Genomic DNA, 55088 nt, shown 5'->3' with positions numbered 1-55088 from the left:
CGCAACAGCCACCAGCCCGGCCCGGCCACGGCCAGCAACAGCGTGGGGAACCCGACCACCGGCGCCCAGTCCAGCATGGCCGCGCCCAGGGCCGGCGCCAGCGTGCCGCCCAGGGTGTACGACAACACCAGCACGGCCGTGCTGTTGACCAGGGTGATGCCCTGTTCGCGCGAGCCGATGTCGATCATGGCCAGGGTGTAGAGGCTGCCGCCCGCACCGCCCCAGACGAAGGCCACGGCCGCAGCCAGCCAGGGCGCGCCGGCCACGAAGGGGATCAGCACCGTGGCGGCCAGCGTGACCAGCGCACAGGCGTGCAGGATCACCACCCGCGCGCCATGCGCACCACCGAAGCGGGGCTGCTGGGCCAGCCGGTCGGCCGCCAGGCCGGCGGGCAGCATCATCAGCGCGCTGCCCAGACCGCTGGCCGAGACCAGCAGGGCGGCGGCCGTCGCCCCCATGCCCAGGGCCAGGCCGTACAGCGGCAGGATGGAGGTGAGGCCGCTTTCAAAAAAGCCGCCGACGAAGCCCACGGTCATGATCAGCGGGTGCGCGCGCAGCGCGTGCCACACGCCGTGCAGGCCGACGCGGGCCTCGTGCGCATCGGCCGCCGCCGGCAGGCGCGGAATGCCCAGGCTGCCCAGCAAACCCAGCACAAGGAAGCCCATCACCAGCCAGAGCGCGGCCGGGCTCGTCGGCCCCACCAGCGCCAGCAGGGCCGGGCCGACCACGAAGGTGGTGCCGACCATGGTCTCGAACAGACCCACCAGGCGCCCGCGCTGCTGCGGCGGCGCGAATTCGGCCACCACCGCCTCGGCCAGCACCCAGCGCAGCCCCGAGGCCGCCCCCGCGATGAACTCGCAGGCGAACCACACCGGCAGCGCGTCGGTCAGCAGAAAGCCGGTGGTCGAGACCACCGGCACCGCGGCCGACAGCCACAGCGTGGGACGCCGGCCCAGCCGTTGCGTCACGGCCGAGGCGAACGGCGTGATGAGGAACACCCCCACCCAGCCCACGGCCGCGAACAGTCCGGCCAGCGAGGTGGACACACCGTCGCCCTTGAGCCGCAACAGCAGCAGGGGCATGAGCATGAAGTAACCCACCAGCTCGAAGAAGGTGGCGCCGAAGATGGCCCAGAGGCCGCGCCGCGCCAGGGCTGGCGCTGGGGTGGTGTGGCCGGTGTGCGGCGGGGGCTGCAACGGGCCGCTCATGCCGGTGTCTCCGCCCGCTGCGCCGCCAGCACGGCCCGGACCACTTCGGCAAACCCCGCGCCGCGTGCGCCTTGTGTCACATAACGCGGCCGCTGCACCAGCTGGTCCCAGAAGCGCATCACGTTGGCCACGCCCACGCTGTGGGGGAAGTGCCCGAACATCGTGGCGTCGTTGGTCGAGTCGCCCACATAGACCCAGCGCTCGCGCTCGGCGTCCAGGTCGCGCTGCAGGTGTTCGCGCACGATCCAGCGCGCGCCCTCTTGCTTGTCGTGCGAACCGATCCAGCCGTTGATGTGGATGGAGCTGACGGTGGCGTTCAGCCCGCCGTCGCGCATGAGCTGCACCACGCGGGCGATGTCGGCTTCCTGGAGATGCGCGAATTCGCTGTGGTCGATGGCGATGTCGGTCTCGCGGCCGGCGCTGTCCTGCGACAGGCGGGCCTGCGGCAGTTCGGTCAGCACACGCTGCGCCACGGCCTGCAGCTGCGCGAAGTTCCGGCGGCGCGTGTCGGCGTCCTGCAGGTGCGCCTTCTGCAGCGCGCCGTCGGCGCCGCGCCAGAGCGCGACCGCACCGTTCTCGGCCACGATGGCGTTGACTGGCCAGGCGAGCGCGAAGGGCTCGCTCCAGCCTGCGGGGCGCCCGGTGATGGCGAACACCGGCAGGCCTGCCGCGCGCAGTGCGTGCAGCGCACCGAGGGCGTCCGGCGTGATCGCGCCATCGGTGGTCAGCGTGTCGTCGATGTCGGTCAGCACCCCATGCAGACGGGCGCGGTCGGCCTGCGGCCAATCGGAAAGGGAGAAGTGAGGCATAAAGGTTGCGCAGTTTCGCAGATGCCCCAAAACCACGTCCTGCGATAGAATCGTGGCCTTTCCGAGGAGCGTTGCAGCGCCCCCACCGGTTCCCCGAACCGGCCGCGGAGCGTGAGGCTCGGAACCCATCTTCGCAACGACGCTCATCCACTGAACGAGTGAGGTGAGCCTGCATCCCCTTCCGTCAGTGGTTCTCAAAACTTTGCTTTTGGAGCACACCACATGAACGCACGCATTCCCGCCGCCGTCCACGCCGACTGCGTCATCACCGACATCGGTCTGGCCGACTGGGGCCGCAAAGAAATCAAGATCGCCGAGACCGAAATGCCCGGCCTGATGGCGATCCGCGAAGAGTTCGCGGCCAAGCAACCCCTCAAGGGCGCGCGCATCACCGGCTCGCTGCACATGACCATCCAGACGGCCGTGCTGATCGAGACCCTGCAGGCGCTGGGCGCACAGGTGCGCTGGGCCTCGTGCAACATCTTCTCGACGCAGGACCACGCCGCGGCCGCCATTGCCGCTGCTGGCACGCCGGTGTTCGCCGTCAAGGGCGAAACCCTGGTCGACTACTGGGATTACACGCACCGCATCTTCGACTTCGGCGCCAAGGGCACCGAGGGCGAAGGCCCGAACATGATCCTGGACGACGGCGGCGATGCCACGCTGCTGATGCACCTGGGCAAGCAGGCCGAGAAGGACCAGAGCGTGCTGGCCAACCCGGGCAGCGACGAAGAGCGCATCCTGTTCGCCGCCATCAAGGCCAAGCTGGCCGAAGACAGCACCTGGTACAGCCGCAAGAGCGCGCAGATCATGGGCGTGACCGAAGAGACCACCACGGGCGTGCACCGCCTCAAGGAAATGTCGGCCAAGGGCACGCTGATGTTCCGCGCCATCAACGTCAACGACTCGGTCACCAAGTCCAAGTTCGACAACCTCTACGGCTGCCGCGAATCGCTGGTGGACGGCATCAAGCGCGCCACCGACGTGATGATCGCCGGCAAGGTCGCCTGCGTGGCCGGCTACGGCGACGTGGGCAAGGGCTCGGCCCAGGCCCTGCGCGCCCTGAGCGCACAGGTGTGGGTGACCGAGATCGACCCGATCAACGCCCTGCAGGCCGCGATGGAAGGCTACAAGGTCGTCACGATGGAATACGCCGCCTCGCAGGCCGACATCTTCGTGACCACCACTGGCAACCGCGACGTGATCACGTATGAGCACATGGCCGCCATGAAGGACCAGGCCATCGTCTGCAACATCGGCCACTTCGACAACGAGATCCAGGTCGCCAAGCTGGAAGCGAATTGCAAGTGGGAAGAGATCAAGCCCCAGGTCGATCACGTGATCTTCCCGGACGGCAAGAAGATCATCCTGCTGGCCAAGGGCCGCCTGGTGAATCTGGGCTGCGGCACCGGCCACCCCAGCTTCGTGATGTCCTCGTCGTTCGCCAACCAGACCATCGCGCAGATCGAGCTGTTCTGCCACCCCGAAGGCTACGACGTGGGCAAGGTCTATGTGCTGCCCAAGCACCTGGACGAGAAGGTCGCCCGCCTGCACCTGAAGAAGGTCGGCGCCATGCTGACCGAGCTGAGCGACGAGCAGGCCGCGTACATCGGCGTGCCGAAGAACGGCCCGTACAAGCCCGACACCTACCGCTATTGATCGCCGATGCGCGCTGACCAGTTGCTCGTCGAGCGAGGGTTGGCCGCGTCGCGCTCGCAGGCGCAGCGTCTGATCGCTGCGGGGGTGCGCTGGCGGCTGGCGGGCGGCGACTGGAAGGCCGTGGCCAAGAACGGCGAGGAGTTGCGCGAGACGGTGGAACTGCAGCTGCAGGACACGGCCGAGTCGCGCTTCGTCTCGCGCGGTGGCCTCAAGCTGGACGGCGCGCTCGCGCATTGCGGCCTCGACGTGACCGGCTGGCGCTGCCTCGACGTGGGGCAGAGCAGCGGTGGCTTCACCGACTGCCTGCTGCAACGGGGTGCCGCGCAGGTCGTGGGCGTGGACGTGGGCCAGGGCCAGTTGCACCCGCAGCTGCGCAGCGACCCGCGTGTGGTCTGCATCGAGAAATGCAACGCGCGCGAACTGACGGCGCAGCAGCTGGTGGAGGCGGGGGGCGATGCCGCGGCCGCTCCGTTCGACCTGATCGTCGGCGACCTGTCGTTCATCTCGCAGACCCTGGTGTGGCCGGCCATCGTGCCGCTGCTCAAACCGGCCGGCCACCTGCTGATGCTGGTCAAGCCGCAGTTTGAACTGCAGCCCGGACACATCGGCAAAGGCGGTCTGGTGAAAGACACCACGAGTTACGCGCTCGTGCAGCAACGCATCGCGCAGGCCTGTGTCGACAACAGCCTGCGGCTGCGGGACTATGTTGAAAGTGCCATCACCGGTGGTGATGGCAACCGGGAGTTTTTCGTATGGGCCTGCCCCTGAGTTTTGAATTCTTTCCGCCCAAGACACCCGAGGGTGCCGAGAAGCTGCGCGTGGTGCGCCAGAAGCTGTACGCGGCGAAGCCCGAGTTCTGCTCGGTGACCTATGGCGCCGGCGGCTCGACGCAGCAAGGCACCTTCGACACCGTGAAGGAAATCCTCGCCGAAGGCGTGGACGCGGCTTCGCACTTCTCGTGCATCGGTGCCACCAAGGCCAGCGTGCGCGAGCAGCTGGCCATGCTCAAGGCCATGGGCGTCAAGCGCCTGGTGGCGCTGCGCGGCGACCTGCCCAGCGGTTACGGCATGGGGGGCGAGTTCCAGTACGCCAGCGACCTGGTGGCCTTCATCCGCGAAGAGACCGGGCGCGACTTCCACATCGAGGTGGCGGCCTACCCCGAGGTGCACCCGCAGGCCAAGTCGCCCGAGGCCGACCTGAAGGCCTACGCCACCAAGGTGAAGGCCGGCGCCGACTCGGCCATCACGCAGTACTTCTACAGCGCCGACGCGTATTGCCGTTTCGTGGACGACGCGCGCAAGCTCGGCGCCGACGTGCCGGTGGTGCCGGGCATCATGCCCATCACCAGCTCGTCGCAGCTGCTGCGCTTCTCGGACGCCTGCGGGGCCGAGGTGCCGCGCTGGGTGCGCCTGCGTCTGCAGGGCTATGGCGACGACATCGAGTCCATCAAGGCCTTTGGCCTGGACGTGGTGACCGAACTGTGTGACCGATTGCGCAAGGCTGGTGCGCCCTCGCTGCACTTCTACACGATGAACCAGAGCGTGGCGACGCTGGAGATCGTGAATCGGCTCCAGCTGGGTTAAGGTCCGGGCGGTCACGTTTCAGGGAGTCTGAGTTGAACCACACCGCCCGCCACCTTGCCCTGGTGGCGCTGCTGGCCGGACTGGCCGGATGCGCCGCTGTGCCGGCTCCATTGGCCTCTTCGGCCGAGCCCGCGGGCAAGACCCGCGGGGCGTCCGCCGCCGCCGTGCCGATGCCCGCACCGCGCGAGACCGCGCGCAACGACGCGAACGCCAAGGCCGGCGAGCCCGCAGCGGCAGGCTCCAGCGTTCCCGAGGCTCCGGCGACGGCAGGCAAGCCGGCCGATGCGAGCAGCACCCCGTCCACCAGCGACGATCCCGCCCTGGTCGATCGCGGCCTGGCGTCGTGGTACGGCCGGAAGTTCCATGGCCGGCGCACCGCCAGTGGCGAGCGCTACGACATGCATGCCTTGACGGCCGCGCACAAGACCCTGCCGTTTGGCACCAAGGTGCGCGTGCGCAGCGTCGCCACCGGCAAGGAAGTCGTGGTGCGCATCAACGACCGGGGGCCTTACCGGCACCAGCGCATCATCGATCTGAGCCAGGCGGCCATCGCGTCACTCGGCCTGAAGAACCGCGGAGTGACCACGGTGGAGTTGTGGCGGGAATGACCTGCCAAGGTCGACAGTCTGTTGCATTCGAGGAGGTTCGCATGATTCGCTGCGTGAAGTTGGTGTCGGCCCTGGTACTGGTCGGGGGACTGTTGGTGGCTTGTGGTGGGTCGAAAGACCCGGCGCAGACGTCTGGCGCGACCGCAGTACCGTCGTCTGCCACCAGCGCGCAGGCGCTGGCCGTGCAGCAGGTGGGCGCGAACCTGAACGCGCAGGAGCTCCAGCGGTTGGCGAGCAAGTCCACAACAACGCAGGTCGCAGAGCCGCCGCCCTGGTTTTCCAGCTATTCGGTGGTGTTCCGTGTCTACAACCCGCGCACACGCGGGTACTTTTTCACCAACAGTCGCGCGGAGCTGGACCAGTTGGTGTTTGCGCAGCCGGATGTGAAGAGCGAAGGCCCGGCCTTTGTCGTCTTGAACGATCCGAATGCACGCCCCGTGTACCGGTTCTACGATGCACAGCGGGGGGTGCACTTCTACACGATCAGCGAAGCCGAGCGGGCCCATGTCGTGGCCAACCTACCCCGCTTCAGCTACGAAGGGATCGCTTTCATGGCGCATGCGGTGCCCGGTGCCGGATATGTGCCGCTGTACCGGTTTTTCTCCGTCCGGGACGGGGTGCATTTCTACACCGCCAGCCCGGTGGAGGCTGCCGCCGTCCGGGCGCAGTCCACCTACCTGGATGAGGGCATTGCCTTTTATGTGATGCCCGAGCCCGGACTGATGCAGATCGCGGATGCCGGTCTGGCCTGGATCAGCGAGCAGGACAGCCCGCCCCTGTCTCCGGCAGAAGTTCTGGACCCGGTGTCGTTCCGGGGGACGGGCTTCGCGTTCGGATCTGCGTCGCACACGCCCGCCAGACAGCACCTGCTGATCCGGGATGCGCAGGGCTGGCAGTCGTTCCTGGACAGCACGGCCGGCGACATGACCCTGATCGATCCGGTCCCCGCAGTGGACTTCAGCACCCAACAGATCCTGGCGCTGAACCTGGCCAACACCAGCGGCTGCGGTGGTGACCGGATGCTGCAGACGCTCCGGTCCGGCAGTGTGGTTCAAGTTGTGGTCGAGAACTTCGTTCCGGCGCCAGACGTCATGTGCACGGCCATCTACCAGCCTTTGCCGCAGTTCCTGGTCATTCCCCGGACCGAGACCGTGCAGGTGACTCGCCTGAGTTTGGCGTTTTGATCGGTTGCGCGGCTCAGCGCTCGTCGTAGCTGACCACCAGCCTGTCGGTGGTCGGTCGGGCCTGGCAGCTCAGCACGAAGCCCTTCTCGGTTTCCCAGGGCTCGAGCGTGAAGTTCTTGTCCATGGTCACTGCGCCTTCCATCACCTTGGCGCGGCAGGTGCAGCAGACGCCGCCCCGGCACGACCAGGGCAGGTCCAGCCCGGCGTTGAGCGCCACATCCAGCACCTTCTCGTCCTTGCCCATGCGCAGCTGGTGCGGCTTGCCGTCCACCACCACGGTCAGCGCGACTTCGCCGTCGGTGCGCACGGCCGGGTGGCCGAGCACGGCGGACTGGCGCTGGTCGGCCGGCAGGGCTTCCAGCGTCGGTGAGGTGAAGCGTTCGGTGTGCACGCGGTCCGGGCGCACGCCGGCGTCCAGCAGCGCCTTCTCGGTGGCTTCGATCATGGCCTCCGGGCCGCAGACGAAGACCTCGTCCATGCTGCCCACCGGCAGCAGCGCGCCGATGATCTCGCGCACCTTGTCGCCATCGATGCGGCCTTCGAGCAGCGGCACTTCCTGCGCCTGGCGCGAGAGCACGTGGATCAGCGTGAGGCGTCCCGGGTACCTGTCCTTGAGGTCCTGCAGCGCCTCGTTGAACATCACGCTGGCCATGCGGCGGTTGCCGTAGACCAGGGTGAACTTGGCGTCGGGCGACTCTTCCAGCGTGCTGGTCATGATCGACAGGATGGGCGTGATGCCCGAGCCGGCCGCGAAGCCGACACGGTGCAGCGCGCGCGGCTTGTGGATGGTGAAGCGTCCGTCGGGCGGCATCGCGCGCAAGGTGTCGCCGGCCTTGAGCTGGCTGGCGGCCCAGTTGGAGAACACGCCGCCTTCGACCGGCCGGATGCCCAGCGTCACTTCGCCGTGTTTCGCCAGCCGGCTGCGCGCGCTGCTGATCGAGTAGCTGCGGCGCACGTCCTGGCCGCCGATGTCGGCGCGCAGGGTGAGGAACTGACCGGGTTCGAAGGCAAAGGCCTCGCGCAGCGGCTCGGGAATCGACAGGGAGATGGCGACGGCGCCGGCCGCCTCGGGGCTGACGCGGCAGACGGTGAGGTCGTGGAAGCGGGGGGCGGCGGTGCTCATGGTTCAGTACGGCTTGAAGTAGTCGAAGGGTTCCTGGCAGTCCAGGCATTTGTAGAGCGCCTTGCAGGCGGTCGAGCCGAACGGCGATGTCGCGGTGGTGTTGTGTGAGCCGCATTGCGGGCAGGGCACGTCCACGGCTTTCGCTGCATGGCGGCTGAACTGGAGCACGCCGGTGTTCGTGCCCGTTGTGCTGCCGCATTGCGGCGGTGCGATGCCATAGGCGCGCAGCTTCTCTCGCGCAGCCTCGCTCATCCAGTCGGTGGTCCAGGCGGGCGAGAGCTGCGTGACCACGCGGCCGGGCAGGCCGGCGTCGCGCAGCGCGGCGACGATGTCGTCCTCGATCTGGCCCATGGCGGGGCAGCCGCTGTAGGTCGGCGTGATGACCACCTCGGGCACACCGTCGGCGCCTTCGCGCACGCCGCGCAGGATGCCCAGCTCGCCCAGGCTGACCACCGGAATCTCCGGGTCGGCCAGGTGGGCGATGGCCTGGGTCACGGCTTGCAGCGGCGACACGGCGGTCATGCCCATGGGGTCACCAGACGGCGGTCGGGTGGGCGCGCGCCAGGCTCTGCATCTCGGCCAGCAGGAAACCCAGGTGCTCGGAATGCAGACCCACGTGGCCCTGCGCCACATAACCCTGGTGCGGCTGGTCATGGCGCGTCAGCGTGGCCTCGGCCAGCGTCTCGTTGACCAGCGCATTCCAGTGGTCGCGCAGCGCGGTGATGTCGACGCCGGTGCCGTCGCGGGCAGCGGCCTGCTCGGCCGGGGCGGGTTGCCAGAAGGCTTCGCAGTAGGGCAGCAGGTGGTCGATGGCGGCCTGCGCGCGGCGGTGCGATTCGTCGGTGCCGTCGCCCATGCGCACCAGCCAGTCGCTGGCGTGCTGCAGGTGGTAGCGCACCTCCTTGAGCGACTTGGCCGCGATGCCGGCCAGCTGGGCGTCGCTCGACGACTGCAGCCGGTCCCAGACCAGCACCATGAGCGCGCTGACCAGGAAGTTGCGGGCGATGGTCACGGCGTAGTCGCGCTCGCTCACCGCATAGCCCACCAGCGGGCCGTGGTGCGGCAGTTCCGCGATGGTGTGGTTGCGGAACTCGGCGGTGTCGCGGAAATAGGCGAGGGTGTCCTCGGCGACACGCCCGTCCTGCCGCGCGCCCTGCAGGTGCGCGAAGCGCTGCGCCAGGGCGCCGTCGCTGTTGATGCGGTCGGCGGCGTGCTGGTAGAGCAGCCGTGCCTGGCCGATCAGGTCCAGGCTGTTGTTGGCCAGCGCCAGGTCTTCTTCGAGAATCGGGCCATGCCCGCACCACTCGGCGTTGCGCTGGCCCAGCACCAGGGCGTTGTCGGCCAGATGGAGGATGTAGTCAACCGGTGCCTTCATCACATGTGCCCCACTTTGTCGGGGATCTCGTAGAAGGTCGGGTGGCGGTAGACCTTGTCGGCCGCCGGGTCGAAGAAGCTGTCCTTGCTGTCGGGCTCGCTGGCGGTGATGGCGGTGGAGGGCACGACCCAGATGCTCACGCCTTCCTGGCGCCGCGTGTAGACGTCGCGCGCCATCTGCAGCGCGTGGCGCGCGTCGCTCGCGTGCAGGCTGCCACAGTGCTTGTGCTCCAGGCCTTGCTTGCTGCGCACGAAGACTTCCCACAGGGGCCATTCTTTCAGTGCGGGTGCGGTCGTGCTCATGCGGCCTCCTTCTGTTGACGTTGCTGCTGTTTGGCGGCGTGGGCGAGGGCGGCTTCGCGCACCCAGGCCCCTTGTTCGTGCGCCTTGACGCGGGTGGCCAGGCGCTCCTTGTTCATCGGGCCGTTCCCGTTGACCGTGGCCCAGAACTCGTCCCAGTCGATGGCGCCGTAGTCGTGGTGACCGCGCGCCTCGTTCCACTTCAGGTCGGGGTCAGGCAAGGTCACGCCCAGCACCTCCGCCTGCGGCACGGTGGCGTCGATGAACTTCTGGCGCAGGTCGTCGTTGCTGATGCGCTTGATGCCCCAGCGCATGCCCTGCACGCTGTTCGGGCTGTCGGCGTCGGGCGGGCCGAACATGGCCAGGCACTTCCACCAGTAGCGGTTGACCGCGTCCTGCACCATGGCTTTCTGCTCGGCCGTGCCCTGCATCATCACCAGCAGCGCCTCGTAGCCCTGGCGCTGGTGGAAGCTCTCTTCCTTGCAGACGCGGATCATGGCGCGGGCATACGGTCCGTAGCTGCAGCGGCACAGCGGGATCTGGTTCATGATCGCCGCGCCGTCCACCAGCCAGCCGATCACGCCGACGTCGGCCCAGTTGAGCGTCGGGTAGTTGAAGATCGAGCTGTACTTGGCCTTGCCGCTGTGCAGGCTGTCGAGCATCTGGTCGCGGCTGGTGCCGAGCGTCTCGGCGGCGCTGTAGAGGTAGAGCCCGTGGCCGCCTTCGTCCTGCACCTTGGCGATCAGGATCGCCTTGCGCTTGAGGCTGGGCGCGCGGCTGATCCAGTTGCCCTCGGGCAGCATGCCCACGATCTCGCTGTGCGCGTGCTGGCTGATCTGCCGCACCAGGGTCTTGCGGTAGGCCTCGGGCATCCAGTCGCGCGGTTCGACCTTGCCGTCGGCGTCGATGACGGTGTCGAAATGCGCCTGCAGCGCGGCGTCTTCGCCGCGGATCGGCGTCGCGGCCGGCTTGGGACCGTCCTTGGTCTCGCCGTCGGCGACGGAAAAAGATTGGGTGTACATGCGCGTCTCCAAAACCCGGTGTGGCCGGGTGGATGCGCAGTATAGGGAATTAACCGACCGACCGGTTGGTTAATTCGGGAATCCCTCATCAGGGTTTCTACCGGTCGAAGAAACAGATGCTCACAGACGGGCGCGGCGTGCCACCTACAGTCGGGGCATGTTGCTGAGGTCCACCGTCGCTTTCATGGTGCCGTGCCACGTGGCCCGGGCGCTGGCCTGGCTCGCGGTGCCCGGTCTGACGGCCTGGGCGACCGCGGTGTGGGCGGCACCTCCCGTGGTCTGCGATGCCGGGTCGGTGGCGGAGCTGCTGGCCGCTGTCAACGCGGCGCGCGCCCAGCCCCGCCTGTGTGGCGGCACGCCCATGGCTGCCGCGCCGCCACTGGGCTGGAGCGTGCTGCTGGAGGGTGTCGCGCGGCGCCATTCGGCCGACATGGCCACGCGCAACTTCTTTTCGCACCTGGGCAGCGACGGCCGCGAGGTGGGGCAGCGGGTGCAGGCGGCCGGGACCGGCTGGAGCGCCGCCGCCGAGAACATCGCCGGAGGGCCATCCTCGGTCGACGAAGTGATGGCGGACTGGATCAACAGTCCTGGCCATTGCGCCAACATCATGGGGCCCGCCTTCCGGCTGGTGGGCGTGGCCTGTGTGGCACAGCCCGGCAGTCGCTACGGCCGCTACTGGACCATGGTGCTGACCCGGCCCTGAGCCGGGACTGGAGTCTCAGGCGCCGCCGGTTTCCAGCGTCTGCAACTTGCCGCGGCCGCGGCCCAGCACCTTGAGCATCAACGGCAGGGCCGCCTGCAATTCCGTCTTGAGCGTGTGCGGCGGGTTGACCACGAACATGCCGCTGGCGGTCAGGCCGGGGCGTTCGCCGGGCTCCAGGTCCTTCTGGCCGATGTTCAGCGTGGCGTGCAGCCAGGGCCGCTTGGCCTGGTTGCACAGCGTCTTGAGGCGGCGCGGCAGGTCGTGCGCCTCGGGGCGCGGAATGATCGGGTACCAGACCAGGTAGGTGCCGGTCGGAAAGCGCTTGATACCTTCCTGTATGCAGGCACTCACTTTGGCGTAGTCGCTCTTGATCTCGTAGCTCGGGTCGATCAGCACCAGGGCTCGCTTGGACCCGGTCGACGAAGGCGGCGGGGGCAGCAGGGGCTTGAGACCTTCAAAACCGTCCTGCAGGGCGACCGCGATCTGGCGCCCGGCTTCGAGCTGGGCGATGTTGGCGCTCAGGGTGCGGCTGTCGGTCGGGTGCAGTTCGAACAGCTTGAGCCGGTCGCGCGATTCGGTGCGCATCAGCGACTGCATCACGAACGGCGAGCCGGGATAGACCCGCAGGCTGCCGTCGGCGTTGAAGCCGGCGATCAGGTCCAGGTAGTCGTCCAGCGCCGGCGTCGAGACAGGGGCTGTTCCCTGGGCCGGACGCAAGGCGCCCATGAGCTTGACGATGCCATCGACCGCTTCGCCACCCTTTTCGGCGTAGTCGCCGTCCAGCCGGTACAGGCCCGCGCCGGCGTGGGTGTCGACCAGCGTGATCGACGGCTCCTTGAGCATCAGGTGGCGCAGCGTGGCGATGAGCGTGGTGTGCTTGAGCACGTCGGCGTGGTTGCCGGCGTGGAAGGCGTGGCGGTAACTGAACATGCCGGGATGGTAGCGCCCGAACACCCCTGCCGGTAGAAACTTGCCAGCCCATGGCCGAATTTCGTACAATGGAGGGCTTCGCAGCGATTTTGTGGTCCCGCGGCGGAGCATCTACTCCCACCTAAGAGTCTTCCGACAGAGAAGAACCGACCGTGGAAAAGGACCCGCCAAACCAAACTCGCAAGAGAAACTCATGACCAAAACGTTCAGCGCCAAACCCGCTGACGTGAAGCACGAGTGGTTTGTGATTGACGCAACCGACAAGGTTCTCGGACGGGTCGCCAGTGAAGTGGCCCTCCGTCTGCGCGGCAAGCACAAGGCCATCTACACGCCTCACGTCGATACCGGTGACTTCATCGTCATCATCAACGCATCCAAGATCCGCGTGACCGGTACCAAGTCCACCGACAAGGTGTACTACCGTCACTCCGGTTATCCGGGCGGCATCTACGCCACCAACTTCCGCGACATGCAGGCCAAGCACCCCGGCCGCGCGCTCGAGAAGGCCGTCAAGGGCATGCTGCCCAAGGGGCCTCTGGGTTACGCCATGATCAAGAAGCTCAAGGTGTACGGCGGCGCCGAGCACCCGCACACCGCCCAACAGCCGCAAGTGCTGGACATCTAAAGGAGCCTTGAGATGATTGGTGAATGGAACAATGGCACCGGCCGTCGCAAATCCAGCGTCGCCCGTGTGTTTCTGAAAAAAGGCACCGGCAAGATCACGGTCAATGGCAAGGACATCCAAGCCTACTTTGGCCGCGAGACTTCCATCATGATCGCCAAGCAGCCCCTGCTGCTGACGAACCATGCCGAGACCTTCGACATCCAGGTGAACGTGCACGGTGGCGGTGAATCCGGCCAGGCCGGCGCCGTCCGCCACGGCATCACCCGCGCCCTGATCGACTACGACGCGACCCTGAAGTCGGGTCTGTCGCAAGCCGGTTACGTGACCCGCGACGCCCGCGAAGTCGAACGTAAAAAGGTCGGTCTGCGTTCCGCACGCCGCGCCAAGCAGTTCAGCAAGCGTTAATTCGCTGGTCACTGCCGCAAAAACCGCCTTCAGGCTTGTCTTGGGGCGGTTTTTGTTTTCTGTGGGCCTTCACTTGCGAAGAGGAAACGTCCGATGAGGTTGCGCCTGCTGCGCCGAAGACTGACCGTCAGCGCCCCGCGCATGGCGATCCGCAGCCACACGCCCTGGCCGCTGCGCTGGTTGCTGGCCGCGGTCGTGCTGGGCTTTTCCGGCGCGCTGGCGCTGTGGGCCTTCGAGTTCGGCAAGGACATCGCAGGCCTGGACCGCAATGCCAAGCAGGAGCTGGACACCTTGCGCAGCGAGGTGCAGCAGCTGCGCGCAGACCTGGGCCGGGCACAGTCGATCGCCAACACTTCCGAGAGCCTCTTGACGGCGGAGAAGGCCGCGCAGGAGCAGCTGTCGCTGCAAATCAAGCAATTGCAGACCGACAACCAGACCCTGCGCACCGACCTGGGCTTTTTCGAGCGCCTGATTCCGGGCTCCGGCAGCGATGCCTTGAGCATCCGCGGGTTGCAGGTGGAGAAGGTCGGCGAAGCGCAGCTGAAGTGGCAGGTGCTGATGATCCAGGCCGAGAAGAATGCGCCCGAATTCAAGGGCCAGCTGGAGGTCAGCTTCACCGGCACGCTCGATGGCAAACCGTGGACGGCGCTGCAGTCGCCGGCGCCCCAGCCGGTGCTCATCAAGGGCTACCTGCGGCAGGAGGGGCTGGTGGACGTGCCCGCACAGGCCGTGGTAAAAACCGTGACCGCCAAGATTCTCCAGGGTGGGGCCGTGAAGGTCCTGCACACCATCAAACTCTGACCGCCGTCGTTGCAGGAGCCTCCATGTTCAACAAGAAAAAGCAGCCCCCCATCAAGAGCCTGATCGCCCAGGGCACCCGCATCGACGGCAACGTGGTGTTCCACGACGGCCTGCGCGTGGACGGCGATGTGGTCGGTGACATCCGGGCCAGCGAAGAACAGTCGAGCATCCTGGTGATCAGCGAGACCGCCAGCGTGACCGGCCAGATCCACGCCGACCACGTGATCATCAACGGCACCGTCAAGGGACCGGTGCTCGCGTTTGACCTGCTGGAACTGCAGCCCAAGGCGCGCATCGAAGGCGATGTGTCGTACAAGGCGCTGGAAATGCACCAGGGCGCCACCATCTCCGGTCAGCTCAAGCCCATGACCGGTGGTGCCGAAGACAAACCCACACTGAAACTGGCGGCAAACAACGCCTGAGCACAATCCCGAGTGATTTGCTATAGCATTCGGGCATTGCCCGTGTAAGCCGTCTTGCACGCTGTCCGAACCGCCGTTACGAGGAACACCATGAGCGCCGTTGCCGAAAACATCCAGACCGAAATGCCCGCCCCGCTGGTCTTCACCGACAGCGCTGCCGCCAAGGTGGCCGAACTGGTGGCCGAAGAGGGCAATCCTGACCTGAAGCTGCGCGTGTTCGTGCAGGGCGGCGGCTGCTCCGGCTTCCAGTACGGGTTCACCTTCGACGAGGTGGTCAACGAAGACGACACGCAGATGACCAAGAATGGTGTGTCGCTGCTGATCGATGCCATGAGCTACCAGTATCTGGTCGGCGCCGAGATCGACTACAAGGAAGATCTCGAAGGTGCCCAGTTCGTGATCAAGAACCCCAACGCCTCGACCACCTGCGGCTGCGGTTCGAGCTTCAGCGTCTGAACCCAGGCGTTGACCGCGGTTGACGCGGAAACAAAAAAAGGAGCGCCAGGCGCTCCTTTTTTGTTGGCTGCACGCGGCGCAGCCTCCTGCAACGGCGGCTTATTCGGCCTTGGCTTGCTGCACGGTGGCGGCGGCGTCGAGCTGCTGGCGCATGGCCTTGGCCACGGCATCGAAGCGGGCGCGGGCGGCCGGGCTGACCGGGATGTTTTCACCGTGGCGGGCCACTTCCAGCGGATCGAGCGGCTCGCCCTTGATCCGGAATTCGAAGTGCAGGTGCGGGCCCGTCGACGAGCCGGTGGTGCCGACGGCGCCGATGAATTCGCCTTGCGCCACCTTCTGTCCGGTGTGGACATCGATGCGGCTGAGGTGGGCGAACTTGGTCAGCTGGTTGTCCTTGTGCTGGATCTCGATGATGTTGCCGTAGCCGTTTTGCCAGCCCGCAAAGCGGACCACGCCATCGCCAATGGTGCGCACGGGCGTGCCGCTCGGCGCGGCATAGTCCACGCCCAGGTGGGCCTTCTGCTGCCCGGAGATAGGATGGAAGCGCATGCCGTAGCCGCTGCTCACGCGCGAGAATTCCAGCGGCGAGGCCAGGAACGACTTGCGGGAACTGGAGCCGTCGAAACCGTAGAAGGCACCCTTGAGTCCGGGCTCCTCGAACCACACGGCCTGGTGTTCGTGGCCGTTGTTGACGAACTCGGCGCTGAGCACACGGCCTGCGCGCATCGGCTCGCCATCGGCTTCCAGGCTTTCGTAGACCACGGCAAAACGGTCGCCTTCGCGCAGATCGCGGCGGAAGTCGATGTCGCCGGAGAACATTTCCGCCAGTTGCACCGCAACGGCATCGGGCAGGTCGGCGGCGTCGGTGGCGGCAAACAGGGAGGAGCGGATCACGCCGCTGGCCAGGCGCGGCGTGACGGTCAGCTCGGCCGATTCGATGCGCGACTGCAGGCCCTGGGCACCGCGTTCGATCACGAGGCGCTGGAACAGGCGGCCGTCGTCGGGCAGCCAGCGCGCGCTCAGCTTGAGCAGCTGTTGCTGTGCATCGGCTTCGACCGTCACCAGCTTGCCGGAGCGGCCTTCGAACAGCTGGCGCACCGTGGCGTCGTTGCGCATCAGAGCCTGGGCTTCGGTGTCGCGCACGCCCAGGCGTTGCAGCAGGCTTTGCGGAGTGTCGTCGCGGCGGATGGTGTCGCTGCGGTACAGGGTCATGCCGGTGCCCAGCGGCAGGCCGGCGTCGGTCAGCGGGGCGATCGACAACTCTTCGACCACCTGTTGCACGGGCAGCAGGGCGGCGTCGGGGGCGAGCGGGGCGATGCCGAAGGCGGTGACACCGGTGCCCAGCAGCAGCGCACCCACGCCGGCCATCACGCGGCGCGGATGGCGGGCGAGGCTTTCAAGCAGTGAGCGACCGGACGACCGGGCCAGGGTGGGCAGAGGATTCTGGCGGGAAGAAAACTTCAAAATCGGATTCCGAGCCTGCGAGGCGTTGGATGCGGCGCCCGCGAGCGCCTGCAGTGGTGGGCAGGAGGGCGGCCCACTAGAATCCGGGGCTCACCAAACTCAAAAGTATAGCCCCACAGGGGGGCTGGCGTCTCTGAAAAAACCCTTATGAATCACAGCGATACCGATGTTTCAGGTGTGTCTCCGACGGACGGTGTGCGTGAGGCGCTGGCTGTCACGCTGCGGGGCTGCGATGAGCTGATTCCGCAAGACGACTGGGTCAAAAAGCTCACGAAATCGGAGCAGACCGGTGTTCCGCTGCGGATCAAGCTGGGCCTGGACCCGACCGCGCCGGACATCCACATCGGCCACACGGTGGTGCTCAACAAGATGCGCCAGCTGCAGGACCTGGGCCACCAGGTGATTTTCCTGATCGGCGACTTCACCAGTCTGATTGGCGACCCCTCGGGCCGCAACAGCACCCGCCCGCCGCTCACGCCCGAGCAGATCAAGGCCAACGCCGAGACCTACTACAAGCAGGCCAGCCTGGTGCTGGACCCCGCAAAAACAGAGATCCGCTACAACAGTGAGTGGTCGCTACCGCTGGGCTCGATGGGCATGATCCAGCTGGCTGCCAAGTACACGGTGGCGCGCATGATGGAGCGCAACGACTTCCACGACCGTTTCAAGGCCGGCACGCCGATCAGCGTGCACGAGTTCCTCTACCCGCTGATGCAGGGCTACGACTCGGTGGCGCTGAAAAGCGACCTGGAGCTGGGCGGGACCGATCAGAAGTTCAACCTGCTGATGGGGCGCCACCTGCAGCAGGAGTACGGGCAGGAGCCGCAGTGCATCCTGACCATGCCGCTGCTGGAGGGCCTGGACGGCGTCGAGAAGATGTCCAAGTCCAAGAACAACTACATCGGCATCACCGAAGAGCCCAACACCATGTTCGCCAAGGTGCTGTCGATCTCGGACACGCTGATGTGGCGCTGGTTCACCTTGCTGTCCTTCAAGTCGATGGCCGAGATCGAGGCGCTGAAGAAGGAAGTGGAGGGCGGCCGCAACCCCAAGGACGCGAAGGTGATGCTGGCCAAGGAGATCACGGCCCGCTTCCACAGCGCGGCGGCGGCCGATGCGGCCGAACAGGATTTCATCAACCGCAGCAAAGGCGGTGTGCCGGACGAGATTCCGGAGGTGTCTTTGTCGGGCGCGCCGATGGGCGTGGCGGCGCTGCTGAACGCGGCCGGGCTGGTGGCCTCCAACGGCGAGGGCAACCGGCTGATCGACGGCGGTGGTGTGCGGATCGATTCTTCGGTGGTCAGCGACAAGGGCTTGAAGCTGGGCGCCGGTGTGTATGTCGTGCAGGTGGGCAAGCGGAAGTTTGCTCGCGTGACTTTGGCCTGATTTTCACGCCTGCTGGTGTGCGGGACCGGGGCGACAGCGCGCTCTGTTCCGTTCGTGTCCCCCGGACCGGCTGAGCCGGTCCTCCTCCTTTACCTCACTGCACAGAACGCGCTGTCACCCCGATTCGAGCTGATGTGGGCGATCCACTTTGGGATCGCCCGTTCTTGTTCGGTTGGAAGGGCTGGGGTGGCTGACGCAGCGAAGTAAAGGAGGAGGGGCCGCGCCGCGGCCCCGGGGGACATGAGCGGAGTCGGCCACCCCAGCCCTTCCAACCATGGAGGAAGCGCAGGAGCGAGCGAGGCTCACCGAGCCCCAGCCTTCTCCAGCAAAGCAACCATGGCCGTGAACCCACGGGCTTTGGCCAAGGCAAGAGGCGCCTGACCACTGCGGTCCGCCAACTGCAGATTCGCCCCCGCATCGATCAGCGCCTTCAGCGTCGCCTGGTGCCGCGCACCCCCATCGCCCAGCACGATCGACTCGATCACCGCCGTCCAGTGCAGGTTGTTCACATGGTCCAGCGGCGCGCCGGCGGCGATCAATTGCCGCACCACACCGTCGTGCCCCAGGTGCGCCGCCGCGATCAGGGCCGTGCCGTCGTAGCGGCTGGTCACCTGCTTCGCACTCGCGCCGAGCTGCAACAAGACCTTCAGCGTCTCCTCGTCGTCCGCGACCGCTGCAATCGTGACCCCGTCGTAGCGGTCGTTCTCCAGCAGGTTCAGGTCGGCGCCGGCCTTGGCCAGCGCCCGGATCACCTCCCGCTGACGGGCGAACGCCGCCACGTGCAGCGGCGTGCGACCGTAGCCGTCGGTGGCGTTCAGTGCCGCTCCAGAGGCCACGAGCCGCTGGACCTTGGCGACGTCGCCCTTGTGCGCCGCCATGTGCAGGCCGGTGTAGGCCGCGGCCTCGGCCGCGCTGGGCGCGACCTGGGCCTGGGCGGTGACACCGCCGAACGCCAGCGACAGGGCCAGCGCCATGACCCGGAGCGTGTTCACTTCAGCAGGTCCGCGACCTTGGCAATGCCGGCGTTCGCGCACTGCTCGTCCAGGTGGCCGCCGGGCGCACCGCCCACGCCGACCGCGCCGATCACTTCGTTGCCGACCTTGACCGGCACACCGCCACCCAGGATCAGGAAGCCGGGGATGTCGACCAGCGTCGCGGCACCGGGGTTCTTCTGCACGTTCTCCAGCATCGCGCTGGTCGGGGCCTTGGCCGAGGCCGAGGTGAAGGCCTTGCCTTGTGCGGCACCCACGGTGTGCGGGCCGGCGTTGTCGGCGCGTTGCAGGGCGCGCAGGGTGCCGGCGCGGTCGACCACGGCGGCGGTCACGTTGTAGTTGCTGGCGCTGCAGGCGGCGACGGTGGCGGCGGCGATCTGGTTCGCCAGTTCGAGCGACATGTTCTTTTCGGTGCGCACGGCCTGGGCGCTGGCGGCGCTGGCGATCAGGGACAGGGCGATGGCAGAGGCGGAAACGATGGCTTTCATGGGGTTCTCCTTCGGTGTTGGCGGTTCGATCAACCGTGGGAGAACTGTAGGAATTCGCGCCCTTTCGCACCATTCGGAGGGCTACGCGCGGGGCTCCGTAGAACTACGGAGCAGTGGCCGCAGGCATGCCCATGTTCACCGCGCCGGAGCGTGATCCGCGACACATGAAGCAGGCCGTCCGGAGGCACCGCCGGGCCGGCTTTGCCGGACGGCCAGTGCCGCCCCCCTGGGGGGTGACGCGCGGCGGCGCGGGGGGGACTTCAGCCGGCGTCGTGTTCGTCGACCAGCGCCGCGTAGCGCCGGATCAGCTGCGCCAGCGACTCGGCCTGCAGCTTGGCGAACAGGTTGGCGCGGTGGGTCTCGACGGTGCGCGGCGAGAGGTCGAGCGCGCGGCCGATCTCCTTGTTGGTCAGGCCCGCCACGATCAGTCCCAGCACCTCGCGTTCGCGCTCGGACAGCTGCGCATGGCGCTCGCGCGCTTCGCGGTCGGCCTGGTGGCGCTCGCGCGAGCGCACGTGCTGGCGCACCGCGTTCTGCAGCGCCTCGATCAGCAGCTCGTCGTTGACCGGTTTTTCCAGGAACTCGGCCGCGCCGGCCTTGAAGGCGCGGCGGCACATGTCCACCGTGCCGTGGCCAGTGAGCATGATCACCGGCTGGTCCACGCCTTGGGCGACCAGGGTGTCGAGCACGGTCAGGCCGCTGATGCCGGGCATGCGGACGTCCAGCACGATGGCACCGATGGCCTCGCGGTCGAAGCCGCTCAGGAAGGCCTGTGGCTCGGCCCAGGCGGTCACGCGCAGGCCCACGGTGCCGATCAGCAATGCGAGGCTTTCGCGCACGGCCGCGTCGTCGTCGATCAGGTGGATGGTGGGCGAGAGGCTGGTCATGCGGCGTCTTTCAAGGGCAGGCGCAGCGTGAACACCGCGCCGCCGTCGGGCCGGTTGGCGGCGGTGAGCGAGCCGCCCATGCCTTGCGCCAGCGTTTCGCACAGCGGCAGACCCAGGCCCAGGCCGCCTTCGCGGGTGGAGAAGAAGGGCTCGAACAGGCGTGGCAGCGCTTCGGACGCGATGCCGGGGCCGCGGTCGGCGACGGCCAGCTCGCCCTGAGCGCCGGTGCTGCCGACCGACAGCGTCAGGGCGCGCCGCGAGGGCTCCACCGCTTCCATGGCCTGCAGCGCGTTCATCAGCAGGTTGTGCACGATCTGGTCCACCGCCACCGGATCGGCGCTGACCGGCACCGCTTCCGGCGCCTGCAGTGTGGGCACCACGTCGCGACGGCGGCATTCGGGTTCGAGCAGATGCAATGCACGTTCCAGCGCTGCGGCCAGGTCCACCTCGCCGTCGCCGGCCCCCGTCTGCCGGGGGCGCTCGACCGCCGAACGCAGGCGGCCCACCACGTCGGCGGCGCGGCGCGCCTGCGCGGCGGCCTGGGCCATGGCCTGGCGCGCGGTGTCCAGCTCGGGCGGCTCGTCGGCCAGCAGGCGCTGCGCGGCCTGCGTGTTGGCCAGCACGGCGGTCAGCGGCTGGTTGAGTTCGTGCGCCATGCCCGCGGCGAGCTCGCCCAGCGTGTTCAGGCGCGCGACCTGGCCCAGGCGCAGCAGTTCTTCGGCGCGGCGCCGGGCGGTGCGCTGGCGCTGCCATTGCGCCAGCAGGGCCAGCACGCTGGCCACCACGGCGACCCAGCCCAGCATCCGTCCCCAGGGCAGTTGCGACCAGCCCATGCGCTGGCGGGCCACCACGTCAAACGGCTGGCTCGCGGCCGCGAGGTGCTTGTGGAATTCGAACCGCCAGCCGCCAGCGGCCGACAGCGCGGCGGTGTCGCCGGGTTGCAGTTCGAACTGCTGGCCCTCGTGCTCCAGCCGCACCTGCACCGGGCTGGTGCCGGGCTTCATCGGCCATTCGCTCCAGGGGACCATGCCCTTGAGGTCGATGGTCAGCGCGTAGGACGCGGGCTCGGCCGCCAGCACCAGCCGGTAGCGGCCGGACGCCAGGTCCAGGCCGGCCAGCGCGGCACGGCGGCCCTGCTTCGATCGCGTTTCGGCCTCGGTCAGCGCGGCCTCGGGCCAGGCGGCACCGCGGTCGCGCCGCTGCACCGCGAGGATGTGGGGATAGAGCGCGGGCAGGCGCTGCTCCGGCGGCGTGGCGCCGGCGCTGTCCGGTCCGGGCTGCAGCAGGGCGAGCGTGTCGAGGATGGCGTCGTGCTGCACCGTCTGCTGGCTCAGCAGGCGGTGCACGATGCGGGCGTCGGTCTCGAACAGCGCGCGCTGCTCGTCGATGGACTGGCGGGCGAGCAGGATGGCACCCGCCAGCGAGACCACCGCCCCGCCGACCCACCACCACAGACCCGACCGCGTGTTGCGCATGCGGCGGATTCTGTCACGCGACCCGCGCAGTGGCGGAGCGTGGGGGCTCAAGCGGGCCAGCCGCCGGGCCGCCCCAAGGCTGGTCCAGCCCCCTCGGGGGGCAGCGACCCGCGCAGCGGCGGAGCGTGGGGCTACTGGAACAGCGGCTTCACGTTCCAGATGTCGTCGGCGTATTCGCGGATCGTGCGGTCCGACGAGAACGCGCCCATGCCGGCGACGTTCAGGATCGCCTGCCGCGCCCACTCGCTGGGGCGGCGGTAGAGGTCGTCGACCTTCTGTTGCGTGGCGATGTAGTCGGCGTAGTCGGCCAGCAGCAGGTAGTAGTCCGACTCCAGCAGCGTGCGCGTGATGTCGTGGAAGCGGTTGGGCTGCTCGGGGCTGAAGGCGCCTTCGGCGATCCGGTCGATCGCGGTCTTGAGGTCGTAGTTGTGGTCGTAGTAGCGGCGCGGGTTGTAGCCGCTGGCGCGCAGGGCCGCGACCTGTTCGGTGCGGTTGCCGAAGATGAAGATGTTGTCCAGCCCGACGTTCTCGGCGATCTCGATGTTGGCGCCGTCCCAGGTGCCGATGGTCAGCGCGCCGTTGAGCGCGAACTTCATGTTGCCGGTGCCCGAGGCTTCGGTGCCGGCGGTCGAGATCTGCTCGGACAGGTCGGCCGCCGGAATGATCACCTCGGCCAGCGAGACGCGGTAGTTCGGCAGGAACACCACCTTGAGCTTGTCGCCGATGCGCTTGTCGTTGTTGACGGTGCGCGCGACGTCGTTGATCAGCTTGATCACCAGCTTGGCCATGTAGTAGGCCGAGGCCGCCTTGCCGCCGAAGATCACGGTGCGCGGCACCCAGTTGTGGTTGGGGCGGGCGAGGATCTGCTGGTAGCGCGTGACCACGTGCAGCACGTTGAGCAGCTGGCGCTTGTATTCGTGCATGCGCTTGATCTGCACGTCGAACAGGCTGTCGGTGTTGACGACGATGCCGGTCTCTTTGGCGATGCGCTCGGCCAGGCGCTTCTTGTTCTGCGTCTTGGCCAGGCGGAAGGCGCTCTGGAACTCGGCGTCCTCGGCCAGCGGGCGCAATGCGCTGAGTTCGTCGAGGTGGCGGCGCCAGGTGGTGCCGATGCGGGCATCGATCAGCGCCGACAGCGGCCGGTTGGCCTGCGAGAGCCAGCGGCGCGGCGTGATGCCGTTGGTCTTGTTGTTGAAGCGCTCGGGCCACAGGCGCGCGAAGTCGGCAAAGATGGTCTCGACCATAAGGTTGCTGTGCAGGGCCGAGACGCCGTTGATCTTGTGGCTGGCCAGCACCGAGAGGTAGGCCATGCGCACGCGGCGCTGGCCGTGTTCGTCGATCAGCGAGATGCGGCGCAGCAGGTCGTTTTCATTGGGGAAGCGGTCGTGCACCTCGGCCAGGAAACGGGCGTTGAGGTCGTAGACGATGCGCAGGTGGCGCGGCAGCAGCCGTCCCATCATCTCCACCGGCCAGGTCTCCAGCGCCTCGCTCATCAGCGTGTGGTTGGTGTAGCTGAAGATGCGCTGGCACAGGCTCCAGGCGGCGTCCCATTCCAGGTGGTGTTCGTCCACCAGCAGGCGCATCAGCTCGGGCACGGCCAGCGCCGGGTGGGTGTCGTTGAGGTGGATCGCGACCTTGTCGGCCAGCTGGTCGAAGCTGCCGTGGCTCTTGAGGTAGCGCCGCAGGATGTCCTGCAGCGAGGCGCTGACGAAGAAGTACTCCTGGCGCAGGCGCAGTTCCTTGCCGTGTTCGGTCGAGTCGTCGGGATAGAGCACGCGGGAGACGTTCTCGGACTCGTTCTTGGCCTCCACGGCACGCATGTAGTCGCCCTTGTTGAAGGCGTCGAGGTTGATGCCGCTGGTGGCGCGCGCGGTCCACAGGCGCAGCGTGGAGACGCTGCTGAGTTCGTGGCCGGGCACGCCGCTGTCGTAGGCGGTGGCGATCACGTCGTCGGTGTCGACCCAGCGCACATGCTCGCCTTCCTGCACCAGCCGGCCGCCGAACTGCACCGGGTAGCTGAACTCGGGGCGCATGAATTCCCAGGGGTTGCCGTTGACCAGCCAGTAGTCGGGCTCCTCGACCTGGCGGCCGTCGACGATCTTCTGCGCAAACATGCCGAAGTCGTAGCGGATGCCGTAGCCCATGCCGGGCAGGCCGACCGTGGCCATCGAGTCCAGGAAACAGGCCGCCAGGCGCCCGAGGCCGCCGTTGCCCAGGCCGGCGTCGGTCTCCAGGTCGATCAGCGCGTCGAAGTCGGCGCCGAGCTGGGTGCAGGCCTCTTTCGCGTCGTCGTAGATGCCGACCGCCAGCAGGGCGTTGGTCAGTGCGCGGCCGGTCAGGAACTCCATCGACAGGTAGTACACGCGCTTGGCGTCGCTGTCCTGCGAGACCGCCAGGGTCTCGCGCCAGCGGTGCATGGTGCGGTCGCGCACCGCGTGGAACAGGGCGAACAGCCAGTCGCGGCGGGTGGCCGAGCGCAGGTCCTTGCCGACGGCGTAGACGAGGCGGTTGGCGATCGACTTGCGCAGCGCGGCGACGCTGTTTTCCAGGTGGTCGTACTCAAACGGTGCGGTGGCGGTGCCCACGGTGGGCGTCAGGGGGGTGTTGGGCATGTGGGGGCGGGAAAAGCGGTGGGTGAGAGGGCTCAAGCAGAAGCTGTGCCAGTGGCGTCGGCCTGGGCCTGGGTGTAGACCCGCAGGGTGTCGGCGGCGGCGCGGGCCCAGTCGAAGCGCAGCGCCATCGCGTGGCGCTGGACCGCGCGCCAGTCGGCCTCGCGGCGGCGCAGCGCGAAGGCACGGCGCATTGCCGAGAGCAGCGACGCCTCGTCGAGTTCGTGGAACACGAAGCCGCTGGCGCTGCCGTCGTCGAGGTTTTCCAGGCTGCTGTCGGTGACGGTGTCGACCAGGCCGCCGACGGCGCGCACCAGCGGCAGCGTGCCGTAGCGCAGGCCGTAGAGCTGGGTCAGGCCGCAGGGTTCGAAGCGCGAGGGCACGAGGATCACGTCGCTGCCGGCGATCAGGCCGTGCGCCAGCGCTTCGTCGTAGCCGATGTGGAGGCCGACCGCGCCAGGGTGGCGCTGGGCGGCGTGCTGCAGGGCCTGTTCGATCAGCGGGTCGCCCGCGCCGAGCACGGCCAGCTGGCCGCCGCAGGCCACCAGCTCGTCGACCACGCCGGGCAGCAGGTGCAGGCCCTTCTGTTCGGTCAGGCGGCTGACGACGCAGAACAGCAGCGCGTCGGGATCGGTCTTCAGGCCCAGTCGCTGCTGCAGCCGCGCCTTGGCGGCGGCTTTGCCGCGCAGGTCGTCGGCGCTGTAGCCGGGTTTCACGAGGGCGTCGTTCGCCGGATCCCAGACCGCGTCGTCGACGCCGTTGAGGATGCCGTGCAGGCGGTCGCGCCGCTCGCGCAGCACGCCGTCGAGGCCGCAGCCCTGCTCGTCGCCGGTGATCTCGCGCGCGTAGGTCGGGCTGACGGTGGTGATGGCGTCGGCGTAGTGCAGGCCGGCCTTCATGAACGAGACGTGGCCGTGGAACTCCAGGCCCTGCATGTGGAAGAGCGCGTCGGGCAGGCCCAGGCGCTCGCGGGTCGTGGCGTCGAACACGCCCTGGTAGGCCAGGTTGTGGATGGTGAACACGGTGGCCGGGCGGCGGTGACCGGCGGCCGCGAGGCGGTCCAGGTAGGCGAAGGCCAGACCGGTGTGCCAGTCGTGGCCATGCACCACGTCGGGGATCCAGCCACCGTCCAGACCGGTGCCCAGCAGCGCGGCGGCCCAGCCCAGCCAGGCGAACTGCTCGGCGCTGTCGGGCCAGGGGTGGCCCTGGGCATCGTGGTAGGGGTTGCCGGGCCGGTCGAGCAGGCCCGGCGCGTGCAGCAGCATCACCGGCTGGCCGGTGGCCTCGATGCGTCCGCGTTGCAGCCAGGGCGTCGGGCCGGGCGTGGTGCCGGGGTGCGGCCCCAGGCCGGCGGGCAGGCCCATGCTGCCGCCCGCAGGCACCAGCAGGCTCGGGCCATCGGGCGTCACGCCCGCCACCACCGCTGGAAACGCCGGCAGCAGCAAGCGAACGTCCGCCCCCTGTGCCGCCAGCGCCGGCGGCAGGCCCGCGCTCACGTCGGCCAGACCGCCGGTCTTGAGCAGCGGGAACACCTCGGAACAGACGTAGAGAACGCGCGGACTCATCGGACTTCCCTCCGTGTTTCGCGCTGCGGGGCTGAGCGCCTTCGGAACGGCCGGGCGGCGCTCATGACAGCCTGGCGAGCATTTCTTTGGTCACCAGGACCACGCCGCCTTCCGAGCGGTAGAAGCGGCGCTCGTCTTCGGCGGCGTCGAAGCCGATCTGCATGCCCTCGGGGATCACGCAGCCGTTGTCGATCACCACCTTGCGCAGCTTGCAGCCGCGGCCCACGTCCACCTCGGGCAGCAGCACGGCCTCGTCGACCTCGGCGTAGGAATGGATGTGCACCTTGGAGAACAGCACCGAGCGGTTCACCGAACCGCCGGAAATGATGCAGCCGCCCGACACCAGGGAGTCCACCGCGCTGCCGCGGCGGCCGTCGTCGTTGAACACGAACTTGGCCGGCGGCAGCTGCTCCTGGTAGGTCCAGATCGGCCAGTCGCGGTCGTACATGTCCAGCTCGGGAATCGTGTTGGTCAGGTCCAGGTTGGCGGCCCAGTAGGCCTCCACGGTCCCGACGTCGCGCCAGTAGGCCGGCGCCTCGGGCGAGCTCTTGACGCAGGACAGGCCGAACGGGTGCGCCACGGCCTGGCCCTCGGCCACCATGGCGGGGATCACGTCCTTGCCGAAGTCGCGGCTGGAGCCGGGCGTGGCCGCGTCCTTTTCCAGCGCGGCGAACAGGTGCTGGGCGTCGAACACGTAGATGCCCATGCTGGCCAGCGAGACCTCGGGCTTGCCGGGCATGGCCGGCGGGTTCGCCGGTTTCTCGACGAACTCGACGATGCGGCGCTGCTCATCGATGGCCATCACGCCGAAGGCACTCGCTTCGGCGATCGGCACCTCGATGCAGGCCACGGTGCATTTCTTGCCTTGCGCCACGTGGTCGGCGATCAGCTCGGCGTAGTCCATCTTGTAGATGTGGTCACCGGCCAGGATCAGGATGTATTCGGGGTTGTGCGCGCGCAGGATGTCCAGGTTCTGGTAGACCGCGTCGGCGGTGCCCAGGTACCAGCTCTCGTCGTCCATGCGCTGCTGCGCGGGCAGCAGGTCGATGAACTCGTTGAACTCGTTGCGCAGGAAGCTCCAGCCGCGCTGCAGGTGGCGCAGCAGCGAGTGCGACTTGTATTGCGTGAGCACGCCGATGCGGCGCACGCCCGAGTTCAGGCAGTTGGACAGCGCGAAATCGATGATGCGGAACTTGCCGCCGAAGTACACCGCCGGCTTGGTGCGCCGGTCCGTCAGGGCCTTCAGCCGCGAGCCACGCCCGCCAGCGAGCACCAGACCGATGGTGCGCTTGGCCAGGTACTGGGGGGATTGCTTGTCCATGGTTGTCTCCTGTCTTTGGGGGGAAAGTGGTCAGTGTTCCGGCCAGCGGCCGTGGGCCCGGGTCATCGCGGCCAGCCGCAGGGCCGGTTCGTGGTTCACCTGGCTCCATTCGAAGCGCCACTCCCAGCAGCCGGTGGCCATGCCGGGGGTGTTCATGCGGTGGCGGGTGTCCAGGCCCAGCACGTCCTGGAACGGCACCACCACGGTGTTGACCACCGATTGCGAGGTCGCGCGGACCAGGGTCCAGTGCGGCTCGGTGTCGATGCACGGCCCGAGGTAGTCGCGCGCCGCGGCCTTCTCGCCGGTCGGCGCGCTGGCCCACCAGCCGAGGGTGGTCTCGTTGTCGTGGGTGCCGGTGTAGGCGACGGCGTGGCGCTCGAGGTTGTGCGGCAGGTAAGGGTTCTTGGGCCCGCTGCCGAAGGCGAACTGCAGGATGCGCATGCCCGGGAAGCCGCAGGCCTCGCGCAGCGCGGTGACCTCGGGCGTGATCAGGCCCAGGTCTTCGGCAATGATGGGCAGCGGCCCCAGTTCGGCGCTGATCGCCTCGAACAGGCGCAGGCCGGGGCCGGGCTGCCACTGGCCGGCGACGGCGGTCGGTTCGCTGGCCGGGATCTCCCAGTGCGCTTCGAAACCGCGGAAATGGTCCAGCCGCACAATATCGACCTGCCGGAACTGGTGCGCCAGCCGGTCTTTCCACCAGCGGAAGTCGCGGTGGGCCATGGTGTCCCAGTTGTAGAGCGGGTTGCCCCAGCGTTGTCCGGTGGCGCTGAAGTAGTCGGGCGGCACGCCGGCCACCACGTGCGGCTCCAGGCGTTCGTCGAGCAGGAATTCGTCGGCGTGGGCCCAGACATCGGCGCTGTGGTGGGCGACGAAGATCGGCGCGTCGCCGACGATCTGCACGCCGTGCAGGCGCGCGTAGTCGCGCAGCGCCTGCCACTGGACCCAGAAGCGCCACTGCACGAAGCGCCAGAAGCCCAGGCCGTGGGCCGACTGCGCCCGCACCTCGTCCAGCGCGTCGGCGTCGCGCCGGGCCAGGGCGTCGGGCCAGCGCGACCACGGGCCGCCGTAGCGCTCGTCCAGCACCATGAAGAGGGCGTAGTCGTCGAGCCAGTGCGCGTGTTCGGCGCAGAACGCCGCCAGCGCGGCGCGGCATTCGTCGCTGGCGCGCTCGGCAAACCCGTTCCAGGCCTTGCGCAGGCAGGCCATGCGCCAGGGCGCGACGCGCTCGAAGTCGCTGCGGTGGTGGTCGAAACCCTGGCGAGGTGTCCAGGGCAGCCAGCCTTGCTGCACCAGGTCGTCGAGATCGACCATCAGCGGGTTGCCGGCGAAGGCCGAGACGCTCTGGTAGGGCGAGTTGCCGGGGCCGGCGGGCGAGAGCGGCAGCACCTGCCAGAGGGTCTGGCCGGCCGCGGCCAGCCAGTCGACGAAGTGGCGCGCGGCCGGGCCGAGGTCGCCGCAGCCGTGGGGGCCGGGCAGGCTGGTGATGTGCAGCAGCACACCGCTGGTGCGGCGCGCGAGAAGGGGATGGACGGTGGCGTTCATGTGTGCGGGATCAGGAGGGGTCTTGCGGGCCATGCAAGGCCCGGACCAGCACGCACACCGTGGGCGCATCCAGGGGCCGCTGGCCTTCGGGCCATTGTCCCCCGCCGCTGTCGCCGTCTTCGCCACCGGTCACGAGCGCCTTCGCGCTGTCCAGCCGCAGCGACCAGCGCCCCGGCGGCAGCTGCAATGTGCACGCACCGCCGGTGTGCCAGACCAGCAGCAGTTCTTCCGTCGCCACCTCACCGGGTTCGCCGACCACGATGCGCGCGACCAGGCTGCGGTGGGCCGAATCGTGCCAGGCGTGGTCGGGCAGCGGCGATCCGTCGAGGTCGCTCCAGGCGATGTCCGGCGCCTGGCCGGGCGATGGCGCATGGCCGTCGAACCAGCGCGCATGGCGCAGGCCCGGGTGCCGGCGGCGCAGGGCGGTGAGACCGGCCACGAAGGTGCTCAGTTCGCCGTTGGCCTGGGTCCAGTCGAGCCAGGTCAGGGCGTTGTCCTGGCAGTAGGCGTTGTTGTTGCCGCGCTGGCTGTGGCCGATCTCGTCGCCGGCCAGCAGCTGCGGCGTGCCCTGGGCACAGAACAGCGTGGCCAGCAGGGCGCGGCGCCAGAGGCTGCGCTGGTGCAGCACGGCCGGGTCGTTGCTCGGGCCTTCGGCACCGCCGTTGGCGCCGAGGTTGTGGCCGTGGCCGTCGCGGTTGTCTTCGCCGTTGGCTTGGTTGTGTTTCTGGGTGTAGGCGGTCAGGTCGGCCAGGTTGAAGCCGTCGTGCGCGGTCAGCAGGTTGACGCTGGCGAGCGGGCTGCGCGCGCTGTGGCGGAACTTGTCGCCGCTGCCGCAGACGCGGGTCGCGAGTTCGCTGCGCGTGGCCGGGTGGCCGAGCCAGAAGGCGCGCACGCCGTCGCGGAAGGCGTCGTTCCATTCGAGCCAGCCGGGCGCGAAGCCGCTGGTGCGGTGGCCGTCCGGCCCGATGTCCCAGGGCTCGGCGATCAGGCGCACGCCCCGCAGCACCGGATCCTGTTGCATCGCGGTCAGCAGCGGCGCGTGGCGGTCGAAGCCGTGGCCCTGCGCCGCCACGCGGCCCAGCGACACCGCCAGATCAAAGCGGAAGCCGTCGACGCCGTAGGCCTGGACCCACCAGCGCAGGCTGTCGGTGACCCACTGGACCACGCGCGGTTCGCTCACGTTCAGGCTGTTGCCGCAGCCGCTGAAGTTGTGCGGCACGCCGTGTTCGCCCATGGCGTACCAGTGGTTCTGTCCGAGCCCGCGCCAGCTCAGCGTGGGGCCGTCGAGGTCGCTCTCGGCCGTGTGGTTGAACACCACGTCCAGCACCACCTCGATGCCGGCGCGGTGCAGCGCGTCGACCATGGTGCGGAACTCGTCGCGCACCGCCTGCGCCTCGGCCGCGTCGACCGGATCGCGCCCGGCGGTGCAGGCCGCGTAGCCGGCGTCGGGGGCGAAGGCATTCAGCGTGTTGTAGCCCCAGTGGTTGACCAGGCCGCGCGCCAGCAGGTGGCGCTCGCTGAGGTGGGCGTGCACCGGCAGCAGGCAGACCGTGGTCACGCCCAGCCGCTGCAGGTGCGCCAGCACGGCCGGGTGCGCCAGGCCGGCGTAGGTGCCGCGTTGCGCGGGCGGCACGGCCGGGTGCAGGCGCGTCAGCGCCTTCACATGGGTTTCGTAGAGCACCACGCGGTCGGTCGCGATGGCCGGGCGCGGTGCGATCGTGGCGCCGGCCGTCAGCTCGGCGGCCGCATCCACCACGAGGCTCAGCGGCATGGCGGCCGCGTTGTCGGCCGGCTCGGGCCGATGCTGCGCCCAGTGCTGGTCGGGTTTGAGCGGGTCGGCCACCGCATGGCCGACCTGCAGGGCCAGCCGCGCCGTGTCGCCCGCCAGCCCCAGCGCCCAGGGGTCGATCAGCAGCCGGGCCGGGTTGAAGCGGTGCCCCGCGGCGGGATTCCAGGGGCCATGCGCGCGCAGGCCATAGGCCTGGCCGGCCGCCAGACCGGGCACGAAGCGCGTCCACAGGCCATCGCCCGCCGCGTCCAGCGACACCGTGCCGGCGGATGCACGGTCCGCACCGAACAGTTGCACCTCCACCGCCGTCGCCTCGGGCGCCCAGACAGAGAAGCACACCCCTGCCGCGCCATCCCGTTCGTCCAACTGCGCCCCCAAGGCCGGCAAGGCGAAGCCGCCAGGGCCCCCGTGGAACCGGCTTGGCCGGGCCACAGGGTGCGCCCCCCCTTCCAGGGGGGAAGACGCAAAGCGGCGCAGGGAGGTCATTCCTTCTTCAGCCACAAGACGCCCAGCGGAGGCAAGCTCAGCGGAGCAGACCACTGTTGGCCGTGCATCGCTTGCGACTCGGCCATGACGCGCCCGTGGTTGCCGACGTTGCTGCCGCCATAGTGGCTGGAGTCGGTGTTCAGGCGCTCGGTCCAGGCGCCGTCGTGCGGCAGGCCGACGCGGTAGTTGTGGCGCACCACCGGTGTGAAGTTCGCCACCGCGACCAGGGTGTCTTCCAGCGCAGACCCGAAGCGCACGAAGGCCATCACCGACTGGTCGGCGTCGTCGACCACCAGCCAGCGGAAGTTGTCGGGATCGGTGTCGCGCGCGTGCAGGGCGGGCTGGGTGCGGTAGAGCGTGTTGAGGTCGTGCACCAGGTTCTGCACGCCGGCGTGGCCCGGTTGCTCCAGCAGGTGCCAGGGCAGCTCGGCGTCGTGGTTCCACTCGGTCGGCTGCGCCAGCTCGGCGCCCATGAACAGCAGCTTCTTGCCCGGGTGCGCATACATCCAGGCGTAGAGCGCGCGCAGGTTGGCCAGCTGCTGCCAGTGGTCGCCGCTCATCTTGGCCAGCAGCGAACCCTTGCCGTGCACCACCTCGTCGTGCGAGAGCGGCAGCACATAGTCTTCGCTGTACGCATACATCATCGCGAAGCTCATCTTGTGGTGGTGCCAGCGGCGGTGCACCGGGTCCTGCGCCATGTAGGCCAGGGTGTCGTGCATCCAGCCCATGTTCCACTTGTGGTCGAAGCCCAGACCACCGTCCTGCACCGCACCGGTCACTTTGGGAAACGCGGTCGACTCCTCGGCGATGGTGACGGCCTGCGGCGCTTCGCGCTGCAGCACCTCGTGGACCTCACGCAGGAAGGCGATGGCTTCGTAGTTCTCGCGCCCGCCGTCGCGGTTGGGCACCCACTCGCCCTCGGGCCGGCTGTAGTCGCGGTAGAGCATGGACGCCACCGCGTCGACGCGCAGGCCGTCGATGCCGTATTCCTCGATCCAGTACAGCGCGTTGCCGACCAGGAAGTTCTTCACTTCATTGCGGCCAAAGTTGTAGATCAGCGTGTTCCAGTCGCGGTGGAAGCCTTCCTTCGGGTCGGCGTGCTCGTACAGCGCCGTGCCGTCGAAGCGGGCCAGCGCGTGTTCGTCGGTCGGGAAGTGGGCCGGCACCCAGTCCAGGATGATCTTCAGGCCGGCGGCGTGGGCCGCGTCGACGAAGCGGCGGAAGCCTTCGGGCGTGCCGTAGCGGGCGGTCGGCGCGTACAGGCCGGTCGGCTGGTAGCCCCAGGAGGCATAGAACGGGTGCTCGCTGACCGGCAGCAGTTCGAGGTGGGTGAAGCCCAATCCGGTGGCGTAGGGCACGAGGTGCTGCGCCAGGTCGTCCCAGGTCGGCATCACATCCCAGCCGCCGGGGCGTTTCCAGGAGCCGACGTGCACTTCGTAGATCGCCATCGGCACCGCCGGCCGCTGGTGCGGGGCGGCGGGAGCGGTGGCGGCGCGCAGCGGCGCGCAGACGCGGGCCGCATTGCCCGGCGGCAGCTCGGTCTCGCGGGCGTAGGGGTCGGTCTTCATGACCGTGTGGCCGTCGGCGCCTTCGACCTGGAACTTGTACCAGTTCCCGGCGCCAGCCCCGGGAACGAACAGTTCCCAGACACCGCACTCGGGCCGGTGGCGCATGGACTGCGGCTGCCAGCCATTGAAGTCGCCGGTCAGGGCAACGTGGCGCGCGGCCGGCGCCCAGACGGCGAAGGCGACGCCGGCCTGTCCGCCGAGGGTGGTCGGGTGGGCGCCGAGCTTCTGCCAGGGGCGCAAATGTTTGCCCTCGGCCAGCAGCCAGGCGTCGGTCTGACCGATCCAGAACAGGTCATCGGAGGTTGGCTGTGTGGTCATGTTTGTCTCGCTCTCGGGCCATTCTGGCACCGAACGGGTACCAAGCGGTTACAAAATTACAGTCCTTGAGGCTTAAGGTTTCATGCGATCGCCGGGCGACAATCGCTGCCATGACATCTTCCGCTTCTTCCTGGCTGACCCCGCGCCGCATGCTGATGGCCTCGGTGGTGGTCGCCACGGTCACGATCGCGCTCAAGACCCTGGCTTGGTACATCACCGATTCCGTGGGCTTGCTGTCCGACGCGATGGAGTCGCTGGTCAACCTGGCCAGCGCGGTGTTCGGCCTGGTGATGGTGACCATCGCCGCGCGCCCGGCCGACGACGACCACCCCTATGGCCACCACAAGGCCGAGTATTTTTCCTCCGGCTTCGAGGGCGTGCTGATCATCGTGGCGGCGCTGGGCATCGTCTGGGCCGCCGGGCACCGGCTGCTGGACCCGCAGCCGCTGGAGCAGGTCGGCTGGGGCCTGGCGCTGTCGGTCGCGAGCTCCGCGCTCAACGGCCTGCTGGCCTGGGTGATGTTCCGGGCCGCGAAGCAGCACCGCTCGATCGCGCTGGAGGCCGACGCCAAGCACCTGGTGACCGACGTCTGGACCTCGGCCGGCGTGGTCGTGGGCATCGCCATGGTGCACCTGACCGGCTGGCTCTGGCTGGACGCGGTGGTCGCCATCGGCGTGGCACTGAACATCCTCAAGGAAGGCGGTCACCTGATCTGGCGCTCGAGCCAGGGGCTGATGGACGAGGCGGTCGAGCCGGACGTGCAGGCGACCATCGAGCAGACCCTGGCCGGATTCGCCCACAGCCGTGGCGACACGCCCATCATCCGCTTCGACCACGTCAGCACGCGCAAGGCCGGCCAGCGCCGCTTTGTCGACCTGCACATGCACATGCCGGCGGCCTGGACCCTGGGCCGCGCGGCGGCGCTGCGCATCAGCGTGGAGCAGGCGCTGATGAGCGCGGTGCCGGGCCTGCGCGCCAGCATCCAGCTGCTGCCGATGGACGTCGAGGCGCACCTGCACGACGAGAAGGACCTGATCTGATGCCCCCACGCTCCTCACTTTGTGGTTCGCTGCCCCCCGAGGGGGCGCTCATCGCCCATCGGGCGGCCGGGTGGGCGCTGTGATTGCGCTGTTGCAACGTGTGTGCCAGGCCCGCGTCGACATTGCGGGCGAGACCGTGGGGCAGATCGGCCACGGCCTGCTGGTGCTGGTCTGCGCCGAACCGGAGGACACCGAGGCCACGGGCCAGAAGCTGCTGTCCAAGATCCTGAAGCTGCGCATCTTTTCCGACGAGCAGGGCAAGATGAACCGCAGCGTGCAGGACGTGGCCGGCGGCCTGCTGGTCGTCAGCCAGTTCACGCTGGCCGCCGACACCAGAGGTGGCAACCGGCCCGGTTTCACCGGCGCCGCGCCACCCGCGCTGGGCGAGGCGCTGTACGACCGCTTCGTGGCGCTGGCGCGCGAACAGCATCCGGTGGTCGCGACCGGCCGCTTCGGCGCCGACATGCAGGTGCACCTGACCAACGACGGTCCGGTGACGATCCCGATGCGCATCGCCTGAGCGCACCAACCCCCGTTTTTGTGGATGAGTCCGAGATGAGCCTGTCGCTCCTGACGTCCTGTTTGCCGACGCTTCCTGTCGATGCCGCTGCCGTGCTGGGGGGCGCCCGGGTCGGGGCCGACCTGCCCGTGGCCCGTGTGGCCTGGCCATTGCAATGCCTGCAGACCACCGTGCTGGCGCCACAGCCGCTGTCGCAGGAATGCTGGGTGCTGCAGGACGGGTTGCCGCTGCAGTCCGGTGTCAGCGAGGGCATCGCCTGGCGCCGCGGTGGCGACCTGCTGTTCGGCGTGATCGAGATCGACGAAGCGGCGGTGACGGCTCAGGCACCGCACACGCCGCTGCAGCAGGCGTCGTTCGACGCCTACGCGCGCATCTTCCGCCTGCTCGATGCGCAGGGCCTGCCCCACCTGTGGCGGCTGTGGAACTACATGGCCGACATCAACGGCGAGAGCCACGGCCTGGAGCGCTACCGGCAGTTCAACATGGGCCGGGGCGATGCCTTCGAGGCCGGTGCGCGCAGCGTGGTCGGCCGGGTGCCCGCGGCCTGTGCGCTCGGGGTGGCGACCGGGCCGCTGACGATCGCCTTCATGGCGGGTCCGACACCGATCGTGCCGGTCGAGAATCCGCGCCAGGTCAGCGCCTTCCTCTACCCCGACCGCTACGGCCCGCGCAGCCCGACCTTCTCGCGCGCCGCCCTGGCGCACCCGCCGGGGCAGGAAATCCTGTTCGTCTCCGGCACGGCCAGCATCGTCGGCCACCAGACGGTGCACGCGGGCGACGTGCGCGCGCAGACCGAAGAGAGTCTGGAGAACATCGCTGCCGTGCTGGTCGAGGCCTCGGCGAACTCCCGCAGCGGTTCGTACGCGCTGGGCGATCTCGGCTACCGGGCGTATGTGCGCCACGCGGCCGACCTGGATGTCGTGCGCTCGGTGGTGGAACGCCGTCTGGGTGGCGCGCCGGTGGTGTATGTGCAGGCCGATGTCTGTCGCAGCGACCTGCTGGTCGAGATCGAGGGGCAGGCGTTGCGGGAGCTGCCCGCCTAGTCCTGCGCCTCGCAGGGTTTGCCTCGCGCGATGCGACGGGTGTCGGCCACCGGCAGAGCCGCCGGACCGTTCGGATTGGGCGCGTTGGGTGGCCGGTAGGCGCTGGGCGCGTGCGCCATCCGGTCGAGCACCGAACGGTGCAGGCATTCGCCGTGGTCTCGGTGGTGACCCACCCGGCGCACCACCTCGCCAATGAGCTTGTAGAACCAGGACGATGAGTCGTGCAGCGTCGAGTTGAAGCAGGGCTGGAAGAACGAGAGGTAGTCGTGGTCGAAGGCAAGGCCCAGGCGCTCGGCGCGCTCGACCATCCAGTGCAGCGCCTCGTTGGCCAGGCCGTCGGGCCGGTAGCTGCCGCCGACATCGCTGTGCACGCCCGCAAACCAGGACTGTTCCAGCGTGCCGCGCCAGCCGTGAGGGCGCTGGAACAGGTTGACCGCGAACGGTTTGCGTCGCTCGTCCAGCGCCATGGCGTGGCAGGCGTTTCGCACTTCCGGGTGAAGGCCGACGTCGTGGTATTCGTACTTGCGGCCGTTGAACAGATGGCCCAGCAGGCCCGGCGCGCCGAGGGCGCCGACGGTGTCCCACACCCCGATCAGGGTGACCGGCGGGGCCGGTCGGGGCTGGCTGATCTTGCGGAAGGCCTGCGCCCAGGCCTCGGAGTTCTGTCCCTGCCGGCTTTCGTAGAGCGCGTACAGCTCGGGCACGAAATAGTCCTCGCCCTTGCGCACCAGACCGACCCTGTGCATGAAACCCACCAGGGTGCGCACGGTGAATGCGCCTCGGCTGAAGCCGAACAGGTAGATCTCGTCGCCCTCGACGTAGTTGTAGATCAGGAAGCGGTAGATCGCGCGCACGTTGTCTTCCATGCCCCGCCCGAATGCGCCGCCGGTGAAGCGGTCCAGGCCGCCGTCGGTGCCGACGCCGTCGAAATAGGCGACGACCTGGTCGATGCCCTGAGCGTCGCGCGCCAGCACGCCGCGCGCCAGCTTGGTGACGTTGGTCGGCCGGCGCTTGCCCGAGACCCTGTCGACCTGGTCGCGGATGTTCCAGGTGCCGTCCGAGCAGATCACGAGGCGCTTCATGGCCGCTGCTTGGTGGTCACGCCAGCTTCACCAGCAGGCCGTCCTCCGGGGTGCCGTATTCGCAGCGGTAGCCGAAGTCGCTGCGCCGCGAGGCGCTGCGCCAGGCCTTGTTGAACGCGCTCTCCACGTTGAAGTGCAGCACCGGCGACCGCTCCTGCGCCGACACCACCACCCGGGAGATCGCTTCTTCGTCCGGATGCTTGAATTTGGCACCAGTGGTCGAGACCAGGTAGTGCTTTGCCGGGAAGGCTTCGAGTAGCTCCAGCGAGGTGTTGCGGGTGCTGCCGTGGTGCGCCAGCTTGAAGGCGTCCAGCGCCTGTGGCCGGCCTTTGAATGGTGCGCGCTGCAGGCTCGCCAGCAGCACCGACGGGTGGGCGTCGGCACCGAACAGCACGCGCTTGCCCTCGAATTCGGCGATGAAGGCAATGCTCGATCCGTTCGGGTGGGTCTGGTCTTCCTTGAACGGCTCCGTCGCCATGTCCTCGACATCGCCGCCGAGGAAACCGTGAGGCAGCACGGTTTCGTCGGCGTGGAAGGCCTCGCCGGGCACCAGGCCGGCTTCGCGGATCGTCTTCTCCCACTCGGGCTTGAGCGCCTGCAGCTGCTCGAAGCTGGGCGACAGAAGCGTGAGCTGCATGCCCGCGAAAGCGTGTGTGGGCAACGGTCCCGACGCCGGCACCATCACCGCCTTGCGCTGGAACTGCCGGTTCCAGGGCCAGCCGCCGCGCTGGATCAGCTCGGTCAGCATCTCGCCCTGCAGCGCGCCCAGCTGGGCCGGCACGAGGTTGGAGAGGTGGAAGTAGCCGTTGAACCAGATGTCCTTGACCTTCACCGTGTCGAAGTTCAGCTCGTCCAGGAAGCGCAGCGAGCTGCCGATGTGGTCGTCGTCGATGTGGGTGATCACGAACAGCTCGAACACACACTGACCTTCGGCGTCGACCACGGCCTGCACCTTGTCGGCCAGCGAGGCCTGGTAGGTCGCGGCCGGGCCGGTGTCGATCAGGATGCGTTGCGGTTTCGCCGCGTTGCCGTATTCGATCCACAGGCAGTCGCCGTGGGCCGCGTTGAGCATCTGGATGGTGAACATGGATTCCTCCTCAGAGTCGCCAGGCGCTGTGGCCGTAGGCCATCAGGGTGAACGAGACACCGAGCCCTTCGGCCAGCAGGTCGCGTCGCAGTTGCAGCAGGGCCTCGTCCAGCCGCAGGGCTTGCGGTGCCAGGGCCAGCGCCAGCAGCCGCTCGGCGATCTGGTGGGCCTGGGTCGCATGGACCACCGACAGGGTGCCCACGACGGCGGGCGCGCCCTTGAGGTGGAAGCGGCGCACGAAGTTCAGGAAGGGCAGGTCGGCGAAGCTGGTGCTGCAGCCCAGCAGCAGCACCAGTGGCCCGTGCGCTTCGCCGGTGTGGACGTACTTCTCGCTCAGGTTGCTGGCCGCCAGTTCGTCCTTCGACACCTCCAGCGAGGGAATCCCGGCAAACACGCTGGACTTGTCGGAGTGCGGCATCAGCAGCAACAGGTCGCGCGGGCGGGCCATTACCTGCGCCTTCCAGTCGGCCCAGGTGGTCACTGTGGTCACGTCGGCCACCCGCGCCGCCAAGGCGGCCGGCAAGCCGTCCGGTCCCTGCATCTCGTCGTGCGCGCGTTCGCTCGCGGCCAGCAGGGCCGAGGTGAAGGGCCCCAGCCGCTCCTGCCCGGGCACCGGGACCGACACCACGGTGGCGGCGTCGCCATTGGGTGCGTGGCGCTCGATGCACTTGCGGAAACCCCAGAACGACACCGGACAGACATGGCCTTCGTCGTGGCGGTGCGGGCACTGGTCGTGCACCGCGCCGCTGCCGTCGGCCAGCGCGGCCCGGGCGTTCGGGCACAAGGCAGCGCCGGGTTCGGGGGCCGGCCCGGCGTACAGGAACTCGACCGGAAAGTAGGCCTGGTCCACCGCCTCGACGATCTGCACCCGTTGCGCGGCGTCGAGCAAGGCCAGCGAGTGTTGCATCGCCAGCTCCTCCACGATGACCGCTCCGTGGTTGGCCAGTTGCCGCATCAGGTCCAGCAGCTCGGGGCGGTCCAGCCGCTGGTCGGTATTGCCGGCCTCGGCCTGCACCGCGGCGTTGAGGATCTTGCGCATCTGCGCGATCGATTCCTTCATGCCGTCCGGCGTGAGGAACGAGGCCCGGTCTGGCGCCATCGTGGTCAGGCCCGCGGCGCCGTCGGCGTTGTCGTTGATCAGGAAAGCCAGGTCGGCCGGACGGTCGGCGCTGGGGCTGTCGAAGCCGGGCGCGTAGCGGTTCTCGACCGTCAGCGTGAGCCCGCCCATGGCGTCGGGCAACAGCAGCAGCGACTGGATGACCCGTTGCGCGTGCAGCACGATCAGGCGCGCGCGGAAGTCAGCGACCGCCTCGCCGCAGCGCAGCGTGAACACCGCCCGCGTGCTGGTGCCGCGCGGCGGCAGGTGCAGCGTGGTCATGGACGGGTTGGGGATGTGGGGCCGGCCGTCGATCTCGCCGGTCGGCGACAGCGGGCAGTACACGATGGTCAGCTCGTGGCCGTCGGCGCTCGGGGGCAACAGACGCTCGTCCAGCGGCGCGTCGGCCGTGCCCTGGGCAGCCACATCCCGCGCGGCAATGAACACTTCCAGCCGGTGGTCGGCTTTGGGCGTCAGCGGCATGCGCACGCGGGTGGACGCTGTCGCATCCGCGGGCCAGAGATCGAATTTCACGTGCCGCGGTGGCGCCGGTTCTGTCGGGGCTTGCGCCGCCGGCGGCCCGTCTCCGGGCATGGTCTCGGGCGGTTCCATCCTGGCCGTGGCGGCGTGGAACCGCGGGTCGCGCCGCAGCTCGATCGGCCCCAGGTCGCGCTCCAGCGCCCGCCGGGTGTGCACCAGCAGGGTGGCGCCCTGGGTTTCGCTGGTCCAGGGCCATTGTTCGGCGGCCGATTCCAGGGCGTCGGCAATGGCGCTGGCAGCGCTCAGTTCGGGTGTCGCGTCCGCCACCGGGCCCACCTCGGGCGGCGCGGTCACGGGCTGGTCGCCGGATTGCCGCCGCAGCACGTCGGCCAGGCGCCGGGCCACCTCCAGCGGGCGGCTGTGGTCGGCGTGGTCCACATCGCACAGCACCACCGGCAGGGACGGGTCTGCCTGTGGCAGCGCCCGCCGCCGGGCCTCGAACACCGCCTGCGGGATCGGCAGGTTGTGCGACAGCGCGGCGACCAACTCGAAGAACCAGCGCGACCAATGCGACGCGTCCAGTCCGCACACCACCACGGCGGCGGCGGACCAGCACTGCGCCAGTTCGCGCAACGCGTCTGCTCCGGCCGCATGGTCGAGCGGACCCAGCACCACCACCAGACCCGCACTGCGCTGCGCGCTGCGGCGCGCCGAGCGCAGCGCCTGCGACAGCGGTCCGGGAAACAGCAGGATGTCCAGCGTCTCGCCACCGCGCAGCACCAGGGGCTCGTAGAGTTCGCGGAACCAGCCGGTCTGCAGGGTCTGCGCAAGGGAACGCCCTTCGGCCGACGGCGGCAACCCGACGTTCAATGGCCAGTCGAACAGCGGCGCGCGCCATTGCGAATGGTCGAAGGCCACGGTGTCCATCGGTCCGCGGCGCACCAGCAGGTCGGTGAGCCACGCAATGTCCAGATCCGCCGGCCCCCCCGTGAGCAGACCGTGCACCGGGTCTGCCGCGGCGACGGATGCCCAGAGTTGGTCCAGCCCGGTGCAGAACGCGCCGATGTCGGGCACCGCTTGAAGCTGTGTGCCCAGTGACGCCGCCTGGTCAAGGTCGATGCGCCACCAGGCGTCACCCAGTGCCGGGAGATCCGGCGATGTCGAGGCGGTTGCAACGCCCGCGAGCAGCGGGGCGATGGACTCGGGCCAGGCGCCGGCCAGGGCCACAAAACGCGCCAGCGGGGTGGCTGGCAGGCGCCGCCCCGGATCGAAGACTGTTTCGCGTGTGCCCGCCACCGTGCCTGCCATGTTCCAACCTCCGCAGGGCGTCTGGCCCTGCGCGGGTTGTATGCCGCGGCGGTGGAGGCGTCAATCTCCCAAAGGGGGAGACAACGGGGGAGAAAAATTCAGCGGTACGGGTTCTTGATGCCCAGGCCGGCGAGGATCTCGATCTCGCGCGCTTCCATTTCTTCGGCGTCGGCCTCGCTGGTCTCGTGGTCCCAGCCCTGGGCGTGCAGGGTGCCGTGCACCAGCAGGTGTGCGTAGTGCGCAGCCAGCGTCTTCTTGAGTTCCTTCGCCTCTTTGGCCACGACCGGTGCACACAGCACCAGGTCGGCCATCACGACCGGCTCGGTCGCGTAGTCGAAGGTCAGCACGTTGGTGGCGTAGTCCTTCTTGCGGAAGTCGCGGTTGAGCGCCTGGCCTTCGTCGGCGTCGACGATGCGCACCGTGATCTCGGCGTCGGCGTCCAGCGCGTGGCGGATGCAGCGGATGACGGTGTGGCGCGGCAGGGCGGCGCGGTGGCGGGCGGCGTCCTTGATGTCGCCGAACTGCAGCGAAAGCGAGAGTGCGGGCAGGGCCATGGTGTGTTTCCTCAGACGCTCTTGCGGCGGGTGGTCCGCGCCACGGGCACCTCGGCCACACCGGCGGTGCGCGCTTCGTAGGCGTCGACGATGCGCGCCACCAGCGGATGGCGCACCACGTCGGCACTGGTCAGGCGGTTGAAGGCGATGCCGGTCACGCGCTTGAGCACGCGTTCGGCGTCGATCAGGCCCGAGAGCTGCGTGGCCGGCAGGTCGATCTGGCTCACGTCGCCGGTCACCACCGCCTTGCTGCCAAAACCGATGCGGGTGAGGAACATCTTCATCTGCTCGGGCGTGGTGTTCTGCGCCTCGTCCAGGATCACGAAGGCGTGGTTGAGCGTGCGACCGCGCATGAAGGCCAGCGGCGCGATTTCGATCTGCTGGCGCTCGAATGCCTTCATCACCTTGTCGTAGCCCATCAGGTCGTACAGCGCGTCGTACAGCGGGCGCAGGTAGGGGTCGACCTTCTGGCCCAGGTCGCCGGGCAGGAAGCCCAGCTTCTCGCCCGCTTCCACCGCCGGGCGCGTCAGCACGATCTTCTGCACCGCGCTGCGCTCCAGCGAATCCACCGCGCAGGCCACGGCGAGATAGGTCTTGCCAGTGCCGGCCGGGCCGATGCCAAAGGTGATGTCGTGCGTGGACATGTTGTCCAGGTAACGCGCCTGGTTGGCGGTGCGCCCGCGCACCTCGCCGCGCTTGGTCTGCACGCCGGCCGCTTCGCCGGGAACGGTCGGCAGCGCTGTGTCACCGGCCAGCATCAGCTGCACCTTCTCTTCGGGGATCGGCTTCTTGGCCATCTCGTACAGCGCCTGCAGCACCTCCAGCGCCTGGTTGGCCCTGGCCTTGGCGCCTTCGATGCGGAACTGCTCGAAGCGGTGCGCGATCTTGACCTGCAGCGCCGCCTCGATGCTGCGGATGTGGCTGTCCGTCGGGCCGCACAGGTGCGCCATGCGGGTGTTGTCGGGCGGGGAGAAGGTGTGGCGGAGGAGCAAAACGGATAATCCCGGGCTGATTGCAGAAAGGTCCTCAATGATAGGCAAGCTGACCGGCACGCTGCTGGAAAAGAACCCGCCCCAGATCCTGATCGACTGCCACGGCGTGGGCTACGAGGTGGATGTGCCCATGAGCACCTTCTACAACCTGCCGGTGGCGGGCGAGAAAGTGTCGCTGCTGACGCACTTCGTGGTGCGCGAGGACGCGCAGATCCTCTACGGCTTTGGCACCGCCAGCGAGCGCGAGGCGTTCCGCCAGCTCGTCAAGATCAGTGGCATCGGGCCTCGCACCGCGCTCTCGGTGCTGTCGGGCCTGAGCGTGGCCGAACTGGCGCAGGCGGTCACGGCCCAGGAGGCTGGGCGCATCGTCAAGGTGCCGGGCATCGGCAAGAAGACCGCCGAGCGGCTGTTGCTCGAACTCAAGGGCAAGCTCGGCGCCGACCTGCCGCTGGCCGGCGGTGCCGCGGCCGTGGGCGACGCGGCCAGCGACATCCAGCAGGCGCTGATGGCGCTGGGCTACAACGAAAAAGACGCCGCCGCCGCGCTCAAGGCGTTGCCAGCGGGCGTGGGGGTGAGCGAGGGGATCAAGCTGGCGCTGAAGTCGCTGGCGAAGTGAGACCGCCTGGGAGGGCCATGAGAAACACGACAAACGGATGGGCGCTGTGGAGCGTCCTGCTGGCGCTGGCGCTGTCCGGTTGCGCCGCCAACCCTGGCGCCAAGCTGGAAGAAGCCCTGAACTCCAACAAGGCGGTGATCATCAGTCCGCTGCTGGGCGACGCGGGCATGGTCTGGGAGCGGGTGGGCGATCCCGCCCACCGCGTTGCCTTGCTGCCGTCGCCGGGCGTGCCCATCCCGGTCGGGCAGACCTACCAGATGGTGGTGGTCGAGCCGGGGAGGTACGTGCTCTGGGGCGCGCTCGTTTCCGCGGGCCCGGGGCGTGTCGATCCCCGAGGGCTGGTGCCGTCGCCGGTGAGCGGTGCGCTGGGGCAGGTGAAGATGGCGACCCGCAGTTACCGGGAGCCGTACACGGCCAGGGTCTGGAGGGACCGGATCGTTCGGGAGGTGAACAACCCTTCGTCGTCCTACTGCGCCGTACCGGGTCCCAACGGAGGCTGCCAGCAGTGGGGCTACACCCAGGGGGCGTCGTACACGGAGGTCGTGCAGGAGGCCGGCTGGTACGAAGAGACCCGCTACAAACCGGCGACCGACTTCGTGGAATTCCGGATGGAGTTCTCGCCCCGGGTTCCGATGGCGTGGGTGGATGTGAAGCCTGCAGAGGCGATCCTGATCAACCGCATGCGCGTGGTCGCCCGAGACGCGGGCTACGACTACGCGCGCTGCACGGCCATCTCGGGGGACTACTCGCACGTGTGTCCGCTGGACCGCGTGCGGCTCGAAACGGCCAGGATCGATCTGGAGGACTTCCGGCGCCAGGCCGCGGCACCGGGGCCACGCAGGATGGACGCGGCCCTGATCGAGAGGGTGAAGGCGGCGCCGCTGGCGGTCAGCGTCAAGCACATCAGTGTGGGCAGCAACGGCGAGGCGATCTTCGAGTTCGCGCCGCGCTGAGGCCCGTCCAGCGGTTCAGGTGCCTTCGCGCACCAGCCGCCCATTGATCGCCTGCACCGGGCGGGCGTTCATCGGGAACAGCTTGGTGAACAGCTTGAGCTGGTCGGGGCCGAGCGTGACGGGTTGCTTGATCACCTGCCACAGCACGCCCTCGGTGCAGGGTGGCGTGGTCAGCGAGCCCATGAACTGGTAGTAGCGCTGGTCGGTGGGCAGCAGCTCGTTGAGGTTGAGCAGGTCGTCGGGCAGCTGCACGCGGTCGTTGGTGTCCAGCGGCATGCGGGTCCAGACCTTCTGGATGAAGCTGTTGTTGGCGCCCACGTCCAGCAGCACCGCGACCACGGCGAGCTGGCCGGCTTCGTTCTTGTGCACCAGGTGCGCCACCATGGCAAAGCCCTTGTAGTTCACCTTTTCTTCGGCCGGGTGGTGGAAGTGGAACTGCAGCAGCTTGTAAGCCGTGCCGCGCACCTTGATGTAGTTGTGGCCTGCGACGTCGACCTGGATGGTGTGGCCGTTGTTGACCACGCTGCCGCCGCTGGGGCCGTAGTGGAACTCGATCGGCTCGGCCGGGCCGGGCACGGCGTCGCCGGTCTGGATGTGGATCGGCGACTGGCGGTTGCCGACGGCGCAGGTGGCGAAGTCGGACTTCATCTGGCCCCAGCGCTCGGGGCCGTTTTCGCCTTCGTAGTCCCAGTGGGCCTCGTGTCCGCCGCCGGGGGCTGCGCCGTGGCCGGCCAGGGCGGCGGCCTTGGCGCGGATGTATTCGCGGCTGTTGCCTGGGGTAGCTGCGCCATGGCCCGTCGACGCTGCCGCAACACGGGTGGCGTGCGGTGCGGTGCGTGTGGCGTCGGCCGGGTTGATGACCAGCGAGACCTGTTTCACTTGGCCGGTCTGGTGGGCGGAGACGGCGGCGCGGACCTGTTGCGCCAGGGAAGAAACGGGCTTGGCCGGCTCGGCAGCCGCCTGGGCCGGTGCGGCCGGGGCAGCAGCGGGCGCGCCGTGGGCCGCGGGTGCCGCCGCCACGGGCGGGGCCGCCTTGGCCGTGGCGGCGGGGGCGGCCGGTGCCTCGTGGCCGCCATTGGCGCCGGCGGGCAGGGCGGTCAGCATCAGGCTGGCCAGCAGGCTCAGCGAGGGCAGGAAAGCAGGAGTCTGGCGGGTGTTCATGGCGGTTCTTCGGGGGCAGGGGAAAGGGCCTGTCTTCCATATCGGACCGGTCCGCGCCGGACTTGAGTGCCGGGTGTCGGCGGGTATAGTCGTGCGACCCCTTGCGGGCCCCTTTTCGACCCCCGACCGGACCCATCCGCCGTGAGCATCCAGACCGACGATTTCGCCCCCGCGCCGCGCGTGGTTTCCGCCGCGGCGGTGTCGCCCAAGGAAGAGGCGATCGAGCGCGCGCTGCGGCCCAAGCTGCTGGACGAATACGTGGGTCAGCAGAAGGTGCGCGAGCAGCTGGAGATCTTCATCGGCGCGGCCAAGAAGCGCAGCGAGGCACTGGACCACGTGCTGCTGTTCGGCCCGCCCGGCCTGGGCAAGACGACGCTGAGCCACATCATTGCGCAGGAGCTGGGCGTGAACCTGCGCCAGACCAGCGGCCCGGTGCTGGAAAAGCCCAAGGACCTGGCGGCGCTGCTGACCAACTTGGAACCCAACGATGTGCTGTTCATCGACGAGATTCACCGTCTCTCGCCGGTCGTCGAGGAAATCCTGTACCCCGCGCTGGAGGACTACCAGATCGACATCATGATCGGCGAAGGCCCGGCGGCGCGTTCGATCAAGCTGGACCTGCAGCCTTTCACCCTGGTCGGCGCCACCACGCGGGCCGGCATGTTGACCAACCCGCTGCGCGACCGCTTCGGCATCGTGGCGCGGCTGGAGTTCTACACCTCGGAAGAGCTGGCGCGCATCGTCAAGCGCAGCGCCGGCCTGCTGAATGCGCCGATGGACGAGGCCGGTGGTTTCGAGATCGCGCGCCGCTCGCGCGGCACACCGCGCATCGCCAACCGCCTGCTGCGCCGCGTGCGCGACTATGCGGACGTCAAGGGCAACGGCCGCATCACCAGCGACATCGCCAACCGCGCGCTGGCGATGCTCGACGTCGATCCGCAGGGCTTCGACCTGATGGACCGCAAGCTGCTGGAAGCCGTGATCCACCGCTTCGACGGCGGGCCCGTGGGGCTGGACAACATCGCGGCCAGCATCGGCGAGGAGCGCGACACCATCGAAGACGTGATCGAGCCCTACCTGATCCAGCAGGGCTACCTGCAGCGCACGCCGCGCGGGCGCATCGCCACTTTGGCGGCCTACCGCCACCTGGGCGTGGCGCCGCCGGCCAACGACGGCGCGCTGTTCAGCGAATAAGCCGGGTTCGGTCCGGCATGCGTTCGCAAGACACCCCCGGGACCGAAGCGTTCCACGCGTCCTGGCGCAGCGGGGCGTTGCGCACGGCGCTGTTGTCGCTCGGCATGACTGCGCTGATGGGCGCGGCGGCCTGGTCGATCGGCACCAAGGCCTGGCTGCTCGGCGGACTGGCGGCGGTTTTCGGCTTCTTGAGCGTGCTGCTGCTGCGCCAGTTCGTCGGCCCGGCGCCGGTGCTGGCGATCGGGCCCGAAGGTGTCACGGCCAGGCTGTTCAACGGCCACACCATTCCCTGGACCGAGATCACCGACGTGCAGTACGGCAGCGTGCAGGGGCAGCACATCCTGACCTTTGTGTTGCGGGTCGGCTCGCCCTGGCTGGCGCGCACCCGGCCGATGCTTGGCTTCGGCCTCAAGCGCAACCTGAGCCTGGGCGCCCTGCGCACCACCGACCGCGAGCGCGCCATCGGCGCGGCCATGCAGGGCTTTCGCCAATACGCAGGCGCGCAGGCGCAAGCGGCCGGCCGCGCGCTGATGGAAGACGCGGTGGCCGAGGTGGCGTTCGAGGAGCAACTGCAGGCTGTCACGCCCTCCCTCTGGGCGCTGTACGCGGTGATGGCGCTCAACGGCGCGGTCTGGCTGGGCACGCTGGCGGGCGGACTGAGCCCGATGAAACCGCTGTCGGCCGACCTGTTTGCCTGGGGCGCCAATTCGGCCACGGCGGTGGTGCGCGACGGCGAGGTCTGGCGCCTGCTGACCGCGACGGTGCTGCACGCGGGTGTGCTGCACCTGGCGCTGAACATGTGGGCGCTGTGGGACGCCGGGCGGCAGGTCAGCCGCTGGTACGGCAACGGCCAGTTCCTGCTGATCTACGGGGCCTCGGCGCTGGCGGGCAGCGCGCTGAGCCTGCACTTCTCGTCGCAGCAGGCGGTCTCGGTCGGGGCGTCGGGTGCGGTGTTCGGCGTGCTCGGTGCACTGGTCGCGGGCGTGTACCAGCACCGCCACCGCGTGCCCAAGGGCGTGTTCTCGCGGCTGATGGCCAGCCAGGCGGTGTTCGTGGTGGTCATGCTCGGGCAGGGGTTCGTGCGGGAGGGCATCGACAACGCCGCCCACGTCGGCGGCCTGCTGGCGGGGGCGGCCGTGGCCTGGCTGCTGGTCGAGCGGGTGGACACCCAGGCGGGCACGGCGCACCGGCGTGCCCGCCAGTGGATGGCGACCGGGGTGGTGGCGCTGGCGGTGGCCGCACTGGTCTGGACCGCCCGGCCCGGGGTCGACCACCGCGAGCTGTTCCGCACCCAGGCCGTGCTGCGCACCGTGCTGCCCGAACTGCGCGCGGCCGAGCAGGCCCTGCACGAGGACGCCAAGGCGCAGAAGGAGGGCCGACTGACCGGCGAGCGCTTCATCGACGCGCTGGAGCAGCGCCACATTCCGGCCTACCGCGCGGTGGGGCAGACGCTGCGGGGCCTGCGTCCGGCGCCACCGATTCCGCAGCTGGACAACCTGCGCGAGCGGCAGGGCGCGGTGCTGGAAATGATGGAACTGGAGGTGGGCCGGGCGCGCGGCACGGTCGATCCGCAACACGTCCGGGAGCGCGTGGCAGTGTTGAACCGGCGCCTGACCGAACTCAACCGCACGCCGCAGGGCGCTGCCGCTCCCTGATCCTCAGGCCTGGCCGCGGAATTCGCGCCATTGCACGCGCGCGAACCAGCCGCAGAGCAGGCACAGGCCCCAGAGCAGCAAGGCCCCCCAGCCCAGACCGCTCCAGCCGTCGGTGAGCGACATCACCCCCATCAGGCCGGTGAGGAAGCAGCCCAGGCCGGCCAGCAGGCAGAAGACCAGGGCCAGGCCGCGTTCGGTGCCGCGGCGCACCGTCTGCAGGGTGTCCTGCGTCTGTTGCCAGGCCGCGGCGGCGTCCTGGCCCGCGGTGGTCTGCTGGGCGGCGAGCGCGGCCTGAATCTGAGGCGCCTGCGCGAGCGCGGCGAAGTCGCCCCGGGCAGGCCGGCGGGCCCGCTGGCGCCACCAGAAGAACAGGAACAGCACGGCAATGACCAGCAGGATGCCGGTGATCCAGCGCAGCTGTTCCTGCCAGGGCACGCTGCCGGCGTGGGCGATGTAGTGCAGCATGGTGAATCGGGCGTGGGCTCAGGCGGGACGGCGGCCGGAGAGCCGGCCTTGCAGCAGGGCGCCCTGGACCCAGAGGGCGGCCGTCAGACCGGCGGCCCAGGCGATCTGGGTGCCGAGATTGAGCGTGTCGGCGGTCCAGAGGAAAAACGCGATGCCGCCCAGCAGCGCCACGAACAGGGCCACGGCGAGCCCTTGCGCGGCACGCGAGGCCGGCGGGTCGAAGCGCTGCACCGCCGCGATCTCGAACGGCGGCACCGGCCAGCGCACCGCCACGTCGGCCGGTCGCCAGCCCGGCGGCCTGAGCCAGGCCTGCAGCTTGTCGCGCCACCGCCCGGCGCGGGCGCTGTCTCGGGCCAGCCCGGCGTAGACCTCGGCGTTGGCCCAGACCGGGTCCCAGCTCTGCAGCGGTTTGCGGGTGCCGTAGACGCAGGGCTCGGCCGGGTTTTCGGGCTCGAAGGTGCCGAACAGGTGGTCCCAGAGCATCAGCACGCCGCCGTAGTTCCTGTCGAGATAGCGGTCATTGACGGCGTGGTGCACGCGGTGGTTCGAGGGCGAGGCGAACCAGCGGTCGAAGCGGCCCATCGTGCCGATCTGCTCGGTGTGGATCCAGAACTGGTAGAGCAGGTCGACCAGGCCCACCACGGCGAACACCAGCGGCGGCACGCCGGCCAGCGCCATCGGCAGGTAGAACACCCAGCCCAGCAGCGCGTAACTGGCGGGCTGGCGCAGCGCGGTCGAGAGGTTGTAGTGCTGGCTCTGGTGGTGCACCACGTGCGCGGCCCAGAACACGCCGACCTCGTGACCGATGCGGTGGTTCCAGTAGTAGAGGAAGTCGTAGCAGACCAGCGCCAGCAGCCAGCCGGCCGGCGAGGTCCAGAAGCCGCCGTCGCGCCACAGGGCCGCGTGGTCCTGCACCCAGACGTAGATGCCCAGCCGCAGCCCGAGCGTGAACACGTCGGCCACCCGGCTGAGCATGCCCAGGCCGATGCTGTTGAGCGTGTCGGCCAGCGCGTAGGTGTGGCGGCCGCGCCGCAGGCCGACGGCGAACTCGACCGCGATCAGCAGCAGGAACACCGGCATGGCGAGCACGATGACCTGGTTCGGGCTCATGGGCGTGTCGGGGCGGACGGGGTCAGGTCGTGCTCTCGTCGAGTGCGCCGTCCTGCAGGTGGCCGGTGTCGGCCCAGCCCACCAGGCTCAGGCCCTCGGGCGTCCAGAGCAGGCGGTTGACGGCGGTGTTGGTCAGGTCCCAGGTGCGTGCGGCCTGCAGCTCCAGCCGGGTCGCGGCGCGGTAAAGGATGTCCAGCACGCCGCCGTGGGCCACCAGCATCAGCTGCTCGCCCGGGTGGCGGGCCGCGATCTCGTCGACGGCCGCCACCACGCGCTCGCGCAGCTGCAGCAGCGATTCGCCACCGGGCGGTGCGAAGTCGGGCACCCGCTTGCGCCAGGCCAGCGCGTCCTGCGGGTGGTGCGCCTCGATCTCGGCCCAGGTCAGGCCCTCGAAGCGGCCGAAGGCGCGCTCGCGCAGGCCCTTGTGCGCCTGCACCGGCTTGCCGTGGGCGCGCGCGGTGGTCGCGGCGGTCTCGAAGGCGCGCGAGAGGTCGCTGGCGTAGAACGCGCTGATCGGTTCGTCGCGCAGCGCCTGGGCCAGCCGTCCGGCCTGCCAGCGGCCCTTGTCGGACAGCGCGATGTCGGTGTGGCCCTGGATGCGGGTGGCGCGGTTCCAGTCGGTTTCGCCGTGGCGCACGGCAAGAATGCGGGTGATGTGCAAGGCAGAAGACCTCGAAAACGGGAAATCGGTCACTGTAGCGCCGGATTGGCTGGCTGACCACGGGCAGTTCCGGGGATCGGTTTTCGCCGCGGGACAGGACAATGCCGGAATGAACGAGCACAGCGCCGCTCTGGCCGCGGATTTTTCCTCGCTCTTCCAGTTCCTGCCCATGGGCGCGTACCGCAGTTCGCGCCAGGGGGTGATGCTGCGCGCGAATCCGGCGCTGGTGCAACTCAACGGCTACGAAAACGAGCAGGCCATGCTGGTCGACGTCAACCAGGCCAACAGCGACTGGTACGTCCAGCCGGGACGCCGGGCCGAGTTCCGGGCGCTGCTGGAGCGCGATGGTGTCGTGCAGGGGTTCATCTCCGAGGTGGTGCGGCACCAGGACGGCGAGCACCGCTGGGTCAGCGAGACCGCCCACGGGGTCTACGGCGCCGCGGGCGAACTGCTCTACTACGAAGGCACGGTCGAGGACATCACCGACCGTGTGGCGGCCCAGCAGGCGCAGGAACGCAGCGAGGCCCAGCTGCGGCTGCTGACCGGTCAGCTGCCCGGCATGGCCTTCGTGGTCCTGGTCTCCGACGAAGGCGAGGCGCGGTACCGTTTTGTCAGCGAAGGCGTGCGCCAGATCTACGATCTCTCGCCCGAAGAGGTGCTGCACGAACCGGGCATCCTGGCGCGCTACCGGCATCCGGACGATGCGCCGGGCTTCGTTGACCACATCCAGCGAATCCATTCGGGCGAGAAGGACCACGGCCTGGAGTTCCGCATCGTGCTGCCCGACGGCAGCATCCGCTGGCTGTACCGGCGCTCGGACACCGTGGCCCGGGAGCCGGGCGCCCAGATCCGGGTCGGCATCCTGCTGGACATCACCGCCCGCAAGGAGGCCGAGCTGGCGCTGCGCGAGAGCGAGGCGCTGTGGAAGCTGGCGCTGGACAGCGCGGGCGACGGCGTGTGGGACTGGAACATGGTCACCGGCGAGGAATATGTCTCCCCCCGCATCAAGGCGATGTACGGCTTCTCCGACGGTGAGATCGCCAACCAACCGCTGGATCTGGACAACCGCACCCACCCGGACGACCTGGCGCAGATGCGGGCCGACCGGCAGGCCCATTTCGACGGACGTGCGGCCCTGTACCGCAACGAACACCGGATCCGCTGCAAGGACGGCAGCTGGAAGTGGGTGCTTTCGCGCGGCATGGTGATCGAGCGCGACGAACAGGGCAAACCGCTGCGCATGGTCGGCACGCACACCGACATCTCCGACCTCAAGCAGGCCGAGGCCCAGCAGCGGCTGCTGGAAGCCCAGCTCCGGGAGTCGCAGAAGATGGAAGCCATCGGCACGCTGGCCGGTGGCGTGGCGCACGACTTCAACAACCTGCTGGCCGCGATCCTGGGCAACCTGGCGCTGGCGCGGGAAGACGTGGGGCCGGACCACCTGGCGCAGGAAAGCCTCGCCGAGATCAGTCGCGCCGCCATCCGCGCCCGGCAACTGGTGCAGCAGATCCTGGCCTTCAGCCGGCGCCAGTCGCAGGAACTGCGGCACCAGCCGCTGCGGCCGCTGGTGGAGGAAACGCTGGCCCTGATGCGCTCGCTGCTGCCCGCGGGCGTGCAGCTGGTCACCCAGCTGGAGGATACGCCGCTGGCGGTGATGGCCGACGCGACGCAGGTGCAGCAGGTGCTGATGAACCTCTGCACCAACGCCTGGCAGGCGATGGGCAAACGCCCGGGCCAGGTCACCGTCGGGCTGGACGCGGTGCGGGTGGACGACCCGGCGGCCCTGGGGCTGGAGGGGCTGGCCCCGGGCGAGCACGCGCGCCTGAGCGTGAGCGACGACGGCCCGGGCATGACCCTGGAAACCCAGCGCCGCATCTTCGAACCGTTTTTCACCACCAAGGCACCCGGCGCCGGCACCGGCCTGGGCCTGTCTGTCGTGCACGGCATCGTCAAGGCGCACCGCGGCGCGATCGCGGTCCGCAGCGCGCCGGGCGAAGGCGCGCGCTTTGACGTCTACCTGCCGCTGGCCGCGGCCCAGGCGCCCGACGGTGTGCCGGAGAAAGTCGCCGAGCCGCCCCCCGCGCCGGTCGCGACCCACCACCACATCGTCTATGTCGACGACTACGAGGCCTTGTCGTTTCTCGCCGGCCGGCTGCTGCGCAAGCACGGCTACCGGGTCAGCACCTTCGTCTCCGGCGAAGAGGCGCTGGCCTGGCTGCAGGCCAACCCGGACCCGGTCGACCTGCTGGTGACCGACCAGAACATGCCGGGCCTGAGCGGCGTCGAGCTGGCGCAGGCGGTGCGGATCCTGCGGCCGGGGCAGCGCGTGGCCATCGTCTCGGGGCACGTCAACGAGCAGCTGATCCTGGCCGCGACCGCCGCCGGCGTGTCCGACGTGCTGGGCAAGCAGGACAGCATGGACGCGCTGGCCGAGGCCGTGCGTGCGCTGATGGAGAAACCGTCGCGCTGACGGTGTGGCGCCTGCGGGCGCGGGTCAGTGCGCGAGTTCGATCTCGACCCGGCGTGGACCGGCCGGGGGCCTGGGGAAATCCTTCAGCGCCGCCTCCACCATGGCCTGCCACAGCGCGGGCGTGGCGTTCCAGCGGCTGTCGTGTTCGGCCCGGGTTTCATAGACCACCTGGCCACCCGGGACCGTGCGCACCAGCAGCGTCACCTGCCGCTGGTAGTCCGGCGGGTCGGCCGGGAACAGGAACATCGGCGACCAGAAGAAATGGCCGTTGCCGGTCACGATGTGGCCGTGCAGGGACCAGCCGCTGCGGCGGTCGTCCCAGGGGTCGCGCGCGCGGGTGGTGCTGGCCGACACCTGGACCGTCCAGCGCGCGTCGGCATCCTTGTCGGCCAGCGTCCAGCCATGCCGCTCCAGCGACTGGCGGGTCGTGGCTTCCAGCGCGCCCTGTTCCTGCGCGGCGGCGCCGTCGCCCTGCGAGGGCAGGCGCTCGAAGCGGTAACGCTGCGGCCCATGTGGCACCGCGGCGGCGGCCCCGCCGGTCGGAAGTTCCCAGCGCGCAAAGCTGTGGACCGTGTTGTCCACGCGCTGCGGGCCGGCGCAGGCCGCCAGCGCCATCACCAGCATCAGCGCAAACAGGTGTCGGAGCATGCTTCCTCCCGGTCGTTGGCGGTCAGGATTCGGCCGCTGCAATCGGTATGACCGTGCGCGGGGCCGCAACGTTCCCTTCGGCCGCGTCCTCGTCGACGGCGCGGGGCGGGGCCTGCAGCGGCTCCTCGTCGAACGCCAGGTCACCGTCCTCGACCGGCGCGCCGGTGGTCTTGATGGTCTGGAACGGGTAGAGCGCGCGGTCCATCAGGTGGCTGGGCACCACGTGCTGCAGGGCGTGCAGCATGTTCTCCAGCCGGCCGGGGAACTGCTTGTCCCAGTCGCGCAGCAGGTTGCCGACCTGCTTGCGCTGCAGGTTTTCCTGGCTGCCGCACAGCGTGCAGGGGATGATGGGGAATTCACGCGCCTCGGCCCAGCGGATCAGGTCCTTCTCGGGCACGTAGGCCAGCGGGCGGATCACCATGAACTCGCCGTTGTCGCTGACCAGCTTGGCCGGCATGCCCTTGAGCTTGCCGCCGAAGAACATGTTCAGGAACAGGGTCTGCAGCATGTCGTCGCGGTGGTGGCCCAGCGCGATCTTGGTCGCGCCCAGTTCGCGCGCCACGCGGTAGAGGATGCCGCGGCGCAGGCGCGAGCACAGGCTGCACATGGTCTTGCCTGGCTCGATCTTCTCCTTGACGATGGAGTAGGTGTCCTGCGTTTCGATGTGGTACTTGATGCCCAGCTTGGAGAGGTATTCCGGCAGGATGTGGTCGGGGAAGCCCGGCTGCTTCTGGTCGAGGTTGACCGCGATCAGCTCGAAGTTCACCGGCGCGCGCTTTTGCAGCTTCATCAGGATGTCGAGCAGACCGTAGCTGTCCTTGCCGCCCGAGAGGCAGACCATCACGCGGTCGCCTTCCTCGATCATGTTGTAGTCCACGATGGCGCGGCCGACCTCGCGGCACAGGCGCTTTTCGAGTTTCTTGTTTTCGAAGGCGAGTTTTTCAGGAGTCATGGTTCTGGGCCTCGGGTTGGGCGGGCCGGCGTTGCGTCAAACACAACAGCTTGTCGCGCTGGGGCGTGTTGCAATGCACAATGTGCCGCACTGCAGCACAAAATTGTGTCAGGTCAAGGTTCGGAATAAGCCGAAAGGTACACTTCCGGACGGAGGGCAGCGTCTTCGAGGGCGCCGCACGACCCGCTAGATCCGCGCTTGACCGCGGAAAAGCCATTGATTTTATTTGGAGTCTTTATGTCCTACGTTCTTCACCGGGTTGCCGTTGCCGCTGCGCTCGCTTCCCTGGCCACTGTCGCCTCCGCCCAGACCGCCGGTATGACCACCGACCGCGACGGCAACACGGGTTATGCCACCCCCGAAGCCTGCGACGCAGCCATCCAGAGCGGCAAGGCCAAGTTCTACAAGCCCCAGACCAAGCAGAAGCCCAAGCTGGGCGAAGGCGAAGTGTCGGTGTCCCCGATGCTGCTGAAAGACCTCAGCCCCAACTACTCCAAGGGCGCCTGCGACAAGGGCGTGGCCACGGCCCGCGGCCGCGGCGGCGTGAGCAAGGCGCTGCAGGGCAAGTGGATCCCCTTCAGCCCGGCCATGGAAGTCAACGCCTACAAGAACAAGGACGGCAAGATCGTCCGCGTGACCATGCGTCAGTGCGACAACCACTTCTCCGACCTGCTGCCGCGTCCGACCCCGGTCGCTGTCGCTCCGGCCCCGGCTCCCGCCCCCGTGGTGGCCCCGGCTCCCGCACCCGCTCCGGTCGTGGTCGCTCCGGCGCCCGCCCCGGCCCCCGCTCCCGTGCTGAAGGCCGCCGAAGTGGTGTCCTTCCCGTACGTCTTCGGTACCCTGGGTGCCCAGCGCGACCTGATCAGCAACGGCCCGATCGCCGGCATCGCCCAGCACGA

General features: G+C 68.9%; 50 protein-coding genes, 1 pseudogene and 1 riboswitch (2 of these 52 only partly in view). Of the genes and pseudogenes, 21 read left to right on the top strand and 30 right to left on the bottom strand.

From position 1 onward, the window contains the following. Window positions 1-1208 carry the 5' portion of an MFS transporter gene (locus ACS5NL_RS12760; protein ID WP_439354196.1) on the bottom strand. It extends 46 nt beyond the left edge of the window, so only the first 1208 of its 1254 coding nucleotides appear in the window; its start codon is at window positions 1206-1208; the stop codon falls past the left edge of the window. Continuing rightward, window positions 1205-2017, bottom strand: coding sequence for an HAD-IIB family hydrolase (locus ACS5NL_RS12755; protein ID WP_439354195.1), 813 nt, complete (start codon window positions 2015-2017; stop codon window positions 1205-1207). Before ACS5NL_RS12755 ends, ACS5NL_RS12760 begins: the two co-directional genes overlap by 4 nt. 57 nt (window positions 2018-2074) lie before the next feature. Further along, a riboswitch (S-adenosyl-L-homocysteine riboswitch) is annotated at window positions 2075-2169 on the top strand. 70 nt (window positions 2170-2239) lie between these two features. Here ACS5NL_RS12755 and ahcY point away from each other — a divergent pair. Genes ahcY through ACS5NL_RS12730 form a run of 5 tightly spaced genes read left to right on the top strand, consistent with a single transcriptional unit; the run spans window position 2240 to window position 7051 of the window. Continuing rightward, window positions 2240-3676: an adenosylhomocysteinase gene (gene ahcY / locus ACS5NL_RS12750; protein ID WP_439354194.1), complete on the top strand. Its 1437-nt coding sequence runs from the start codon at window positions 2240-2242 to the stop codon at window positions 3674-3676. Window positions 3677-3682: 6 nt separating this feature from the next. After that, window positions 3683-4444, top strand: a complete 762-nt coding sequence (locus tag ACS5NL_RS12745; protein ID WP_439354193.1) for a TlyA family RNA methyltransferase — start codon at window positions 3683-3685, stop codon at window positions 4442-4444. After that, entirely contained in the window at window positions 4429-5259 is an 831-nt protein-coding gene (gene metF, locus ACS5NL_RS12740) for a methylenetetrahydrofolate reductase [NAD(P)H] (RefSeq protein WP_439354192.1), read from the top strand. The genes ACS5NL_RS12745 and metF overlap by 16 nt, the downstream gene beginning before the upstream one ends. A gap of 32 nt (window positions 5260-5291) precedes the next feature. Next, window positions 5292-5867, top strand: a complete 576-nt coding sequence (locus tag ACS5NL_RS12735) for a septal ring lytic transglycosylase RlpA family protein (protein ID WP_439354191.1) — start codon at window positions 5292-5294, stop codon at window positions 5865-5867. Between the two features lie 41 nt (window positions 5868-5908). Beyond that, a complete protein-coding gene (locus ACS5NL_RS12730) occupies window positions 5909-7051 on the top strand; it encodes a hypothetical protein (protein WP_439354190.1) in 1143 nt (380 codons plus the stop codon). A 13-nt stretch (window positions 7052-7064) separates the two neighbouring features. On the opposite strand, the gene ACS5NL_RS12725 is transcribed toward ACS5NL_RS12730, so the two are convergent. The 5 genes from ACS5NL_RS12725 to paaA are packed head-to-tail and all read right to left on the bottom strand — an operon-like array spanning window position 7065 to window position 10870. Continuing rightward, the gene (locus ACS5NL_RS12725) at window positions 7065-8174 is read right to left on the bottom strand and encodes a 2Fe-2S iron-sulfur cluster-binding protein (RefSeq protein ID WP_439354189.1); all 1110 of its coding nucleotides are present in this window, start codon (window positions 8172-8174) and stop codon (window positions 7065-7067) included. 3 nt (window positions 8175-8177) lie between these two features. Beyond that, on the bottom strand, window positions 8178-8702 hold the full coding sequence (gene paaD / locus ACS5NL_RS12720; protein ID WP_439354188.1) for a 1,2-phenylacetyl-CoA epoxidase subunit PaaD: 525 nt from the start codon (window positions 8700-8702) through the stop codon (window positions 8178-8180). Window positions 8703-8706: 4 nt separating this feature from the next. After that, window positions 8707-9549, bottom strand: a complete 843-nt coding sequence (gene paaC / locus ACS5NL_RS12715; protein ID WP_439354187.1) for a 1,2-phenylacetyl-CoA epoxidase subunit PaaC — start codon at window positions 9547-9549, stop codon at window positions 8707-8709. After that, complete coding sequence (gene paaB / locus ACS5NL_RS12710) at window positions 9549-9851, bottom strand: 1,2-phenylacetyl-CoA epoxidase subunit PaaB (protein ID WP_310566511.1); 303 nt, start codon at window positions 9849-9851, stop codon at window positions 9549-9551. Before paaB ends, paaC begins: the two co-directional genes overlap by 1 nt. Further along, window positions 9848-10870, bottom strand: a complete 1023-nt coding sequence (gene paaA, locus ACS5NL_RS12705; protein WP_439354186.1) for a 1,2-phenylacetyl-CoA epoxidase subunit PaaA — start codon at window positions 10868-10870, stop codon at window positions 9848-9850. The genes paaB and paaA overlap by 4 nt, the downstream gene beginning before the upstream one ends. A 157-nt stretch (window positions 10871-11027) precedes the next feature. On the opposite strand from paaA, the gene ACS5NL_RS12700 reads away from it, so the two are divergent. Beyond that, a complete protein-coding gene (locus ACS5NL_RS12700) occupies window positions 11028-11573 on the top strand; it encodes a CAP domain-containing protein (RefSeq protein WP_439354185.1) in 546 nt (181 codons plus the stop codon). A 15-nt stretch (window positions 11574-11588) separates the two neighbouring features. On the opposite strand, the gene ACS5NL_RS12695 is transcribed toward ACS5NL_RS12700, so the two are convergent. Then, window positions 11589-12503 carry a 23S rRNA (adenine(2030)-N(6))-methyltransferase RlmJ gene (locus ACS5NL_RS12695; protein WP_439354184.1) on the bottom strand — a complete coding sequence of 305 codons (915 nt, stop codon included), beginning with the start codon at window positions 12501-12503 and terminating at the stop codon, window positions 11589-11591. Window positions 12504-12696: 193 nt separating this feature from the next. Here ACS5NL_RS12695 and rplM point away from each other — a divergent pair, with 193 nt between their 5' ends. The 5 genes from rplM (at window position 12697) to erpA (ending at window position 15212) form a co-directional block, all read left to right on the top strand. Beyond that, window positions 12697-13128 (top strand): 50S ribosomal protein L13, encoded by a 432-nt coding sequence (rplM, locus tag ACS5NL_RS12690; RefSeq protein WP_411366065.1) that lies wholly within the window; start codon window positions 12697-12699, stop codon window positions 13126-13128. 12 nt (window positions 13129-13140) lie between these two features. Next, window positions 13141-13533, top strand: a complete 393-nt coding sequence (rpsI, locus tag ACS5NL_RS12685; RefSeq protein ID WP_411366064.1) for a 30S ribosomal protein S9 — start codon at window positions 13141-13143, stop codon at window positions 13531-13533. A gap of 93 nt (window positions 13534-13626) precedes the next feature. Next, window positions 13627-14334, top strand: coding sequence for a DUF6776 family protein (locus ACS5NL_RS12680; RefSeq protein ID WP_439354183.1), 708 nt, complete (start codon window positions 13627-13629; stop codon window positions 14332-14334). Between the two features lie 23 nt (window positions 14335-14357). Next, the gene (locus tag ACS5NL_RS12675; protein ID WP_439354182.1) at window positions 14358-14756 is read left to right on the top strand and encodes a bactofilin family protein; all 399 of its coding nucleotides are present in this window, start codon (window positions 14358-14360) and stop codon (window positions 14754-14756) included. 90 nt (window positions 14757-14846) lie between these two features. Further along, window positions 14847-15212 carry an iron-sulfur cluster insertion protein ErpA gene (erpA, locus tag ACS5NL_RS12670; RefSeq protein WP_439354181.1) on the top strand — a complete coding sequence of 122 codons (366 nt, stop codon included), beginning with the start codon at window positions 14847-14849 and terminating at the stop codon, window positions 15210-15212. Window positions 15213-15311: 99 nt separating this feature from the next. Here erpA and ACS5NL_RS12665 read toward each other — a convergent pair whose 3' ends face one another. Continuing rightward, window positions 15312-16676: a M23 family metallopeptidase gene (locus tag ACS5NL_RS12665; protein WP_439354180.1), complete on the bottom strand. Its 1365-nt coding sequence runs from the start codon at window positions 16674-16676 to the stop codon at window positions 15312-15314. Between the two features lie 147 nt (window positions 16677-16823). On the opposite strand from ACS5NL_RS12665, the gene tyrS reads away from it, so the two are divergent. Next, complete coding sequence (gene tyrS / locus ACS5NL_RS12660; RefSeq protein WP_439354179.1) at window positions 16824-18062, top strand: tyrosine--tRNA ligase; 1239 nt, start codon at window positions 16824-16826, stop codon at window positions 18060-18062. 302 nt (window positions 18063-18364) lie between these two features. Here tyrS and ACS5NL_RS12655 read toward each other — a convergent pair whose 3' ends face one another. The 10 genes from ACS5NL_RS12655 to glgB form a co-directional block, all read right to left on the bottom strand. Beyond that, a complete protein-coding gene (locus tag ACS5NL_RS12655; protein ID WP_439354213.1) occupies window positions 18365-19036 on the bottom strand; it encodes an ankyrin repeat domain-containing protein in 672 nt (223 codons plus the stop codon). A 14-nt stretch (window positions 19037-19050) separates the two neighbouring features. Then, a complete protein-coding gene (locus tag ACS5NL_RS12650; RefSeq protein ID WP_439354178.1) occupies window positions 19051-19542 on the bottom strand; it encodes a GlcG/HbpS family heme-binding protein in 492 nt (163 codons plus the stop codon). Window positions 19543-19802: 260 nt separating this feature from the next. Continuing rightward, on the bottom strand, window positions 19803-20429 hold the full coding sequence (locus ACS5NL_RS12645) for a response regulator transcription factor (RefSeq protein WP_439354177.1): 627 nt from the start codon (window positions 20427-20429) through the stop codon (window positions 19803-19805). Beyond that, window positions 20426-21904, bottom strand: coding sequence for a sensor histidine kinase (locus ACS5NL_RS12640; RefSeq protein WP_439354176.1), 1479 nt, complete (start codon window positions 21902-21904; stop codon window positions 20426-20428). Before ACS5NL_RS12640 ends, ACS5NL_RS12645 begins: the two co-directional genes overlap by 4 nt. Before the next feature lie 131 nt (window positions 21905-22035). After that, window positions 22036-24516 (bottom strand): glycogen/starch/alpha-glucan phosphorylase, encoded by a 2481-nt coding sequence (locus ACS5NL_RS12635; protein ID WP_439354175.1) that lies wholly within the window; start codon window positions 24514-24516, stop codon window positions 22036-22038. A 32-nt stretch (window positions 24517-24548) separates the two neighbouring features. After that, window positions 24549-26078, bottom strand: a complete 1530-nt coding sequence (gene glgA / locus ACS5NL_RS12630) for a glycogen synthase GlgA (protein WP_439354174.1) — start codon at window positions 26076-26078, stop codon at window positions 24549-24551. A gap of 61 nt (window positions 26079-26139) precedes the next feature. Next, window positions 26140-27399 carry a glucose-1-phosphate adenylyltransferase gene (glgC, locus tag ACS5NL_RS12625; protein ID WP_439354173.1) on the bottom strand — a complete coding sequence of 420 codons (1260 nt, stop codon included), beginning with the start codon at window positions 27397-27399 and terminating at the stop codon, window positions 26140-26142. A 30-nt stretch (window positions 27400-27429) separates the two neighbouring features. Beyond that, window positions 27430-28941: a 4-alpha-glucanotransferase gene (malQ, locus tag ACS5NL_RS12620; protein WP_439354172.1), complete on the bottom strand. Its 1512-nt coding sequence runs from the start codon at window positions 28939-28941 to the stop codon at window positions 27430-27432. A gap of 10 nt (window positions 28942-28951) precedes the next feature. Beyond that, a complete protein-coding gene (gene glgX / locus ACS5NL_RS12615; RefSeq protein ID WP_439354171.1) occupies window positions 28952-31216 on the bottom strand; it encodes a glycogen debranching protein GlgX in 2265 nt (754 codons plus the stop codon). Beyond that, window positions 31213-33102 (bottom strand): 1,4-alpha-glucan branching protein GlgB, encoded by a 1890-nt coding sequence (gene glgB / locus ACS5NL_RS12610; RefSeq protein ID WP_439354170.1) that lies wholly within the window; start codon window positions 33100-33102, stop codon window positions 31213-31215. The genes glgX and glgB overlap by 4 nt, the downstream gene beginning before the upstream one ends. 110 nt (window positions 33103-33212) lie before the next feature. Here glgB and ACS5NL_RS12605 point away from each other — a divergent pair, with 110 nt between their 5' ends. The 3 genes from ACS5NL_RS12605 (at window position 33213) to ACS5NL_RS12595 (ending at window position 35705) form a co-directional block, all read left to right on the top strand. Beyond that, entirely contained in the window at window positions 33213-34142 is a 930-nt protein-coding gene (locus ACS5NL_RS12605) for a cation diffusion facilitator family transporter (protein WP_439354169.1), read from the top strand. Window positions 34143-34221: 79 nt separating this feature from the next. Then, window positions 34222-34662, top strand: coding sequence for a D-aminoacyl-tRNA deacylase (dtd, locus tag ACS5NL_RS12600; RefSeq protein ID WP_439354212.1), 441 nt, complete (start codon window positions 34222-34224; stop codon window positions 34660-34662). A gap of 35 nt (window positions 34663-34697) precedes the next feature. Next, window positions 34698-35705, top strand: coding sequence for a chorismate transformation FkbO/Hyg5 family protein (locus tag ACS5NL_RS12595; protein WP_439354168.1), 1008 nt, complete (start codon window positions 34698-34700; stop codon window positions 35703-35705). On the opposite strand, the gene ACS5NL_RS12590 is transcribed toward ACS5NL_RS12595, so the two are convergent. The 5 genes from ACS5NL_RS12590 to ACS5NL_RS12570 all read right to left on the bottom strand — a co-directional run bounded on the left by ACS5NL_RS12590 (window position 35702) and on the right by ACS5NL_RS12570 (window position 42304). Beyond that, window positions 35702-36787 (bottom strand): T6SS phospholipase effector Tle1-like catalytic domain-containing protein, encoded by a 1086-nt coding sequence (locus ACS5NL_RS12590; protein ID WP_439354167.1) that lies wholly within the window; start codon window positions 36785-36787, stop codon window positions 35702-35704. The two genes, ACS5NL_RS12595 and ACS5NL_RS12590, sit on opposite strands and share 4 nt — an antisense overlap. 16 nt (window positions 36788-36803) lie before the next feature. Next, the gene (locus ACS5NL_RS12585; protein ID WP_439354166.1) at window positions 36804-37874 is read right to left on the bottom strand and encodes an MBL fold metallo-hydrolase; all 1071 of its coding nucleotides are present in this window, start codon (window positions 37872-37874) and stop codon (window positions 36804-36806) included. A 10-nt stretch (window positions 37875-37884) separates the two neighbouring features. Further along, window positions 37885-40758 (bottom strand): hypothetical protein, encoded by a 2874-nt coding sequence (locus ACS5NL_RS12580; protein ID WP_439354165.1) that lies wholly within the window; start codon window positions 40756-40758, stop codon window positions 37885-37887. Between the two features lie 98 nt (window positions 40759-40856). Next, the gene (gene ybeY, locus ACS5NL_RS12575; protein WP_439354164.1) at window positions 40857-41312 is read right to left on the bottom strand and encodes an rRNA maturation RNase YbeY; all 456 of its coding nucleotides are present in this window, start codon (window positions 41310-41312) and stop codon (window positions 40857-40859) included. 11 nt (window positions 41313-41323) lie between these two features. After that, window positions 41324-42304, bottom strand: coding sequence for a PhoH family protein (locus ACS5NL_RS12570; protein WP_439354163.1), 981 nt, complete (start codon window positions 42302-42304; stop codon window positions 41324-41326). 37 nt (window positions 42305-42341) lie between these two features. On the opposite strand from ACS5NL_RS12570, the gene ruvA reads away from it, so the two are divergent. Together ruvA and ACS5NL_RS12560 are read left to right on the top strand one after the other, a co-directional pair. After that, window positions 42342-42920 (top strand): Holliday junction branch migration protein RuvA, encoded by a 579-nt coding sequence (gene ruvA / locus ACS5NL_RS12565; RefSeq protein ID WP_439354162.1) that lies wholly within the window; start codon window positions 42342-42344, stop codon window positions 42918-42920. Window positions 42921-42937: 17 nt separating this feature from the next. Next, window positions 42938-43873 carry a hypothetical protein gene (locus ACS5NL_RS12560; protein WP_439354161.1) on the top strand — a complete coding sequence of 312 codons (936 nt, stop codon included), beginning with the start codon at window positions 42938-42940 and terminating at the stop codon, window positions 43871-43873. Between the two features lie 15 nt (window positions 43874-43888). Here the strand turns inward: ACS5NL_RS12560 and ACS5NL_RS12555 are convergent, their stop codons facing one another. Then, a complete protein-coding gene (locus tag ACS5NL_RS12555; protein ID WP_439354160.1) occupies window positions 43889-45034 on the bottom strand; it encodes a carbonic anhydrase in 1146 nt (381 codons plus the stop codon). Window positions 45035-45175: 141 nt separating this feature from the next. Here ACS5NL_RS12555 and ruvB point away from each other — a divergent pair, with 141 nt between their 5' ends. Beyond that, a complete protein-coding gene (gene ruvB / locus ACS5NL_RS12550; RefSeq protein WP_439354159.1) occupies window positions 45176-46228 on the top strand; it encodes a Holliday junction branch migration DNA helicase RuvB in 1053 nt (350 codons plus the stop codon). Between the two features lie 17 nt (window positions 46229-46245). After that, window positions 46246-47883 (top strand): rhomboid family intramembrane serine protease, encoded by a 1638-nt coding sequence (locus ACS5NL_RS12545; RefSeq protein ID WP_439354158.1) that lies wholly within the window; start codon window positions 46246-46248, stop codon window positions 47881-47883. 3 nt (window positions 47884-47886) lie between these two features. On the opposite strand, the gene ACS5NL_RS12540 is transcribed toward ACS5NL_RS12545, so the two are convergent. The 3 genes and pseudogenes from ACS5NL_RS12540 to ACS5NL_RS12530 all read right to left on the bottom strand — a co-directional run bounded on the left by ACS5NL_RS12540 (window position 47887) and on the right by ACS5NL_RS12530 (window position 50119). Next, window positions 47887-48348 carry a hypothetical protein gene (locus ACS5NL_RS12540; protein WP_439354157.1) on the bottom strand — a complete coding sequence of 154 codons (462 nt, stop codon included), beginning with the start codon at window positions 48346-48348 and terminating at the stop codon, window positions 47887-47889. A gap of 36 nt (window positions 48349-48384) precedes the next feature. Then, window positions 48385-49458 (bottom strand): annotated as a pseudogene (locus tag ACS5NL_RS12535) (sterol desaturase family protein); the annotation flags it as partial. Window positions 49459-49480: 22 nt separating this feature from the next. Beyond that, a complete protein-coding gene (locus ACS5NL_RS12530) occupies window positions 49481-50119 on the bottom strand; it encodes a histidine phosphatase family protein (RefSeq protein WP_439354156.1) in 639 nt (212 codons plus the stop codon). A 109-nt stretch (window positions 50120-50228) separates the two neighbouring features. Between ACS5NL_RS12530 and ACS5NL_RS12525 the strand changes: the two genes are divergently transcribed. Beyond that, window positions 50229-52589, top strand: coding sequence for a hybrid sensor histidine kinase/response regulator (locus tag ACS5NL_RS12525; protein ID WP_439354155.1), 2361 nt, complete (start codon window positions 50229-50231; stop codon window positions 52587-52589). A 24-nt stretch (window positions 52590-52613) separates the two neighbouring features. Here ACS5NL_RS12525 and ACS5NL_RS12520 read toward each other — a convergent pair whose 3' ends face one another. Beyond that, the gene (locus ACS5NL_RS12520) at window positions 52614-53237 is read right to left on the bottom strand and encodes a DUF4136 domain-containing protein (protein ID WP_439354154.1); all 624 of its coding nucleotides are present in this window, start codon (window positions 53235-53237) and stop codon (window positions 52614-52616) included. Window positions 53238-53259: 22 nt separating this feature from the next. Continuing rightward, window positions 53260-54189: a tRNA 2-thiocytidine(32) synthetase TtcA gene (gene ttcA / locus ACS5NL_RS12515; protein ID WP_439354153.1), complete on the bottom strand. Its 930-nt coding sequence runs from the start codon at window positions 54187-54189 to the stop codon at window positions 53260-53262. A gap of 318 nt (window positions 54190-54507) precedes the next feature. Between ttcA and ACS5NL_RS12510 the strand changes: the two genes are divergently transcribed. Then, window positions 54508-55088: the 5' portion of an outer membrane beta-barrel protein gene (locus ACS5NL_RS12510; protein WP_439354152.1), read on the top strand. The gene runs 400 nt beyond the window's last position; 581 of the gene's 981 nt are visible here — the first part of the coding sequence; the start codon lies at window positions 54508-54510; its stop codon lies off the right edge, out of view.

Source organism: Hydrogenophaga sedimenti (assembly GCF_051857515.1).
Lineage (GTDB): Bacteria > Pseudomonadota > Gammaproteobacteria > Burkholderiales > Burkholderiaceae_C > Hydrogenophaga.
Note: the sequence above shows the minus strand (reverse complement) of the source record. Positions and strands in the feature narration are given on the sequence as shown.

Bases quoted from the DNA above. Each gene is read 5' to 3' on its own strand.
- ACS5NL_RS12560 (WP_439354161.1), top strand. From the start codon at position 42,938: ATGAGAAACACGACAAACGGATGGGCGCTGTGGAGCGTCCTGCTGGCG.
- ACS5NL_RS12555 (WP_439354160.1), bottom strand. From the start codon at position 45,034: ATGAACACCCGCCAGACTCCTGCTTTCCTGCCCTCGCTGAGCCTGCTG.
- glgC (WP_439354173.1), bottom strand. From the start codon at position 27,399: ATGGACAAGCAATCCCCCCAGTACCTGGCCAAGCGCACCATCGGTCTG.
- ACS5NL_RS12695 (WP_439354184.1), bottom strand. From the start codon at position 12,503: ATGTTCAGTTACCGCCACGCCTTCCACGCCGGCAACCACGCCGACGTG.
- ACS5NL_RS12635 (WP_439354175.1), bottom strand. From the start codon at position 24,516: ATGCCCAACACCCCCCTGACGCCCACCGTGGGCACCGCCACCGCACCG.
- ACS5NL_RS12675 (WP_439354182.1), top strand. From the start codon at position 14,358: ATGTTCAACAAGAAAAAGCAGCCCCCCATCAAGAGCCTGATCGCCCAG.
- paaA (WP_439354186.1), bottom strand. From the start codon at position 10,870: ATGTACACCCAATCTTTTTCCGTCGCCGACGGCGAGACCAAGGACGGT.
- ACS5NL_RS12755 (WP_439354195.1), bottom strand. From the start codon at position 2,017: ATGCCTCACTTCTCCCTTTCCGATTGGCCGCAGGCCGACCGCGCCCGT.
- erpA (WP_439354181.1), top strand. From the start codon at position 14,847: ATGAGCGCCGTTGCCGAAAACATCCAGACCGAAATGCCCGCCCCGCTG.
- ACS5NL_RS12650 (WP_439354178.1), bottom strand. From the start codon at position 19,542: ATGAAAGCCATCGTTTCCGCCTCTGCCATCGCCCTGTCCCTGATCGCC.
- ACS5NL_RS12745 (WP_439354193.1), top strand. From the start codon at position 3,683: ATGCGCGCTGACCAGTTGCTCGTCGAGCGAGGGTTGGCCGCGTCGCGC.
- metF (WP_439354192.1), top strand. From the start codon at position 4,429: ATGGGCCTGCCCCTGAGTTTTGAATTCTTTCCGCCCAAGACACCCGAG.
- ACS5NL_RS12545 (WP_439354158.1), top strand. From the start codon at position 46,246: ATGCGTTCGCAAGACACCCCCGGGACCGAAGCGTTCCACGCGTCCTGG.
- ACS5NL_RS12725 (WP_439354189.1), bottom strand. From the start codon at position 8,174: ATGAGCACCGCCGCCCCCCGCTTCCACGACCTCACCGTCTGCCGCGTC.
- ACS5NL_RS12730 (WP_439354190.1), top strand. From the start codon at position 5,909: ATGATTCGCTGCGTGAAGTTGGTGTCGGCCCTGGTACTGGTCGGGGGA.
- ACS5NL_RS12605 (WP_439354169.1), top strand. From the start codon at position 33,213: ATGACATCTTCCGCTTCTTCCTGGCTGACCCCGCGCCGCATGCTGATG.
- ACS5NL_RS12700 (WP_439354185.1), top strand. From the start codon at position 11,028: ATGTTGCTGAGGTCCACCGTCGCTTTCATGGTGCCGTGCCACGTGGCC.
- paaD (WP_439354188.1), bottom strand. From the start codon at position 8,702: ATGGGCATGACCGCCGTGTCGCCGCTGCAAGCCGTGACCCAGGCCATC.
- ACS5NL_RS12595 (WP_439354168.1), top strand. From the start codon at position 34,698: ATGAGCCTGTCGCTCCTGACGTCCTGTTTGCCGACGCTTCCTGTCGAT.
- glgX (WP_439354171.1), bottom strand. From the start codon at position 31,216: ATGACCTCCCTGCGCCGCTTTGCGTCTTCCCCCCTGGAAGGGGGGGCG.
- glgB (WP_439354170.1), bottom strand. From the start codon at position 33,102: ATGACCACACAGCCAACCTCCGATGACCTGTTCTGGATCGGTCAGACC.
- ACS5NL_RS12645 (WP_439354177.1), bottom strand. From the start codon at position 20,429: ATGACCAGCCTCTCGCCCACCATCCACCTGATCGACGACGACGCGGCC.
- malQ (WP_439354172.1), bottom strand. From the start codon at position 28,941: ATGAACGCCACCGTCCATCCCCTTCTCGCGCGCCGCACCAGCGGTGTG.
- ACS5NL_RS12585 (WP_439354166.1), bottom strand. From the start codon at position 37,874: ATGTTCACCATCCAGATGCTCAACGCGGCCCACGGCGACTGCCTGTGG.
- tyrS (WP_439354179.1), top strand. From the start codon at position 16,824: ATGAATCACAGCGATACCGATGTTTCAGGTGTGTCTCCGACGGACGGT.
- glgA (WP_439354174.1), bottom strand. From the start codon at position 26,078: ATGAGTCCGCGCGTTCTCTACGTCTGTTCCGAGGTGTTCCCGCTGCTC.
- ACS5NL_RS12640 (WP_439354176.1), bottom strand. From the start codon at position 21,904: ATGCGCAACACGCGGTCGGGTCTGTGGTGGTGGGTCGGCGGGGCGGTG.
- rpsI (WP_411366064.1), top strand. From the start codon at position 13,141: ATGATTGGTGAATGGAACAATGGCACCGGCCGTCGCAAATCCAGCGTC.
- paaC (WP_439354187.1), bottom strand. From the start codon at position 9,549: ATGAAGGCACCGGTTGACTACATCCTCCATCTGGCCGACAACGCCCTG.
- ACS5NL_RS12590 (WP_439354167.1), bottom strand. From the start codon at position 36,787: ATGAAGCGCCTCGTGATCTGCTCGGACGGCACCTGGAACATCCGCGAC.
- ACS5NL_RS12540 (WP_439354157.1), bottom strand. From the start codon at position 48,348: ATGCTGCACTACATCGCCCACGCCGGCAGCGTGCCCTGGCAGGAACAG.
- ACS5NL_RS12655 (WP_439354213.1), bottom strand. From the start codon at position 19,036: ATGGCGCTGGCCCTGTCGCTGGCGTTCGGCGGTGTCACCGCCCAGGCC.
- ahcY (WP_439354194.1), top strand. From the start codon at position 2,240: ATGAACGCACGCATTCCCGCCGCCGTCCACGCCGACTGCGTCATCACC.
- ttcA (WP_439354153.1), bottom strand. From the start codon at position 54,189: ATGACTCCTGAAAAACTCGCCTTCGAAAACAAGAAACTCGAAAAGCGC.
- ACS5NL_RS12525 (WP_439354155.1), top strand. From the start codon at position 50,229: ATGAACGAGCACAGCGCCGCTCTGGCCGCGGATTTTTCCTCGCTCTTC.
- rplM (WP_411366065.1), top strand. From the start codon at position 12,697: ATGACCAAAACGTTCAGCGCCAAACCCGCTGACGTGAAGCACGAGTGG.
- ACS5NL_RS12680 (WP_439354183.1), top strand. From the start codon at position 13,627: ATGAGGTTGCGCCTGCTGCGCCGAAGACTGACCGTCAGCGCCCCGCGC.
- paaB (WP_310566511.1), bottom strand. From the start codon at position 9,851: ATGAGCACGACCGCACCCGCACTGAAAGAATGGCCCCTGTGGGAAGTC.
- ACS5NL_RS12520 (WP_439354154.1), bottom strand. From the start codon at position 53,237: ATGCTCCGACACCTGTTTGCGCTGATGCTGGTGATGGCGCTGGCGGCC.
- ACS5NL_RS12580 (WP_439354165.1), bottom strand. From the start codon at position 40,758: ATGGCAGGCACGGTGGCGGGCACACGCGAAACAGTCTTCGATCCGGGG.
- ybeY (WP_439354164.1), bottom strand. From the start codon at position 41,312: ATGGCCCTGCCCGCACTCTCGCTTTCGCTGCAGTTCGGCGACATCAAG.
- ruvA (WP_439354162.1), top strand. From the start codon at position 42,342: ATGATAGGCAAGCTGACCGGCACGCTGCTGGAAAAGAACCCGCCCCAG.